The organism is Rhodanobacteraceae bacterium, assembly GCA_016713135.1.
In the GTDB taxonomy this organism is placed as follows: domain Bacteria; phylum Pseudomonadota; class Gammaproteobacteria; order Xanthomonadales; family SZUA-5; genus JADKFD01.
In genome coordinates, this window is sequence record JADJPR010000010.1 from 1 (window position 1) to 56,660 (window position 56,660).

51 protein-coding genes and 1 pseudogene (1 of these 52 running past the window's edge) are annotated in these 56,660 nt (G+C 69.1%); 24 read left to right on the top strand and 28 right to left on the bottom strand.

Features of this window, described 5'->3' with window-relative positions:
* The first annotated feature begins 285 nt into the window (after positions 1-285).
* Positions 286-669 (top strand): hypothetical protein, encoded by a 384-nt coding sequence (locus tag IPK27_10060; protein ID MBK8067946.1) that lies wholly within the window; start codon positions 286-288, stop codon positions 667-669.
* 41 nt (positions 670-710) lie between these two features.
* Here the strand turns inward: IPK27_10060 and IPK27_10065 are convergent, their stop codons facing one another.
* The 4 genes and pseudogenes from IPK27_10065 to IPK27_10080 form a co-directional block, all read right to left on the bottom strand.
* A complete protein-coding gene (locus IPK27_10065; GenBank protein ID MBK8067947.1) occupies positions 711-2,297 on the bottom strand; it encodes a wax ester/triacylglycerol synthase family O-acyltransferase in 1,587 nt (528 codons plus the stop codon).
* 59 nt (positions 2,298-2,356) lie between these two features.
* Positions 2,357-2,779 carry a hypothetical protein gene (locus IPK27_10070; protein MBK8067948.1) on the bottom strand — a complete coding sequence of 141 codons (423 nt, stop codon included), beginning with the start codon at positions 2,777-2,779 and terminating at the stop codon, positions 2,357-2,359.
* Positions 2,776-3,554: pseudogene (locus IPK27_10075) on the bottom strand (TatD family hydrolase). The gene IPK27_10070 and the pseudogene IPK27_10075 overlap by 4 nt, the downstream one beginning before the upstream one ends.
* Before the next feature lie 142 nt (positions 3,555-3,696).
* On the bottom strand, positions 3,697-4,881 hold the full coding sequence (locus IPK27_10080) for a magnesium transporter (GenBank protein ID MBK8067949.1): 1,185 nt from the start codon (positions 4,879-4,881) through the stop codon (positions 3,697-3,699).
* Between the two features lie 560 nt (positions 4,882-5,441).
* On the opposite strand from IPK27_10080, the gene IPK27_10085 reads away from it, so the two are divergent.
* Complete coding sequence (locus IPK27_10085; GenBank protein ID MBK8067950.1) at positions 5,442-6,755, top strand: ammonium transporter; 1,314 nt, start codon at positions 5,442-5,444, stop codon at positions 6,753-6,755.
* 24 nt (positions 6,756-6,779) lie between these two features.
* On the top strand, positions 6,780-7,118 hold the full coding sequence (locus tag IPK27_10090) for a P-II family nitrogen regulator (GenBank protein MBK8067951.1): 339 nt from the start codon (positions 6,780-6,782) through the stop codon (positions 7,116-7,118).
* Positions 7,119-7,225: 107 nt separating this feature from the next.
* Here IPK27_10090 and IPK27_10095 read toward each other — a convergent pair whose 3' ends face one another.
* From IPK27_10095 to IPK27_10125, 7 genes are all read right to left on the bottom strand, one after another.
* Positions 7,226-7,486 carry a hypothetical protein gene (locus IPK27_10095; GenBank protein MBK8067952.1) on the bottom strand — a complete coding sequence of 87 codons (261 nt, stop codon included), beginning with the start codon at positions 7,484-7,486 and terminating at the stop codon, positions 7,226-7,228.
* The gene (locus IPK27_10100; protein MBK8067953.1) at positions 7,483-7,746 is read right to left on the bottom strand and encodes a hypothetical protein; all 264 of its coding nucleotides are present in this window, start codon (positions 7,744-7,746) and stop codon (positions 7,483-7,485) included. The genes IPK27_10095 and IPK27_10100 overlap by 4 nt, the downstream gene beginning before the upstream one ends.
* Positions 7,739-8,560, bottom strand: coding sequence for a polysaccharide deacetylase family protein (locus IPK27_10105; GenBank protein ID MBK8067954.1), 822 nt, complete (start codon positions 8,558-8,560; stop codon positions 7,739-7,741). Before IPK27_10105 ends, IPK27_10100 begins: the two co-directional genes overlap by 8 nt.
* Positions 8,561-8,583: 23 nt before the next feature.
* Positions 8,584-9,282 carry a 2OG-Fe(II) oxygenase gene (locus IPK27_10110; GenBank protein MBK8067955.1) on the bottom strand — a complete coding sequence of 233 codons (699 nt, stop codon included), beginning with the start codon at positions 9,280-9,282 and terminating at the stop codon, positions 8,584-8,586.
* A 32-nt stretch (positions 9,283-9,314) separates the two neighbouring features.
* Positions 9,315-9,890: an HNH endonuclease gene (locus IPK27_10115; protein MBK8067956.1), complete on the bottom strand. Its 576-nt coding sequence runs from the start codon at positions 9,888-9,890 to the stop codon at positions 9,315-9,317.
* A 526-nt stretch (positions 9,891-10,416) separates the two neighbouring features.
* Positions 10,417-11,421 (bottom strand): TIGR00266 family protein, encoded by a 1,005-nt coding sequence (locus IPK27_10120; protein MBK8067957.1) that lies wholly within the window; start codon positions 11,419-11,421, stop codon positions 10,417-10,419.
* 92 nt (positions 11,422-11,513) lie between these two features.
* Positions 11,514-12,191, bottom strand: a complete 678-nt coding sequence (locus IPK27_10125) for a tellurite resistance TerB family protein (GenBank protein ID MBK8067958.1) — start codon at positions 12,189-12,191, stop codon at positions 11,514-11,516.
* Positions 12,192-12,457: 266 nt separating this feature from the next.
* Here IPK27_10125 and IPK27_10130 point away from each other — a divergent pair, with 266 nt between their 5' ends.
* Together IPK27_10130 and IPK27_10135 are read left to right on the top strand one after the other, a co-directional pair.
* Positions 12,458-12,835 (top strand): diacylglycerol kinase, encoded by a 378-nt coding sequence (locus IPK27_10130; protein MBK8067959.1) that lies wholly within the window; start codon positions 12,458-12,460, stop codon positions 12,833-12,835.
* A gap of 8 nt (positions 12,836-12,843) precedes the next feature.
* A complete protein-coding gene (locus IPK27_10135; protein MBK8067960.1) occupies positions 12,844-13,575 on the top strand; it encodes a TerC family protein in 732 nt (243 codons plus the stop codon).
* 101 nt (positions 13,576-13,676) lie between these two features.
* On the opposite strand, the gene IPK27_10140 is transcribed toward IPK27_10135, so the two are convergent.
* The 3 genes from IPK27_10140 to IPK27_10150 all read right to left on the bottom strand — a co-directional run bounded on the left by IPK27_10140 (position 13,677) and on the right by IPK27_10150 (position 17,959).
* The gene (locus IPK27_10140) at positions 13,677-14,030 is read right to left on the bottom strand and encodes a hypothetical protein (protein ID MBK8067961.1); all 354 of its coding nucleotides are present in this window, start codon (positions 14,028-14,030) and stop codon (positions 13,677-13,679) included.
* Positions 13,997-15,577: an MFS transporter gene (locus IPK27_10145; protein MBK8067962.1), complete on the bottom strand. Its 1,581-nt coding sequence runs from the start codon at positions 15,575-15,577 to the stop codon at positions 13,997-13,999. The genes IPK27_10140 and IPK27_10145 overlap by 34 nt, the downstream gene beginning before the upstream one ends.
* 411 nt (positions 15,578-15,988) lie before the next feature.
* Positions 15,989-17,959, bottom strand: a complete 1,971-nt coding sequence (locus IPK27_10150) for a hypothetical protein (GenBank protein ID MBK8067963.1) — start codon at positions 17,957-17,959, stop codon at positions 15,989-15,991.
* Between the two features lie 222 nt (positions 17,960-18,181).
* Here IPK27_10150 and IPK27_10155 point away from each other — a divergent pair, with 222 nt between their 5' ends.
* The gene (locus IPK27_10155; protein MBK8067964.1) at positions 18,182-19,126 is read left to right on the top strand and encodes an SDR family NAD(P)-dependent oxidoreductase; all 945 of its coding nucleotides are present in this window, start codon (positions 18,182-18,184) and stop codon (positions 19,124-19,126) included.
* Positions 19,127-19,137: 11 nt separating this feature from the next.
* Complete coding sequence (locus IPK27_10160; protein ID MBK8067965.1) at positions 19,138-19,674, top strand: lipocalin family protein; 537 nt, start codon at positions 19,138-19,140, stop codon at positions 19,672-19,674.
* Positions 19,675-19,810: 136 nt separating this feature from the next.
* Here IPK27_10160 and IPK27_10165 read toward each other — a convergent pair whose 3' ends face one another.
* Both IPK27_10165 and IPK27_10170 read right to left on the bottom strand, forming a co-directional pair.
* Positions 19,811-21,292 (bottom strand): saccharopine dehydrogenase NADP-binding domain-containing protein, encoded by a 1,482-nt coding sequence (locus IPK27_10165; protein ID MBK8067966.1) that lies wholly within the window; start codon positions 21,290-21,292, stop codon positions 19,811-19,813.
* 44 nt (positions 21,293-21,336) lie between these two features.
* A complete protein-coding gene (locus IPK27_10170) occupies positions 21,337-23,004 on the bottom strand; it encodes a hypothetical protein (protein ID MBK8067967.1) in 1,668 nt (555 codons plus the stop codon).
* 265 nt (positions 23,005-23,269) lie between these two features.
* Between IPK27_10170 and IPK27_10175 the strand changes: the two genes are divergently transcribed.
* From IPK27_10175 to IPK27_10190, 4 genes are read left to right on the top strand one after another with little or no spacing between them, the layout of a single operon-like run.
* Positions 23,270-24,337, top strand: a complete 1,068-nt coding sequence (locus IPK27_10175; GenBank protein ID MBK8067968.1) for a bis-aminopropyl spermidine synthase family protein — start codon at positions 23,270-23,272, stop codon at positions 24,335-24,337.
* On the top strand, positions 24,334-25,605 hold the full coding sequence (locus IPK27_10180) for a hypothetical protein (GenBank protein ID MBK8067969.1): 1,272 nt from the start codon (positions 24,334-24,336) through the stop codon (positions 25,603-25,605). Before IPK27_10175 ends, IPK27_10180 begins: the two co-directional genes overlap by 4 nt.
* Positions 25,606-25,612: 7 nt before the next feature.
* Positions 25,613-26,239 carry a hypothetical protein gene (locus tag IPK27_10185; GenBank protein MBK8067970.1) on the top strand — a complete coding sequence of 209 codons (627 nt, stop codon included), beginning with the start codon at positions 25,613-25,615 and terminating at the stop codon, positions 26,237-26,239.
* A 17-nt stretch (positions 26,240-26,256) separates the two neighbouring features.
* On the top strand, positions 26,257-27,201 hold the full coding sequence (locus IPK27_10190; protein ID MBK8067971.1) for a phosphotransferase: 945 nt from the start codon (positions 26,257-26,259) through the stop codon (positions 27,199-27,201).
* A 90-nt stretch (positions 27,202-27,291) separates the two neighbouring features.
* On the opposite strand, the gene IPK27_10195 is transcribed toward IPK27_10190, so the two are convergent.
* Positions 27,292-28,401, bottom strand: a complete 1,110-nt coding sequence (locus IPK27_10195) for a hypothetical protein (protein MBK8067972.1) — start codon at positions 28,399-28,401, stop codon at positions 27,292-27,294.
* Between the two features lie 233 nt (positions 28,402-28,634).
* On the opposite strand from IPK27_10195, the gene IPK27_10200 reads away from it, so the two are divergent.
* Entirely contained in the window at positions 28,635-30,206 is a 1,572-nt protein-coding gene (locus IPK27_10200; protein MBK8067973.1) for a serine/threonine protein kinase, read from the top strand.
* A gap of 544 nt (positions 30,207-30,750) precedes the next feature.
* On the opposite strand, the gene IPK27_10205 is transcribed toward IPK27_10200, so the two are convergent.
* Both IPK27_10205 and IPK27_10210 read right to left on the bottom strand, forming a co-directional pair.
* A complete protein-coding gene (locus IPK27_10205; GenBank protein ID MBK8067974.1) occupies positions 30,751-33,360 on the bottom strand; it encodes a serine/threonine protein kinase in 2,610 nt (869 codons plus the stop codon).
* A 338-nt stretch (positions 33,361-33,698) separates the two neighbouring features.
* A complete protein-coding gene (locus tag IPK27_10210; protein MBK8067975.1) occupies positions 33,699-35,642 on the bottom strand; it encodes a sensor domain-containing phosphodiesterase in 1,944 nt (647 codons plus the stop codon).
* A 183-nt stretch (positions 35,643-35,825) separates the two neighbouring features.
* Here IPK27_10210 and IPK27_10215 point away from each other — a divergent pair, with 183 nt between their 5' ends.
* Entirely contained in the window at positions 35,826-37,181 is a 1,356-nt protein-coding gene (locus tag IPK27_10215; GenBank protein ID MBK8067976.1) for a hypothetical protein, read from the top strand.
* Between the two features lie 135 nt (positions 37,182-37,316).
* Here IPK27_10215 and IPK27_10220 read toward each other — a convergent pair whose 3' ends face one another.
* The 4 genes from IPK27_10220 to IPK27_10235 form a co-directional block, all read right to left on the bottom strand.
* Entirely contained in the window at positions 37,317-39,317 is a 2,001-nt protein-coding gene (locus IPK27_10220) for an FAD-dependent oxidoreductase (protein ID MBK8067977.1), read from the bottom strand.
* Positions 39,314-39,754, bottom strand: a complete 441-nt coding sequence (locus IPK27_10225) for a hypothetical protein (protein MBK8067978.1) — start codon at positions 39,752-39,754, stop codon at positions 39,314-39,316. Before IPK27_10225 ends, IPK27_10220 begins: the two co-directional genes overlap by 4 nt.
* A 95-nt stretch (positions 39,755-39,849) precedes the next feature.
* Positions 39,850-41,946, bottom strand: coding sequence for a beta-lactamase family protein (locus tag IPK27_10230; protein ID MBK8067979.1), 2,097 nt, complete (start codon positions 41,944-41,946; stop codon positions 39,850-39,852).
* A gap of 260 nt (positions 41,947-42,206) precedes the next feature.
* The gene (locus IPK27_10235) at positions 42,207-42,488 is read right to left on the bottom strand and encodes a hypothetical protein (protein MBK8067980.1); all 282 of its coding nucleotides are present in this window, start codon (positions 42,486-42,488) and stop codon (positions 42,207-42,209) included.
* 367 nt (positions 42,489-42,855) lie between these two features.
* Between IPK27_10235 and IPK27_10240 the strand changes: the two genes are divergently transcribed.
* The 5 genes from IPK27_10240 to IPK27_10260 all read left to right on the top strand — a co-directional run bounded on the left by IPK27_10240 (position 42,856) and on the right by IPK27_10260 (position 46,345).
* Entirely contained in the window at positions 42,856-43,041 is a 186-nt protein-coding gene (locus IPK27_10240; GenBank protein MBK8067981.1) for a hypothetical protein, read from the top strand.
* A gap of 133 nt (positions 43,042-43,174) precedes the next feature.
* On the top strand, positions 43,175-43,645 hold the full coding sequence (locus IPK27_10245) for a hypothetical protein (protein MBK8067982.1): 471 nt from the start codon (positions 43,175-43,177) through the stop codon (positions 43,643-43,645).
* Positions 43,646-43,664: 19 nt separating this feature from the next.
* On the top strand, positions 43,665-44,720 hold the full coding sequence (locus IPK27_10250; protein MBK8067983.1) for an alpha/beta hydrolase: 1,056 nt from the start codon (positions 43,665-43,667) through the stop codon (positions 44,718-44,720).
* 567 nt (positions 44,721-45,287) lie between these two features.
* A complete protein-coding gene (locus IPK27_10255) occupies positions 45,288-45,794 on the top strand; it encodes a DUF4240 domain-containing protein (protein ID MBK8067984.1) in 507 nt (168 codons plus the stop codon).
* Positions 45,795-45,988: 194 nt separating this feature from the next.
* Entirely contained in the window at positions 45,989-46,345 is a 357-nt protein-coding gene (locus IPK27_10260) for a hypothetical protein (GenBank protein ID MBK8067985.1), read from the top strand.
* A gap of 95 nt (positions 46,346-46,440) precedes the next feature.
* Here IPK27_10260 and IPK27_10265 read toward each other — a convergent pair whose 3' ends face one another.
* Positions 46,441-48,201 carry a thioredoxin domain-containing protein gene (locus IPK27_10265; protein ID MBK8067986.1) on the bottom strand — a complete coding sequence of 587 codons (1,761 nt, stop codon included), beginning with the start codon at positions 48,199-48,201 and terminating at the stop codon, positions 46,441-46,443.
* 202 nt (positions 48,202-48,403) lie between these two features.
* Between IPK27_10265 and IPK27_10270 the strand changes: the two genes are divergently transcribed.
* Positions 48,404-48,856: a hypothetical protein gene (locus IPK27_10270; GenBank protein MBK8067987.1), complete on the top strand. Its 453-nt coding sequence runs from the start codon at positions 48,404-48,406 to the stop codon at positions 48,854-48,856.
* A 47-nt stretch (positions 48,857-48,903) separates the two neighbouring features.
* On the opposite strand, the gene IPK27_10275 is transcribed toward IPK27_10270, so the two are convergent.
* Both IPK27_10275 and IPK27_10280 read right to left on the bottom strand, forming a co-directional pair.
* The gene (locus IPK27_10275; GenBank protein ID MBK8067988.1) at positions 48,904-49,788 is read right to left on the bottom strand and encodes a hypothetical protein; all 885 of its coding nucleotides are present in this window, start codon (positions 49,786-49,788) and stop codon (positions 48,904-48,906) included.
* Complete coding sequence (locus IPK27_10280; GenBank protein MBK8067989.1) at positions 49,785-51,077, bottom strand: hypothetical protein; 1,293 nt, start codon at positions 51,075-51,077, stop codon at positions 49,785-49,787. Before IPK27_10280 ends, IPK27_10275 begins: the two co-directional genes overlap by 4 nt.
* A gap of 314 nt (positions 51,078-51,391) precedes the next feature.
* On the opposite strand from IPK27_10280, the gene IPK27_10285 reads away from it, so the two are divergent.
* The 5 genes from IPK27_10285 (at position 51,392) to IPK27_10305 (ending at position 54,056) form a co-directional block, all read left to right on the top strand.
* Entirely contained in the window at positions 51,392-51,814 is a 423-nt protein-coding gene (locus tag IPK27_10285) for a DoxX family protein (protein ID MBK8067990.1), read from the top strand.
* A 17-nt stretch (positions 51,815-51,831) separates the two neighbouring features.
* Complete coding sequence (locus IPK27_10290) at positions 51,832-52,395, top strand: GNAT family N-acetyltransferase (GenBank protein ID MBK8067991.1); 564 nt, start codon at positions 51,832-51,834, stop codon at positions 52,393-52,395.
* A gap of 101 nt (positions 52,396-52,496) precedes the next feature.
* On the top strand, positions 52,497-52,940 hold the full coding sequence (locus IPK27_10295; protein MBK8067992.1) for a LuxR family transcriptional regulator: 444 nt from the start codon (positions 52,497-52,499) through the stop codon (positions 52,938-52,940).
* A 294-nt stretch (positions 52,941-53,234) separates the two neighbouring features.
* Positions 53,235-53,564: a hypothetical protein gene (locus IPK27_10300; protein ID MBK8067993.1), complete on the top strand. Its 330-nt coding sequence runs from the start codon at positions 53,235-53,237 to the stop codon at positions 53,562-53,564.
* Positions 53,565-53,591: 27 nt separating this feature from the next.
* Positions 53,592-54,056, top strand: coding sequence for a GNAT family N-acetyltransferase (locus IPK27_10305; GenBank protein MBK8067994.1), 465 nt, complete (start codon positions 53,592-53,594; stop codon positions 54,054-54,056).
* A 12-nt stretch (positions 54,057-54,068) separates the two neighbouring features.
* On the opposite strand, the gene IPK27_10310 is transcribed toward IPK27_10305, so the two are convergent.
* Together IPK27_10310 and IPK27_10315 are read right to left on the bottom strand one after the other, a co-directional pair.
* Positions 54,069-54,962 carry a hypothetical protein gene (locus tag IPK27_10310; protein MBK8067995.1) on the bottom strand — a complete coding sequence of 298 codons (894 nt, stop codon included), beginning with the start codon at positions 54,960-54,962 and terminating at the stop codon, positions 54,069-54,071.
* A gap of 71 nt (positions 54,963-55,033) precedes the next feature.
* On the bottom strand, positions 55,034-56,660 hold the 3' portion of the coding sequence (locus IPK27_10315; protein MBK8067996.1) for an RTX toxin. It continues 668 nt past the right edge of the window; 1,627 of the gene's 2,295 nt are visible here — the last part of the coding sequence; its start codon lies off the right edge, out of view — the gene reads right to left on this strand; its stop codon occupies positions 55,034-55,036.

The window sequence follows — 56,660 nt, forward strand, 5'->3', positions numbered from 1 at the left end:
TGGAGCCGCCGCAATGAAGCTCTCGCGCCGGGAATGTCTGCGGGCCGGGCTGGTCGCCGGCGCTGCCATGGTGGCTCCGCTGCCCTTGGTCGCAGGTCAGGCGAACACAACCATCCGACTGGGACTCTGGGGCTGCAATCCGCGCGGGCTGGCGCTGGCGGTGTCGGCGCTGCGCAGCACGCGCGAGGTCGAACTCTTGGCCATTGCCGATCCCGATCCTGTGCGCGCCGCGCGCCGGCGACTTGGTGGCGCCATCCGGCGCACCGCGCAGAGCTGCGCGCGCGCGTGCGCATCGACGACGCGGCGGTGCTGGCGGGGCCTGCGGCGGCCGAGTCGCTCGCGGCGCTACCGATGGACGCTCTGATTCTGGCGGATCCGGGTGAAGCGCCGCCGGACGTGCTGCTGCAGCGGCACGCATGCGTGCTGCCGGGTGCGGTCGGCCCTGCGCTGGTTGCCTGCCTGCATCAGGCCCGGGCGCGGGCAGAGGCCAGCGGCCATGTGCTCGGCGTATGCGCCCCTGCGTCGCCCGGAGCACTTGCGTGCTCTGGCGCCGACCTGCGCGCGCAGTCGCTGGCGGCATTCTTCGGCGCGATCCGCCAGGGGCGTCGTGGCGATGCGGATGGGCGCGTCGCGGCACTGCTGGCGGCTGGATCCGTGCACCCGGCCTGACCGGCGGCGCGGCACCGCCGACGAACAGGATCGCAGCCGGTTCAGCCGGCCTTGCGACGCCGCTTCGGAGTGGCGGCCGCCGTGATTTCCGGCGCGGGCGTCGCTTCTGCGGCTGGCGCCGGGCGCGGACGCCGGGCGGGTTTCACCGGAGCCTTCTCGATCGCCGCTTCCGTTGGAGCCGCTTTGCGCACGCGCGGCTTGCGCACCGGCTTGGGTGCCTGCGAGGCGCCCAGCAGGGTTTCCTCCAGCTCTTCCAGCGCCTTGCCGGTGTAGGTCGCCAGGCGCTGCATGTGCGGCAGGGTGTCGCGGCAGCCGGTGAAGCCGAAGGCGAGGAAACCGGCGTAGCTCTGGCAGGTGATGTTCAGGGCCTGGCCGTGGGTCACCAGTGATACCGGATAGGCCGCTTCGAGGCGCGCGCCGCGGTAGTACAGCGGCTTGTCGGGGCCCGGCACGTTGGAGATCGTGATGTTGAACATCGGCCGCGTGCGCCCGCCCACACCGCTCAGCAGCGACAGCATGTAGGGCGCCATCAACAGCATGGTGTACTGCGTCATCGCCCGCTTCGGCAGGCTCTGCACGTGCGACTTGGCGCGTCGCGTGGATGCGGTGATCGCCTCCAGGCGCTCGCGCGGATCGTCGATGTCGGTGCCCAGCGTCGAGATGATGAAGGTGATCGCGTTGCCGTGGCCTTCATCGTCCTTCGGCCGCACCGAAACCGGTATGCCCGCGGTCAGCGGCTTGTCCGGCAACTCGCCGAGTTCCACCAGGAAGCGCCGCAGCGCGCCACCGCACAACGCGAGGACCACGTCATTGAGCGTGGCGCCGGCAGCCTCGGCGACGTTCTTCAGGCGCAGCAGTTCGAAGCGCTGGGTGGCGAATCGGCGCTGTCCGTGGATGCGCCCGTTGATGATCGAGATCGGCGCGTCGAAGGGAATCTGCAGCGTCTCTTCCTTGTTGCGCAGGGCGCCGACCATCGAGCCGAAAGCGCGCGCGATGTCCGGCAGCGACCCGACCTGGCTCTTGACCATCTCGACCACGCTGCCGATGACCTCGGCGGGAGTCGGCGCGGGTGCGCGCGGGCGCTTGCCCGCGGACTTGCGCGCCACCGCACCGGCGGCCCAGAAGGGCGGCAGCTTGCGGCTGGCCTTCTCGTCCGGGCTCATCGCTTTCTCCAGCAGCTTGATGCCGCCGATGCCGTCGATCAGCGAGTGATGCATCTTGACGTAGAGCGCAAACTGATTGTCCGCCAGTCCCTCGATCAGCACGCACTCCCAGGGCGGCCGCGCCAGGTCCAGTGGCTGGCTGTGCAGGCGCGCGATCAGCTGCCCGAGTTCGCGCTCGCCGCCGGGGCGCGGCAGGGCGGAGTGGCGCACATGGTGTTCCAGATCGATGTCGTCCTCGGTCTCCCAGGCAGGCATCAGCCCCTTCAGGCCTGGCGTGCGCAAACGCTGGTTCCAGGGGGGCGAGAACTTCTGGGTGTGACGGAACTCGTTCATCAGCTTGAGCAGGAAGTCCGCCGAGGCGTCGGGCGGCAGCGAAAAGCGCAACAGGCCACCGACATGCATCGGGGTGTCGCGCGACTCCACCATCAGCCAAGAAGCATCCAGCGGGTTCAGGTTCTTGCTCATAGCGCGCTCCCCGGGCAGTCGCATCTAGCATCGGTCAGCGCAGGAAGCGAAGTCCAGCGCTATCCGGGCAAAGCTACCTTTCCGGCGCGCAGCTTGAGCGTCGCTGCTGGCGGCTGGCCGATCTCGAACACATCCAGATCCCAGCCGTACCAGGTCCGCTCGCGACGGCGGCGCACATCGCGCCAGGGGATGCGCAGCGCCGCATGCGCGGTCCGGAAGGGCAGGGCCACGTCCAGGAACAGGTATTGCGCGTTGGCGCCCACGTGCAGCACGTACTTGTAGCGCACCGCACCCATGAATCCGAACTGGCCCGTGCGCATCGCCACCGGCAAGGGGCGCGGGTGGGCGTAGAGCCGGGCGAGGCGTCCCCAGCCGCCGAGCCTTGCCAGCCGCCAGTTGACGAACATCCAGATCGACGGAAACACCACCAGGAACAGTCCCACCGGCAGGAGCCACATCCACCACGGCTGCGTTTCGTTCATGTCTGGCCTCCGGGTCGCAGCGAAGCGCCGAACAGTCGCACGGCATTGTCACCCGTCTGCCGGGCGACGTGCTCCGGCGAAACCCCGCGCAGTTCTGCAACCGTGTGCAGCACCACCGGCAGCAGCGCCGGCTCGTTGCGCGCGCCGCGATGGAAAGCGTCGGGCTGGTCCGGTGCATCGGTCTCCAGCAGCAGGTGCTCGATGGGCATTTCCGCAACGATCCGGCGCAATCGGTTTGCGCGCTCGTAGGTGACCGGGCCGCCGATCCCAGGCTGAATCCCAGTTTCCACAACTGGCGCGCCTGCTCATCGCTGCCCGAAAAGCTGTGGACCACGCCGCGCGTTCCGCCGATCCGCCGCAGCGTCGCAATCACCTCGTCAACCGCGCGCCGCGCGTGCAGCACCAGCGGCAAGTCGAACTCGCGCGCCAGCCGTACCTGGGCGACGAAGTACTCGCGCTGCCGTGCCGGATCCAACCCCGGGACGAAGAAGTCCAGCCCGCATTCGCCTACCGCCACGGCACGACCGTCGCGCAGGTACCCGCGCACCTCATCAAGATTCTCGGGGCGATGCTCGGCCAGGTACATGGGGTGCAGGCCGTAGCCGGGGAAAACATCAGGCTCATCCCGAGCCAACTGCGCCAGTGCAGCAAACCCACTCGCAGCCACCGCCGGCACGATCTGCGCGACCACGCCCGCCGCTCGCGCCCGTGCCAGCACCGCGCCGCGGTCCGCGTCGAACTCGGGGGCGTCGAGGTGGCAGTGGGAGTCGATCAGCACGAGGGCATGAAGCGGGGCAGGGGGAAGGGGGCAAGGGGCCGGCCACTGGCTCTGGGAAGGCTCTCCCGCGACGACAGGTTGCCGGCACGAAGCAAAGGGCCGTTCCCCTGCCCCCTGACCCTTGCCCCGCTGTTCGGCCTCAAATCACCAGCCACGCTGCCAACCCCAGGAAGGCGCCCATGCTGACCACGTCGGTGGCGGTGGTCAGGAAGATGCTCGATGCGGTGGCGGGATCCGCGCCGAGGCGTTTCAGGAACAAGGGTACGCCGGCGCCGGCCATGCCGCTGATCATGCAACTGACGGTCATGGCGGCGAAGGTGATCAGGCTCAGCGTCAGCGGGGCATCGGACTTCTGCATCATTGCGAGCACGTACATCACGATGGCAGCCACCACGCCGGTCAGCGCGCCGTTGAGGAAGCCGAGCCAGGCTTCCTTGCCCATCAGACGCAACGCGCTGCCGGGCTTGACCTCGTTCAGCGTCATTCCGCGCAGGGTCACTGCCAGCGCCTGGCAGCCGGTGTTGCTGCACTGCCCGGACAGTACCGGGATGAACACCGCCAGCAGCACGATGCGGTCCACCGTGTCCTGGAACAGGCCGACCACGGCACCGGCGACGAAGGCGGTCAGCAGGTTCCGCTGCAGCCAGGGGTGGCGGAAACGCAGCGAGCGCGGCCAGGGCGTGCCCAGGCGTTCTTCCTTTTCGACGCCGACCATCGCACCGGCCTGCGCCGAGATCTCGAAGGCCTGCTGCTCGAACAGGACCGAGCCCTTGACCTGCCCGAGCAGCTGCCCGGACTCGCTGCACACTGGATAGACCGGGTAGTGCCGCGTGACCACCTCGCGCATCGCATCGGGCAGCGGCGTGCCCGGTTGCAGCGCGAATGGCGAGCGGACCATCACCGATTCCAGGGTGTCTTCGCGCGCCGAATACAACAGTTCGCGGAAGGCGACCACGCCGGTGAGGAAGCGCTGCTGGTTGATGCAGAAGACATAGACGATCTGCTTGGTGCGGATCACGTTGCGCAGGGTGTCGATCACCTCGCCGACCAGCGCGGTCTGCGGGAAGACCGCGGGCGCGCGCTCCATCAGGCGTCCGACGCTGCCTTCGGGATAGCGGTGTCCTTCCAGCCAGTCCGGGCCCGCCGCGGTCTCCGCGGCGATCGTCGCGCGGCGCTCGCGCGGAAACTCCTCCAGCACCTCGACCGCCTGTCCGGTACTCAGGGCGGCGAGTACCTGAGCAATTTCCGCATCGCTGTGCGGTGACAGCAGGTGCGCCGCGCTTTTCAGATCGGTCGCGCGCACCCGCTCGATCAGCGTGGGCATGAAATCGATCTGGACCGTGGGATCGGACATGAGCGCTCGTCGCAATGGTGCCGGGCAAGACTAGCAGCACGCAAGGAGCGGCAGCGCGGGATGGGACTGGTTGAACGCGGAGACGCGGAGGACGCAGAGAAAAGCAGAAGGAAACGGAGAGAAGCGAAGAGCGGAGGGAAGCGCGGAAGGTTCTCGGGTGTGGCCGTCGTTCGCCACGTGCGGCCGTCCATGACGATTCAACCTCTTTCGCTCTTCTCTGCGTACTCTGCGTCTCCGCGTTTGACCGGCCCGGGCCGGGCCGGGGGCGTGCACCAGAACGGGGAATGGCGTCGTTCAACCACTGTTCATGGTGCACCGCAACCGCGCAGACCTTGCGTGGGCACGCTGGGTGGAAACGCCGCGACGGGAAGCTTGTCAGGTGCAAGCAATTGATCTGTAGATGAATTTTCGTCGGGTTGGAGACCGAAAGGGCCCGCTGGAGTCATCGCTCCAGTCGCTGGCACCGCTCTTGCCACAGATCCATTGCTGCATTGCACCCAATCCCGTCCATACCAAGCAGGAGATTCGCAATGAAACGATGGCTAACCGGACTACCGCTAATGCTCGCTGCGGGTGCGGCCTGCGCCCAGGACGCGCCTACCTTGAGCGCGGGCGACACCGCGTGGATGCTGACTGCCACGGCGCTGGTGCTGTTCATGACCATTCCCGGGCTTGCGCTGTTCTACGGCGGCCTGGTGCGCGCCAAGAACGTGCTCTCGGTCCTGATGCAGTGTTTTGCGATCACTGCGCTCGTCACCGTGATCTGGGTGGTCTACGGCTACTCGATGACTTTCAGCACGACCGGCATGGAACAGGGCGTGGTCAACCTGAACTCGATCGTCGGTGCCTTCGACAAGGCCTTCTTCGCCGGCGTCGCCCGCGATGGACTCATCGTGGCCATCCCGGAGAGCGTGTTCGCCACTTTCCAGTTGACCTTCGCGATCATCACGGTCGCGCTGATCGTGGGTGCGATCGCCGAACGCATGCGCTTCTCGGCGCTGCTGATCTTCTCGGTGCTGTGGGTCACGCTGGTCTATTTCCCGATGGCGCACATGGTGTGGTCCGGCAACGGCGGCCTGCTGTGGGACTGGGGCGTGCTCGACTTCGCCGGTGGCACCGTGGTGCACATCAATGCCGGTATCGCAGCGCTGGTCGGCTGCCTCGTGCTCGGCAAGCGCAAGGGCTTCCCGAACACCGCGATGCCGCCGCACAACCTCACCTACACTGTGATCGGCGCTTCGATGCTGTGGGTCGGCTGGTTCGGCTTCAATGCCGGCTCGGCAGTCGCCGCCAATGCCAGCGCCGGCATGGCGATGCTGGTCACCCAGGTGGCCACGGCGGCCGGCGTGATCGGCTGGATGGCGGTCGAGTGGGCGGTGCACAAGAAGCCCTCGGTGCTGGGTGCGGCCTCGGGCGCAGTTGCGGGTCTGGTCGCGATCACCCCGGCCTCGGGCACCTGCGGCCCCGGCGGTGCGCTGGTGATCGGCCTGGCCGCCGGCGTGATCTGCTATTTCGCTGCCACCCGCCTGAAGCGCGCGCTCGGCTACGATGACTCGCTGGATGTGTTCGGGGTGCACGCGGTCGGCGGCATCATCGGTGCGGTGCTGACGGGCGTCTTTGCCGATGCCAGCCTGGGTGGCGCGGGCCTGGCCGAGGGTCAGACCATCGCCGGGCAGGTCTGGGTGCAGGTCAAGAGCGTGCTGTTCACGGTGCTCTACAGTGGCGTCCTGACCTTCATCATCCTCAAGCTGGTTGGACTTGTCGTGCCGCTGCGTGTCACGCTCGACGAGGAAACCGAAGGCCTCGACCTCGTGCTGCACGACGAGCGCGGCTACAACCTCTGATCGCCTGACACGGGAGTCCCAGCAATGAAAATGGTCGTAGCCATCATCAAGCCGTTCAAGCTCGACGACGTGCGCGAGGCGCTCACCGAGGTCGGCATGACCGGCATCACGGTCACCGAGGTCAAGGGTTTCGGGCGCCAGAAGGGCCACACGGAGCTGTACCGCGGCGCCGAGTACGTGGTCGATTTCCTGCCCAAGGTGAAGATCGAGATCGCGGTCACCGACGAGCGCGTCGACGCCGTGGTCGATGCGGTGCGCAAGGCGGCCAACACCGGCCGCATCGGCGACGGCAAGATCTTCGTCTACAACCTCGACCAGGTCGTGCGAATCCGTACCGGCGAACTGGACGGGGACGCGCTGTAGCGGCGAGTGATAGCGGGAGCGGCGCGCGTCCGCACGTTCCCGGGACTTGCCTGTGGGGAGTCCCGGGGAACGCCTGGCGGTGCGTCGGCACCCGGGGCTACACTGCCTCAGAACAACCCGATCCCGATCACCGCGTCGATCAGTTCCGCCTTGACCTCCGGCGCCAGCGGCTTGTGCCAGCGGGCGATGTGAACCGGGGTGTGCAGCGGCTCGAAGCCGCTGGCCATCGCCACCTCGCGCGCGCGGCGGTCGCCGCAGTGGCCGAAATAGGCATCGCACTCGCCGTCGAGACGCCTGAAGGCGTGCTTGAGCACCAGCGCCCATACGCCGCCAGCCTGCTGGACGAGGCCGCGTTCCTCCTCGCTCATGCGGCGCAGGGTGTTGCCGTCGCTGCAGAGGAGCCGCCGGAGAGGTAGCAGTTGCGCCAGCGCAGCATGTGCGAGAAGCCGGCCACGTGCAGCGCGCCACCGGTGTCCTTGTAGAAGGCGACGAAGTTGCGCGGGATCTCGGGTGCGTCGCCGGCGAACTTGCGCTTGAACAGATCGTTGACGAAGAAGCGCGCTTCGCCGAGTTCGGTGACGGTGAAGAAGGCGCGGCCGTCGGCGGTTTGCAGGGTCGAATCAGACATGCGGGGCCTCGCGGCTGAAATGGTGGTGGAGCAGGGCGGATAACTCGACCGGCGAGCGCCAGTCGGTGCCGCAGACTGGCCTCGGAATGCGCCAGCGGCTGCACGGCGCGCGGGTGTCGCCGGAAGTGATGAACGCGCCGCGCAGCCCGAGTTCCGCGGCATGCATGGGGAAGAAATCTTCGACCAGGTAGGCGTTGTCCTCGCCCCAGGGATAGGCGAACAACTGCGGCCGGCGCCCGCAGCGGCGCTCGATGTAGTCGCTCGCCTGGGCGATCTCGGCCATCGCGTCGGCCTGCGTGTCGATCACGCGGAAGCTGCCGCGCTGGTTGTCGCGCTGCACGCTGCGCTCGAGCGAAGGGTGGTTGTGGTCCCAGCTATGGTTCTCGATGGTCAGGTAGCCGCTGGCAATGGCTGCGGGCCACCAGTCGTCGTGCCAGACATCCAGCGACAGGAAGTCCTTGCGGTCGAGCTCCGCGCGCGCGGACGGGCTGGCGATGACGAAGCTCGCCGCCACACAGTGCTGGCCGCCGGCGGCATGGTGTTCGCGCAGGATGCGCAGGAAGGAATCCTGGTGGCCCCAGGCGGGGTGCTCGAAGTCGAGCGCGTCCAGTACCATGCCGTCGTCGAAGGTGATGGCGACGCGCGGCTCATCCGCCAGCGGCCGCGTGACCGCGTCCAGCGCGTGCACCAACCGCGCGCCGAAGGCCTCGACGGTGCGCAGATCCTCGCGCAGCGCGACATGATCGTTGGCCGCGTAGTCGTGGCCATTGACGTTGGTCGAGTGGTAGCAGAGGACGAGCGCGCGGTGTTGCATGGCGCCGACTATAGCGGCGTGCCTCAGCGCTGCACGAACAACTGCTCGGCGCGCCGGAACAGCACCCAGGAGGTGGCGATGTACTTGTCGCCGCCGCGCGGACGGTTGCCGCGGTGGGTATGGGTGAACGCTGCCGGGGCGATCACCATCGCGCCGGTCTTCGGTGCCACCTTGCGCTGCTGGAACAGGAACTCGGTCTCGCCTTCCTCGAATCCGTCGTTGAGGTAGGCGGTCCACAGCAGGACCCGGTGCAGCGCCTCGCACTGGGTGTCGCGCGGGTACTGCTCGCAGTGCCAATAGGGATAGCCGCCCTGGTCGGCGGTGTAGCCCTGCACGTTGATCGCCCCCGGACGGAAGGCGTAGCGCGCGATGTCGGACAGTTGCTGCTCGGGGATGCGCGGAAAGTCATCGGCGCGCAGCAGCCGTTCCTGGCCGTTGTCGGGATCGCGCCAGCCGAGCGCCAGCGGCGCGATCAGCACCTGCGGGTACTTGCGCAGGTAGGCGCACAGCGAGCGCATCATCGCGGTGTTCAGCATCTGCTCCACATCGCGCCAGTCGGCGTGCTGGCTGATGGTCAAATCGCGGCTGTCCTTGAGCGTGCGATCCACGCCGGAGCCCACCTGGCCGGGCTGGCGATGCGGACTGGCTTCGAAGCGCTGGATGATCGCTGCGCACGCATCGGGCGTCAGCGCATCGGGGTAGAACTCGATGAGGTCGTGCATATCCTGCCGCAGCCGTCTGCCAGGGGCCGAATCTACCCGCCCCGCTGCTTGCGCGGGAGGTGACTGACCAGGAAATCCATCTGGTCCGCCAGGATGTGGCGGTTGGACAGGATCAGATGCTCCACCCAACTCGGCCGGAAGGGCACCGCGAGCAGGGGCATGCCGGCCTGCTGCGGGGTGCGGCTGCCTTTGCGCACATTGCACGCGAGACAGGCCGACACCACGTTCTCCCACACATCGCGACCGCCGCGCGAGAGCGGCAGGACGTGATCGCGAGTGAGTTCGGCGCGCATGAACTGCTGGCCGCAGTACAGGCACAGATGGCGGTCGCGCGCGAACAGCGCCTGGTTGGTCAGCCCCGGGGCCGGATCGCAGCCCTGCGCCTTGGCGCGTGAGCGGCTGGCGACGATCGGATGCAGATGGATGACGCTCTGCTCGCCGCTGTCGCGATTCAGCCCGCCATGGACGGTCAGGCAGGGCTGGCCAAGGGTCCAGGACACCGCATCGCGTACATACAGACACACCGCGGACTGCCAACTGATCCAGTCGAGAATGCGACCGGAACTGTCCAGCGACAACACACGCGTAGTGTGGAGATCAGCGACCATGGATCCGCAGTGTAGCGGAATCGCGGCGCCACTGGCGCGGCAGCCGCGTGACGCTGCTGCGTCAAACGTGAAACGTGAAACGTGAAACGTGAAACGTGACGCTTCGCCAAGCCCGGGGACTCGTGCGATAGGTCAAACGTGAAACGTGAAACGTCAATCGAAGCGCGGGCAAATTGACGTCTTGCGTTTGACGTTTCACCCAGGCGCGAGGCCTGGGGCAAAGGCGTAAGAGTTAAACGTGACCTGATTCGTACCAATCCTCATCGCGGGAGCGCCCCAAGAGCAACAGCGTTTGGACAAGGTCCAAACCCACGCACAGCAAGCTCGCGGCATCTGTGGGTTCGGACCTTGTCCGAACGCCGCATCGCCGGTCCATCGGCGATGAGGATTGGTACGAATCAGGAAACGTGAAACGTGAAACGTCAATCGAAGCGCGGGCCCATTGACGTTTTACGTTTTACGTTTGACGTTTGACTGCGGCAACGCACCTGCTGGCCGCTGTGCGGCCAGCAGGTGGCGGGGCCGCTCAGAATCCGCGGTCGCCGCTGATGATGCCGCCGAGGCCGCCGAGGATCGATCCTTCGTCCTTGCTGCCGCCCTTCTGGTAGGCGGCGGCGTACATGCGCCCGGCGAGGCGCGAGAACGGCAGGCTCTGCAGCCAGACATGGCCGGGGCCGGTCAGGCGCGCGAAGAACAGGCCTTCGCCGCCGAACAGGATGCTCTTGACGCCGCCGACCTGCTCGACGTCGAAGTGCACGCTGCTGGTCAGCGCAACAACGCAGCCGGTGTCGACGTGGATGGTCTCGCCCGCCTTGAGCTCACGTTCGACAACGGTACCACCGGCGTGCACGAACACCAGGCCGTCGCCTTCCAGCTTCTGCATGATGAGTCCCTCGCCGCCGAACAGGCCGGTGAGGATCTTCTTCTGGAAGAAAATGCCGATCTGCACGCCCTTCGCCGCGGCGAGGAAGCTGTCCTTCTGGCACACGATCATTCCGCCGAAGTTGGACAGCGTCATCGGGATGATGGTGCCGGGGTAGGGCGCTGCGAAGGCCGCGCGGCCCTTGCCGCTGCCACCGTGGGTGAACACCGTGGTGAACAGGCTCTCGCCGGTGATCAAACGCTTGCCGGCGCCGACCAGCTTGTCGAAGAAGCCGCCGCCCGAGGACTGCTGACTGCCGTCGCCGAACACGGTCTCCATCTTGATCGCGACATCCTTGTACATCAGGGTGCCGGCCTCGGCCACGCAGCTTTCGCCCGGGTCGAGTTCGATTTCCACGAACTGCATGTCTTCGCCGTAGATCGTGTAGTCGATCTCATCGGCACGCATCGCGCCGCGCGGCGGCGGCGGCGCCGCCATCGCCGTGCCTTCGCTCTGGCGCAACTCGGCAACGTGGGCGATCGGCACCCATTCGGCGAAGCCGGCGCGCCAGCAATAGCCATTGGAATCCCGCTGCGCCTGGGCCACGGCGGCGGCATGCTCGAGCGGCCCGGACTGGGCGCCGTTGTAGCTGAAGTACCATTGGTGCATGGGAGGTCCTGGTGTTGGTTGCTGGTGTTGGTGTTGGACGAGGCGTCGGCGCGCGCTGGTTCCCTTGCCAGCAACCAGCACCGACAGCCGTTTCAGGCGCCGATCTGCTCGGCCACGCGCGCTCGGTCGTCCGGCGACAGTCCGAGCGCGGCGGCGAGTCGGTCGAGGTAGGCGCGTTCGGCATCGCTGTCGATGCTGATGGCGATCAGCGAGGCGGCGTAGGTTTCCAGGCGCAGCTCCGGACGGGTCGCGGCGACGATTTCATCCATGCTCGCGGGTGCGCGCAACTCGCCCATCAGGAACTGCTGCGTGGCGGCATCCAGGCCCGCTTCCATCGCGCGCTCGAGAATTCCGGCGCGTTCCTCGGCGTCGATCAGGCCGTCGGCATTGGCCGCCGCGATCATCGCGCGGATCAGGTGGGTGGCGTCGGCCTGCTGCGCCTGGGGCGCCGGATCAGGCGTCGACGCGACGGGCGTCGGCGCCACCGGCACGACAGCAGGCGTGGCCTGCGGCGGCCTCATCGGTGGGGGCGGCGGCGGAGGCGGCATCGTTGCCATCGGCTGCGGTGCGCCGGCCGGCGCCTGTGCCGGGGCGCCGGACTTGGACTTGTAGTGCTCCCAGGCGGCGATCGCGATGCCGATCGCGCCCACGCCCAGTTGGGCCTTGCTCACACCAGGGATGCCGAAGCTGGAAGAGCGGCGTCGCTCGCGCTTGCCGCCTCCGATGCCGCCCGACAGCATCTGGCCGAGCAGTTTCTCCACGTCGAACATTGCCAGTCTCCACGTTAGCTGATGGCTTGCGTCAGTTGCGGCCGGAAACTACTGCATCCGGCTGGCGCTGCAACAGTGCGCATCGCAAGGGGCTGCATGGCCTGCTCACGTCTTGTTGACGCGCCGACCCGATGCGATCATACGGGGCTGCCCCGGCGCCGGTACGGTTTGCGCAATGCTGACTGCTTCATCTTCGCGTGCTTGCCGTCTACACCAGATGCACGCGACGGTTCCGCCGGCGCCCGTGGGCCGCTGAGGAGCGCTGGATGGCGAGCATCGAATCGCGCGGTCCGCGGCAGATGCTGCAGGCTTTCCGCTACTCCATGCAGGGGCTGCAAGCTGCCTGGCGTTTCGAAAGCTCGTTCCGGCTTGAGTCGTACCTGTTCATGCTGCTCGCACCGTTGGGCCTGTGGCTGGGTGCGGACGCGATCGAAAAGGCGCTGATGCTGGGCGTGCTGGTGCTGGTCCTGGTGGTGGAACTGCTGAACGGCGCGATCGAAGCGATCGTCGACAAGACCACGCCGGAATTCAATGAACTCGCTGGCCGCTCCAAGGACATGGGATCGGCGGCGGTGTTTCTGTGCATGGTGAACGTGGTGGCGGTCTGGGGACTGATCCTGGTGCCGCGCTACGTGGGGAACTGAACCGAACAATGGAACACCTGCTGACCACGGAAGGCCTGATTGCACTGCTGACGCTGTCGACGCTGGAGATCGTGCTCGGCATCGACAATCTGGTGTTTCTGTCGATCGTCACCGCGCGCCTGCCGCCGGAGCAACGTCCCAGCGCCCGACGCTTCGGTATCGCGCTGGCCTGCGTCACCCGGATCATGCTGCTGCTGAGCCTGTCCTGGCTGGCCGGGATGACGCATTCGTTGTTCAGCGTCGGGGGCATGGGCTTCTCCGTGCGCGACCTGGTGCTGATCGTCGGTGGCCTGTTCCTGCTGGTCAAGGCGACCATGGAGATCCACGCGGAGGTCGAGGGCGACGGCGATGGTGACAGCAGCGCGCGCCCGGCCTCCAGTTACTGGGGCGCGATCGCCATGATCGCGGTGATCGACATCGTGTTCTCGCTCGATTCGGTGATCACCGCGGTTGGTATGGTCAACAACATCCCGATCATGGTCGCCGCGATCCTGGTGTCGGTCGCGATCATGCTGCTCGCCAGCAACCCGGTGGCCAACTTCATCGAGCGTCGCCCGACCCTGAAGATGCTCGCGCTGTCCTTCCTGATCCTGGTCGGCGTGGCCCTCATCGCCGACGGCTTCGAGTTCCACATCCCGCGCGCCTACCTGTACTTCGCGATGGCCTTCTCGGCTGGCGTCGAGGCGCTGAACATCCTGGTGCGCCGGCGCCAGGAGCGTGTGCCGGTGGACGGGGAGTAGTTGTTGAATCGGGTTGTGGGTTGTGAGTTCTGGGTTGTTGGCAGCGAAGCCTCGCCCGCCGTTGCTGCCCACAACTCACAACCCGGAACCCACAACCCGCCTCACCGGTTCAACGTCACCAGCGACACAAAGCCCGCCACCGCCAGGATGGCGAGCTGCCACAGGCCGAAGGCAATCACCCAGCCGTAGCGCGGATGGCCGCCCACGGCCGCGGTGCGTGAGGCGAACCACACGATCGAAGCGATGAAGATCGCCACGTCCACGGCGAGCAGCGCCATCGCCGCGCGTTCGGCGGTGGTGCCGCCGGTCTTGCCGAGCATCGCGGCGGTTGCGAACAGCGCCAGCAAGTAGCCGGCGGAGCTGACCAGCCAGATCATCCATGCGGCGCCGAGCAGCTTCATCGATCGCCGCCCGGTCGGAATCAGCGCGCGCCGCCGCTGGCGCGCTTCATCCACGGGGTCAGCACCAGCATGACCACGCCCGCGGCCACGCCGATCCACATCAGGCGGAAGAACACATCGGCGTAGACCACCAGCGCAGCAGCGGTGTCGAAACTGCCGTCCGGGCGCGGGTCAATCGAGGCCCAGGTGCCGAAGCGGCCCGCGACCATCTCGCCGAAGGCCGAGGCCAGGAACCACGCGCCCATCATCATGCCGACCACGCGCGGCACCGAGAGCGTGGTCACTGCCGAGAGGCCGATCGGCGACAGCACCATTTCGCCGAGGACCAGGATCGCGTAGGCCGCGATCATCCACCACAAGCTGACCAAGCCGTCGCTGCCCGGATTCTGCGCCGCGATGCCGAGCAGGCCGGTGCCCAGGCCGCAGAAGATCAGGCCCCAGCCGAACTTCGCCGACAGGCTGGGATTCAAGCCCAGCTTGTCCAGTCGCGGCCATAGCCAGGCAAAGATCGGGCTGAACAGGATCACGAAAATGGCACCGAAGGAGGTGGTCTGCCCGGCGGTCCATTCGACGCCAAAGGTGGTGCGGTCCATGCCGCGCTCGGCGAAGGCCACCCAGGTGCCGTAGCTCTGCTCGTAGATGCCCCAGAACAGCGCGCTGATCGAAATCAGCACCATCAGCACGATCATCTTGCCGCGCTCGATGCTGGTCAGGCCACTGAACAGGAAGCGCACGAACCAGATGGCCAGGCCGAGGCCCATGACCACTGCGACGACCTCGGTCAGGGTGACCTCGTGGCCGCCCGCCAGCGCGGTCAGCGGGCCGAAATCGATCTTGGTCTGCAGGATCTGCCAGACCACCACCACCGTGACCAGGCCCGAGAGGTAGATCACCCACTCGCGCGGCAGGCCGAAGACGATCTCCTTCAGGTTGGCCGGATGCGGCGGTTCGGCCTGACCCATCAGGTGCTTCTGGCCCCAGACGAACTGCACCAGGCCCGCCGCCATCATCACGCCCGCCAGTGCGAAGCCGTAGCCCCAGCCGTAGTTTTCGCCGATGTAGGCCACGATCAGCGAGGACAGCGCGGCGCCGACGTTGATGCCCATGTAGAAGATGGTGAAGCCCGAGTCGCGGCGCGGATCATTGTCGGCGTACAGGCGGCCGACGATGGTCGAGATGTTCGGCTTGAGGAAGCCCACGCCCACCGCGATCAGCGCCAGCGACAGGTACATCACCTGGATCGCCAGGCCATCGCGGACCGCGGCGCCGACGCTGCCGGTGGCCGGATCGCCGGTCCAGGCCATGCCGAGTTGGCCGAGCACCAGCAGCGCCCCACCGAACAGCACCGCCTTGCGCATGCCCAGCCAGCGGTCCGCGATCATCCCGCCGAGCAGCGGCAACGCGTAGGCCAGGCCCGCGTAGGTGCCGAGCAGCACATAGCCGTCGCTGTCGTTGAACAGGTGGTACTTCGTCAGGTAGAGGAACAGCAGCGCCTTCATGCCGTAGAAGGAAAAGCGCTCCCACATCTCGGTCATGAAGCAGACGTACAAGCCGACCGGATGGCCGAGGAATTCGCGATGGGCGACGGTGGCATTCGACACGGGCTCGGTACCTGGGCAGCGTGGAAGCGGCGAAGTATGCACCGCTCGCAGCGCCGGCGAGCGTTGGGCGCCAGGCGTTTGCTGGTCGTTTGTCGTTTGTCGCCGTTGGCTCGCGGCCTTTTGCTTCTTGCTGCGCGCTGGTCGCCGTTGTGGGAGCGGGCTCCGCCCGCGATCTTTGCTGGGGTGTAGACATCTGTAGAAGCAATCAGCGTCTCGGCCTGACGGCCGTGGGTCTCTTTCTGCTTGCCCGGAATGGAGTCACCAGGAATGAGGACTCCCAGCGACCGCGTCGGCCGCGCATCCCGCGCCCGGTGCCCTGCGGTGGCGTTGCGAAGCACGCTGTCCGGTCGGCTCTCGCTTGCGGACTGCATTCGATGGCGTCCAGCGCATCGGTTCAACCCGCGCAGACGCTCAATCGAAACCGTCGCCGAATAGCGGCGACTGTTCCCAGCGCGATTGGATCTCGCCGATCGGGCGCCCGGCCAAATGGTCCAGGCCGAGCGCGCGGCGCTCGCGCGCCAGCGCTTCGTGCAGGTCGCCACTGGCGTGCGCCTGCAAGCGTCCGAGTGCCTCGCTGAGCGACTCCTGCATCGCCTCGCTGACGAGCGCCTGGCCATCGCCGTCCAGCCAGTTGTCGATGGCCGGCATCCACGCGTCCTTGAGCGCCCAGAGCTGCGGCACGAACTGCGGATCGGCAATGCTGGCGGCGTACAGATCGGGCCCGAGTCGGGTGTACAGGCTGGCGTAGTACTGACCTGCGGCCGAGCCTGCCAGGCGCTCGTCGCGTACGCGGCGCAAGCGGTCCAGTTCCGTGCTGCCCTCCGGGCTGGCGCTTTCATTCGCTTCCCCCAACAAGATGGCCATCATCTGGAACAGTCTTTCGAGGAAGCAGAACTCCGGCGGCGGCTTGATGCCGACGACCGTCACCGTCATCCTGCTGTTGGACCCGATCATGCCGGCGCCCGCCGGCGCGACCTCAGTCAGGTCCAGGGTCCAGCGTGTGCCGGGCGCCGCATTGACGGGCGCGTCCGCCGCCAGCGTGCGCAGCCCGGCGCCCAGATCCTCGGACCAGGCGACCGGTGGGCCGGAAATGGTGCTCGCGACCAGATGGACGCTGGTCTGGACCGTGCTGAAGGGCTGGAACACGAGGTGGCCCGCCACGTTCGGCGCCGGGTACAGGCCGTAGGGAGACACGAACTCGACCACCGGAACCACGCTGCCGGCTGGCTGCGCCTGCCACAGGGTCGTCGTTTGCAGCGGATGTGCCAGGGCCAGCGTGGGGGTCGCTCCGAGCGACAGGCGGTCGGCCGACCAGGCGCTTTCGAGCGTCTGCAGCGCGCCTTCAAAGCCATCGCCGATGCGGCGGTACACCGGCGAGCCGCGCTGCGCGGGCGTCGGGGCGTTCTCGTTGGGGCGCGCAGCGACCAGGTCCTGGTCGCCGTCGCCGTCGGCGTCGATCAGGGCGAAGTCGCGGGTGATGCCGATGGTGCTGCTCGCCAGCGGCAGCCCGAAGAAGCCGCTGGGAGTCGCGCTGACCCAGGTGTCGCCGCTGGCGGTGGCGAGTGCCACCCGATAGGAGGCGCTCCCCGATCCGGGCTGCAGCAGGGCGGCATGCACCAGGCCGCTACCGCAGGGCTCGGTCGGGGCGAGCACATAGGGCGCGCCCGGGATCGCACCCAGATGGCGCCACAGACGGCAGCCCTCGCCATAGACCAGCAGGTCCGGATAGCCGTTGGCATCGACGTCCGCCACGCTCGCCCCCACCGCGCCGGGGTGCGCCAGCGTCTGCTGCAGCGCCAGCACAGGCGGCGTCTGGTGCAGACGATTGTCGAACAGCAGCGGGTCGCGGCCGGTCCCGCGCACCAGCAGCAGGGCCGGCGGTGTCGCAGGGTTTGCGTCGGTATCCACCGCGACCACGCGCATCGCCAGATCGTAGGCCAGCGTCAGCGGGAGTCGATTCAGCTGGCCGCGCGGACCACCCTGCGCGCCACCCTGGTTGATCCAGATGGCCAGCGCGTCGTCGCCCGAGTCCTGCACCACCGCGAGGTCCGGGTCCCCATCGCCATCCAGGTCCTGCACCAGCAGGTCCTGCGGCGCGACCACCGGGTACGCGCCGGCATCGCGAAAGCGCAATGGGCTGCCGGCCACCTGATGCTGGACCAGCAACTTTTCCTGGGTGTGCGTGTCGGGAAAGGCCACGAAGCTGATCCCGGCCAGGTCGACCAGGCCGTCGCCGTCGAAGTCCGCCGTCCCCACCCGCGCCACCGGGTATCCGCGCATCGCATCGACCGCGACCGGGCGCAGCAACTGGGTTTGCGCCCTGACCGGATTCGACGCCAGCGACGTACACGCCAGCACCAGCAAGACTGCCCCTGCTCGCATGGACCAGTTCCCTCATTCGACCCGGATCGGGCCAGGTTCAGGGTGCACCTCCGTGGTAACCGGCCGAGAGGGCAGGACGTGGGCTTGACAGACGAGTTCGGAGGTGTCTTTGCTGCCGACACGCTCAGGCCGGTTTTCAGCCGCCTCGATCGCCCCGGGCCGTTGCGCTGCGCACACATGCAGCTGGCTAATCTGGCCGGACCTTCCGCAACACACCGCCCGATGCTGCGAGCACTCGCCAGCCTGTTCGTCTACACGCGCTTCTACACGCGTTTCAGTCGCGTCGGTTTGCGCCAGCGCCAGCGGGCCTGGCCAGCGTACCCCGAGCAGCTGGACGGCCAGACCTGGCTGGTGACCGGCGCCAGCGGTGGCATCGGCGCGGCGATTGCGCGCCTCGCGCATGCACGCGGTGCGCGCGTGCTGGCGGCGGCGCGCAGCCGCGAGAAGCTGATGCAACTGCAGGGTGCGGGCGACACCGGGCGACTGCAACTGCTGCCGGCGGACTTCGCGAGCATCGGCGACACCCGTCGCCTGGTCCAGGAACTGCGTGCGCGCGGCGAGCGCATCGATGTGCTGGTCAACAACGTGGGTGTGCTGCAGGACCGCTTCGAGCGCACGCCCGAAGGCCTGGAAAGCTCATTCGCGACCAATCTGCTCAGCCACTTCGTCCTCACCGAGGGCCTGCGCGCGGCCGGGTTGTTTGCCCGGGATGCTGCGGTCATCAACATGAGTTCGGGCGGCATGTACGGTGCGCCGCTGCGGCTGTCCGAGATGAATGCGCCGAGCGCCGCCGAACACGACGGCATGGCCGCCTACGCGATGCACAAGCGCGCCCAGGTGGAGCTGACGCGTGCGTGGAACCAGCGCTGGGAGGGCCAGCCGCGGGTCTATGTCATGCACCCCGGCTGGGTCGACACCGCGGGCGTGCAGACCGCGCTGCCCTGGTTTCGCGCCACCCTGAAGCGCTCGCTGCGCAATGCGGAGGAGGGCGCCGACACCGCGCTCTGGCTGGGCAGCAGGCGGCCGCCGCTGGCGGAAGACGGTGGCATCTGGCTGGACCGCGTGCGCGATCCGGAGCATGCCTTCGCACTGACCCGCAAGACGGCGGCGACGGCCGCCCAGCTGCACGAATTCCTCGCGGCACAGGCCGCCTCGATCACCCGCTGAAGGACACCCCGATGACTTCCCGCCTGCTCGCCCTGGCCGTGTTGCTCGCACTCGCCGCCTGCGCCGGCCCCGCTGCGCGCCAGCGCGCCCCGCTGGAAGCTGCGCCATCGGTGGATTTGCCGCGCTTCATGGGCACCTGGCATGTGATCGCGCACGTGCCCTACTTCTTCGAGAAGGGCAAGGTCGCCACCCGCGACGAATACCGCCTGCGCCCGGATGGCCGGATCGACAACGACTTCGTCTTCAAGCAGCGCTTCGGCGAGGAAGACCGGCGCTGGCGCGGCATCTCCACCGTGGTGCCGGGCAGCGGCGGCGCGCGCTGGAAGGTCCAGTTCGTGTGGCCCTTCTCGACCGAACTCGTAGTGCTGCACGTCGATGCCGACTACCAGGGCGCCGCGCTCGCCACGCCGGACCGCAAACTCGCGTGGGTGTTCGGCCGCGAGCCGACGATGGACCCGGCGCGCTACGATGCGCTGGTCGCCAGGCTGGCGCAGCAGGGCGTCGACAGCACGCAGCTGCGGCTGGTGCCGCAGCTGCCGCCGCCCTGAGTGAGCCGGTTCAACGCGGAGACGCAGAGGACGCGGAGAGCAGCGAACAGGCGCATCGGCTTCCGGGGCATTGGCGCAGGCGCCGCGCCGGCCTATCGCAGCTGCCAGCAAGGCAGTCGGCGCCGATTGAACCGCTTCAGCCCTCGACACCCGCCAGCTCCGCGCTGCCGGCAAGCAGGCGGTCGCTGAGCCTGCGCGCGGGGATTCCGGCGCCCGCTGCCGTCAGGTAGCGGTTCTCGCACTCGTAGGTGGGGTAGGGTGGGGTCAGGCTGGCGCTGGCGCTTTCGTCGCGCGACACCACCCGGCGGACGCCGCCGGGCGTGGCGAAGGCCTCGAAGTTGCGGATGACCACCTCGTTGCAGGCGGTGTCGAAATCCTCCGGGAAGCCGGCGCCCTGGTCGGGGAATTCGCGGATGAACAGGATCGCCGACAGGATTCCGCAGGACACGTACCAGGCGGTCGCGTTGGTGAAGGCGAGCAGCGCGGGGTCGAGTTCCGCCTGGGTGCAGTCGAAGCCGGTCGACCAGGCGCGGCCATCGCGGCGGACGATCAGGGTGCCGACCAGATCGCTGCCGTGGCCGGGATCGGCCTCCTGCGAGACGCAGGTCGACACATAGGGCACGCCGAGCGGGATGCGGATGCGGCTGACCTCGCCGATCGGGCTGCACTCGTAGATGAACTGGACTTCCGGATGGCGCCCGTGGCGGCGCACCAGGTAATCGGCGATGGTGTAGGTCTCCTCGTGCGCGACCACCCGGCCGTGCACGATGTGATCGGCCAGGCGCAGGTCGCGAGCCATCGCCCGCGGGTAGCACTCGTTGCGCACCGCGGTCATGCCGGCGGTGGCGCTGCGGCCCTCGGCCTGCGGCGGATAATCCACGTGGGCCACCGATTCCAGGTGGAACTCGAGCACGTTCCAGGTGTTGTAGAACACCTCCGGCGCGGGCACGAAGCCAGGCCGGAACACCAGGGTGTCCTTCTCGTAGACGTAGACGCCGGCGAGGTCGGCGGCCAGCGCCGCCTCGCTGCAGCCCCAGGCGCGCGCCGCGTCGGCGAGCGCCTTCTTGAAGTAGTGGTTGACCATGCCGATGTTCGCGCCATTGCCGACCAGGCAGGTCGGCTGGCCGGGCAGCACCGGCTGGTCGCGGACCACCTCGACCACCGGCTCGACGAACTGGCGCAGGATCCCGTGCAGCCGGCGGTAGTGATCGGTCTTCTGCTGCGTCTGTTCCTTCCACAGATCGCAGACGGTGTTGCTGAAGTGCCGTCCATGCGCCAGGCACCAGCGCAGCAGCTCGGCGGTGTTCACCTCCACGCAGGTCTCGACCACGATGCTGCCCGGCGCCGTGAGGCGCTGCAGCACCTGCGTGTAGTTGTCGGCGTGCACCCGCAGCTGCTCGAAACGCCACTGGTTGGCGGCATTCGGGAAGTCCCGCGCGAGCCGCTGGCGGCCATCGGCGATCACCGCCTCGCTGAGGTCGACGATGGTGCCGCGCACGCCGCGGAAATGGCGCTGCAGGCCGGCGAGCACGCCCTTGCCGACGACCCCGAAGCCGATGATCAGGATCGAGAGCGGGCGCGCGTTGGACTGTTCCAGGGCGGTCTCGAAGGGATTCATGCCGGGTGTCCTGTCGGGAGTGGATGGGCCAGCGGCGCCGGCACTCACAGCTGCGCCAGGGTCTGCGCCCACCAGGGTGGCAGGGCGAAGGCCGCGCGGTGGACCTCGGGGTTGTAGAAGCGCGCCTCCAGCTCGCGCCGCGGCTCGCGCACGGAGGCGCCGTGGCGGGAGTAGACGAAGAAGGTGAACAGGCCGCCGGGATAGGTCGGCACGCGCGAGATGTAGGCCTCGATGGCGCCGAAGGTGGCGCGCACGCGGCGCAGATCGGTCAGCGCCGCGCAGTTCACGTCGCGCGACATGCTCGCGCCGTGCGCGCCATTGGCCACGATGTCGGAGTCCACACAGACGCCGTGCTCGCCGAGGCAGGCCTTCAGGTGAGCGTAGAAGGTGTCGGTGAACAGGCTCTGCGAGGGCTCGGTGGAATCGGTCGCGTCGATGATGACCACGTCGAACTGCTCGCCGCGCGCGGCGGCCTGCGCGATGTAGTCGGCGGCGTCCATCACCTTGAGGTCCAGGCGCGGATCGTCCGGCCGGCCGAGCGCGAACAGGTCCTCGCAGATCGCCAGCACGCGCGCATCGATCTCGACCATCACCAGCTGCTCGATGCCCGGGTGGCGCAGCACCTCGCGCGCCGCGCCCCAGTCGCCGCCGCCGATGATCAGCACCCGCCGCGGGGGCCTGGCCACGCCGGCCAGCGCCACGTGCACCACCATCTCGTGGTAGATCGCCTCGTCGGCGTCGGTGCCCTGCACGGTGCCGTCGAGCGAGAACACCCGGCCGAGTTGCGGATGGTCGTGGATCTCGATCAGCTGGAACGGGCTGCGTTCCTCGTGCACCGGATGCAGCGCCAGCGCCTGGGTGGTGCCGAGTTCCACCGTGGCCTCGTGCCACCAGTGGCGCGGATCGCCCTCGGGTGCGGTTTCCTCGACCAGGTCCAGCGGCCCGCGCCACCAGGTGGGCAGGGCGAAGGCCGCGCGATGCACCGCCGGGTCGTAGTGGCGCCCGTGGCAGGCTGCATGCGGCGCGCTGCAGGAGCCGCCATCGGCGCGGTGCAGGTGCAGGATCACGAAGCAGCCGGGCGACAGCGCAGTCGGCACCACCGCGCGCTCGGCGGGCCCGAGAGCCTGCGCCGCGGCGAACTTCGGCCCGGGGTACAGCCCCGAGCGCTCGCGTCCGAGCGCGGTGCGCGCCGCGACGCAGCACACGCCGTCGGCTGCCAGCAGGCCCGCCAGGTCCGCGTCGGGCGCCGGATCGTCGGCGAGCAGATCGGCCACGATCACCTGGAAGCGTCCTTCCGGCGCCGCGGTGACCACCCGCACGCGCGGATCGGCGAACACCGTGCCGCCCGGCAGGTGGCGCTGCGCCAGCGTCACCGCCTCCGGGTGCGCCACCCACACCACCACCTCGCGGACGAAGGCGTGGCGCAGGGCCTCGACCGCCAGCCCGCCGTCCTCGCCGCCGAGCACCAGCACGCGCGCGCCGGCCGGCCACGGGCCACCGCCGCACAGCGGCAGGTGCGCCGCGAGTTCCGCGTAGGCGCGGTCGCTCTCGACGCTGCGCAGCGCCCCGGCGACCGCGAGCATGCGCCCGTGGTGATCGTGGTCGAAGGCCTGCGCCGTGCCCAGCGACTCGCGCGGGCGGACCTCGAAAGCATTGCGGTGGCTGGGGCCGGGCCAGCGGTCGTGCCACCAGCCATTGAGTTCGGTGTGCATGCAATGCCTCCGTCTGCGCCGCGTGGGGTCGTCGGCAACGCTAGGGGGCGCTTCGTCCGGGCGGTATCGTCCAGGTTGCGTACAACTGTAATGGAGGTTGTATCTGGCGGATTTGCAAAGACTATTCCGCTGCTTGGCAACCACCGTGATAGCGCCGGGCAACCTCCGTGATACTGCCCACAAGCCGTTTGGCGCTCTGATGCCGGGGCCGTGGACAGCGCCTTCCGGTCGCGTCCGCCCACGCCTTCCATCCCAGGAGCACGCCATGCCGATTCCGCCCAGCATCCCCATCGATCCGCGCCGCCTCGGCCGCAGCGAGCGCCAGATGGTGTTCGCGCTGGCCAGCCGCGGGCCGCTCGGCTGGGGTGCGCTGCTGGATGCACAGGACGCCTGCATCCCCGAGTTCGTCGCCGCGCTGGAGCGCTTGCGCGCCTGCGGTCTGGTGAGCGTGGCCGGCGGCGAAGTGCGCCTGGTGCAGCCGGTCGCCGCGCCGGCGCCGGTGGCATGCGCCTGCCGCGCCTGCGACAGCCGCGGCTATGTGGCTGCTTCGGACCTGCCGGCGCTGGGCGAGCTGCAGGCGGCGCTCGAAGGTCGCCCCGAACCCAATTTCGCCTTCGACCAGGGCGCGATCCCGGCCGAGGAATCGCTGCTGCGGGTCGCGGCGATGCAGGACCGCGGCGACCTCTGGGGCCAGTCGGTGCTGTTCGTCGGCGACTTCGACCTGACCAGCGTGGCGCTGGCGCTGTCCCGCCAGGCGGCGCGCATCGTGGTGCTCGACATCGACCCGCGGGTGGTCGACTTCGTCAACCAGGTCGGCCAGCGCTACGGCCTGCCGCTGTCCGGGCGCGGCTTCGACGTGCGCCAGGCGCTGCCGGATGACCTGCGCCGCAGCTTCGATGTGTTCGTCTGCGATCCGGTCGAGACCCTGCCGGGGATCCGGCTGTACCTGTCGCGCGGGGCGGCCGCGCTGCGCGGCGAGGCCGCTGCGGTGTGGCTGGGGCTGACCACGGTGGAGGCCTCGCGCCGCAAGTGGTTCGACATCCAGCAGGTGCTGGCGCAGATGGGCTTCGCCCTCACCGACATCCGCCGCCGCTTCAGCGGCTACCCGGACCACGACGCGCCGCTGGAAGTGGCTGGCCTGCAATGGCCGGTGTTGAGCGAACTGGGTGCCGGCGGGGCGCATCACCGCTGGTACACCGCGTCCTTCCTGCGCGCAGAAGCCATCCGGATGCCCGAGCCGGCGGTGGAGGGGAGCGTCGAGATGGGCGAGGAGCTGTACCTGGACGACGAGGCCTGGGCCACGCCGCGCGCCGTGGTGCCTGCGCTGCCGTGATCGCCCGCCTCGCCGTCCGCGCCGACCGGGTGTTCGATCTCCGCCCCGGGGAGCGCGCGCGCGTGGCCGGTTTGTTCGCGGTCTCGCTCGCCTTCGGCTTTGGCCTGAGTGCGATGGAGATCGCGGTGCTGACCAGCCTGCTGGCCTCCGGCGCGCCGGACGGGATTCCCTGGGCCCAGGTGGTGGTGGGCGCCACCGTGCTGGTCGCCGGTGGGCTGCTCACGCTGCTGCGCGCGCGGCTGTCGCCGGCGGCTTTCGTCGGTGCGCCGGTGGTGCTGCTGGGCGGCGCCGCGCTGCTGGTGCTGCCGCAGCAAGTCGCGGATGCCCCGGCGCTGCCCGGCCTGCTGCTGCTGATCGCCAGCCACGGGGTGCTCTCGGCCGTGGCGATGGTGGCCTTCTGGACGCTCGCCGGGCGCGCGCTGGACGTGGCCCAGAGCGCGCGCCTGTATGGCCTGGTCAGCGCCGGCGAGCTGGTCGGCATCGCGCTGGCGGGCCTGCTGGCGGCGCCGATGCGCGCCGCCTTCGACCTGCCCGTGCTGCTCGCCGGCTCGCTCGCGCTGCTCACCCTCACCGGGCTGGCGCTGCTGCCCTTCGCGCGCACGGTGCAGGCGGGAAGCGATTGCGAGGAGGCGCCGCCGGCCGCCGCCGCGGCGCCCCTGGAACGCGCCCACGTGGCGCGCTGCGTCGCCTACTACAGCGCCTACAACCTGACCTACTACCTGATCGAGTTCACCCTGTTCGTGGCCATCCAGCGCGCGTGGAGCGGCCAGCCGGAGGCGATCGCCGCTGCGCTCGGCGCGCTGACCGCGCTGCGGGTGGGCGTGGGGGTGGCGTTCCGGTTGTTCTTCACCGGCCGCATGCTGGCGCGCTTCGGCCTCGGCATGGGCCTGGCCAGCACCCCCGTCGCGGTGCTCGGATTGTGCGGCCTGGGGCTGCTGGCGCTTCCGCTCGCGGGCTCGGTGCTGGTCGCGGCCTTCGCGCTGTCGGTGGGCGAGTCCGCCGCGCGCAATGGCCTGGGCAAGCCGGCCTTCATGGCCGCGCAGCGCCCGCTCTCCAGCGCCCCGCGCGAGCGCACGGTGACCCTGATGGAAACCGTGGTCGAGCCGCTCACCACCGGGCTCGCCGGCGCCTCCATCCTGCTGCTGCCGGTGGCCTGGCTGTCCGGTCCGGCCCTGTTGCTGGTGCCGATTCCCACCGCTCTGGCCTGGCTCGCGGCCGCCGCCGCGCTCGGCCGTTCCTATCGCCGTCTTCCCGCTGCCCACGCCTGAGGCCTGCATGTCGCGTCCGCCCCTGCACCCCGAGATCCACCGCTACGACCCGCGCTTCATCGGCCCCGCCCTGCGCCAGGGCGTCGCTGGCGCCGCCACCGAGGACGCCGAGCAGATCTATCGCTTCAGCCTGTTCACCCCGGAGTTCTGCCGCCTGCTGGTGGAAGAGGCCGAGCACCACGGCGGCTGGAAGACCGGCCAGGACGTCAATGAGAACCCCTTTGCGCCGGACCTGGACGATGTCTGCGAGCCGGACACGGTGCTCTCGCTGCCGGCCATCGGCGGCCTCGGCGCGGTCTACGAGGAAGTGATCGAGCGCCACCTCAAGCCGCTGGCCGAGCACCTGTGGCCGGTGTTCAAGGTGCAGAAATGGGATGCGCCCTACCTGCTGCGCTACGAACCGGGCGTGGTCCAGGGCATGGCGGCGCACTACGACCTGGAGACCTGCTCGATCGTCTGCTACCTCAACGACGCCTTCGAGGGCGGCGGCACCTATTTCCCGCGCTGGGACTACACCCCGGGGCGGGTGACGCCGGGTACTGCCGTGATCTACCCGGGCGGCCTGTCGCATGTGCATGAGGGGCGGCCGATCACCGCCGGGCGTCGCTACGTGCTCTGCTCCTGCTTCTACTGATGGGCCTGCTCGACTAGTTGCTCGGCGACGACCTCGCGCATGCCGCCGCCTGCGCCGCGCAGGTGGCGCGCGCGGCGCTGGGAGCGGTGGCGCTGGAATACCTCGGCGAGGGCCAGGACTTCCGCGTGTTCGCCGCCGGCGAGCGCGTGCTGCGCTTCCCCAGGCATCCCCACGCCGCCGCCTGGCTGCTGCGCGAGCACGCGCTGCTGGCGCTGCTGGCGCAGCGGCTGGAACCGGCGGTGCCGCGGCACCTGGCGCTGTTCCCGCCGGATGTCCTGCCGGTGCCGTGGGCGCTCGCGCCGCGGATCGAGGGCACGCCGGGGCACCGGATCGAGCACCAGGGCGAGGTGCCCGGACTGGCCGCGATGCTCGGCCGCGCGCTGGCCGCGCTGCACGCCACACCGGCCGGCGCCGTGGCCGAGGTGGTGGCCGCGGCCGACGGCCACGACAGCTGGGATCCCGTCGCCTACCGCCAGACCGTGCGCGACGACCTCGCGGCGCTGGGCGGCCGCGGAGACTACGCGGCACAACTGGCGGCGCTCGGCCTCGGCCGCGAGCGCGCCGCGCTGGCTGGCGCCTTCCTCGAGGCCCACCCGGCGCCGTCGCCCGCACCCGCAGCCGCCCTGCGCCTGGTCCATGGCGATCTCGACCCCGAGCACTTCGTCGTCGGCCCGCCGCCGTCGCCGCTGGTCGGCATTCTCGACTGGTCCGACGCACGCTTCGCCGACCCGGCGCGCGACCTGGCCGCGGTGCTGTCCTGGGGCGGTCAGGCTTTTCTCGACGCCGCGCTGGCCGCCTACGACTTGCCGCTCGACGCCGGCGCGCTGGAACGCGTGCCTTACCTGGCGCGCTGCTGCGCCATCGACGCCTGGTTCTCCACCCTGGATGATGATTCTGCGCTGCACCGCTGCGCGCTGCGCATGCTCGACCACGCCTTCGGGGTGGACACGGGCGCGCGCTGATCTGCGATCCGCGCCGGCCGGCGCAGTTCCGCTGGGCGCCAACGCGCAGCCGAGGACAGCGTCCGCGTGTACGATGCACCGGCGGCCGGGCTATTCGAATCCGTTCGCGAACACCCGCGGAAAGAAATGCTCGAGTACCCATTGCCGTCGGCGCTCCGCCAGCGCCGGGCCGATGTCAGCGAGCAGATCGTGGCCCTCGCCGGGGTAGACCGCGGGCCGGTAGCGCGACGGCAGCACGCTGACCAGGGTCTCGAAGTCGTTGGCCTGGCCCTGGCGCAGCCCGTCTGCGTAACAGTCGTCGGGCACCGAGTCGGTGCTGCCGATCTCGAGGTTCAGCTCGGTCGGCGCAAGCGGGTAGTACAGGTCGCCGAGGTCGCGCAGGGGGTCGAAACTGGCTTGGCTGGCGCGCACCGCGGGTACCAGGTCGCGCAAGCGACAACCCGGTGAGACCGCCTGCACGAAGCGCGGCACCGCGCGCGCCAGCGCCTGGGTGGCCGGATCGCGCGTACGCGCCGGGAAGTGGGCAAAGGCAAGCTGTCGCTCGGCGTGGCCGCTGGCGGACTCGAAGCGGCGCCGCACGCCCGTGTCGAGGTATTCGGTCAGGTGACGCGGGAGCTCCTGTGCGGCATAGGCGAACACCGCGCTGCCGCCATTGGACGCGCCGACCAGGCAGGTGCGGGTGCAGTCGATCTCCGGCCGCGCGCACAGCCATTCCTGCGCCGCAAGCAGGTCGAGCACCCGGATCACGATGCGCCGACGGTCGTACAGCGCGTCGCGGATCGGCGGGCCGTCGCCTGGATTGAAAAAGGGCGCCGGCACGTACTGGAAATAGGCGTCCTCATTGTCCTCGCAGAAGCGCGGGTCGCGCGAGGAAAAGCTGTCCGGCATCAGCGCGGCCACGCCGAGGCTGGTCAGGTGGTCGGCAACGCCACTGAAGGTCGCTTCGACCTGCGGGCCGCAGGCCGCCCCTGGGGTGTTCTCGCGCAGCAGCCCGCCGGAGCCGTGCACCACCAGGCAGGCCGGCACCGGCTGCGCGGCGCTCGCCCCGGCGGGCAGGCGGTAGACCGCGCTGATCGGGTTGCCGAGCGCATGGTGCTGGGCATCGATCAGCACCGTCTGTGCCCGGCAGGCTGCGCCCAGCAACAGCCCCCACAACAGGAACATCGCGCGCATATGCCCTGGGCCCTCGGTGCGGTTCATACCCACGCCTACGCAATCCGGTGCCCGGGTCCATCATGCACGCGACGCGACTCTCGGAAACCGACCAGAGGATGGCCCTGGCCGGGGGCTCGGCGCTGATCGCATTCAGCAGGTCGTCGACGGTGCAGCAGTCGAAAGACCGGATGGCGTGTTCCGAACAGGCCGCTTTGCGTCAGGGCCGGCAGCCGGCATGCTCATCATCCCGATTCGATGATTGCGTGCCGCCCATGGCATTGGCCAGATTCCCCCGGCAGATCGGTGGCTTCGAGATCCTCGGCTCGCTCGGTCAGGGTGGCATGGGCATCGTCTACGGTGCGCGCGACCACACCCTGCAGCGGGACCTCGCGATCAAGCTGCAGGCGGGCGACTGGCACAGCAAGCCGGAGCACCTGGAGCGCTTCCTGCGCGAGGCGCGGATCCTGGCGCGGATCAACCACCCGAACGTGGTGCAGATCTACTCGGTGGGCGAGCACGAGGGCGCACCCTATTTCGTGATGGAACTGCTCGAAGGATCGGTCGCCGAATCGGCGCGGCTGCGCATGCCGGGGGTCGCGCAGGCGAAGCGCTGGATGCTGGAGGCGGCGCGCGGGCTCGCGGCGATCCACGAGATGGGCGTGGTCCATCGCGACATCAAGCCCGGCAACCTGCTGCTGACCCGCGCGACCAGCGTGGAGGAAGAGCATGTGAAAGTCGCGGACCTCGGGATCGCAAGCGCCGGCACCCAGTTCGGCGCCTCTTTGACCCGCGCTGGCGCCGTGCTCGGCACCCATGGCTACCTGGCGCCCGAATCGTTCCGAACCAAGCACACGCTGGATGGGCGTGCCGACCAGTATTCGCTGGGCGTGGTCTTCTACGAGTTGCTCGCGCGGCGCCCGCCGTACCCGGACATGGGCGATGCCGCGCTGCGCGCCGCCGCGCTGTCGCCGCGCGTTCCGCCGGATGTGCGCGAGTACCGGCCCGAGGTGGACGATGCGACCGCCGCGATCCTGAGGCGCATGCTGCACGACGATCCGGACCAGCGTTTCCCGGACACGCCCACGCTGGTGCAGGCGCTGCAGCAAGTCCAGGACTCGCCATCCGCGCAGCGGCCCGCGGCGGTCAGTGCGGAAGTGCCGGTCGCGGTGGCCCGCTCCAGCACCGCGCCGGTGCCGCCGCCCACGCCGCCGCCGATCGCGCGGCCGCTGCAGCCGGCGGCGCCACCACCGCCGCCGGTGCACCCGGCGACGCCCCGGGCGGATGCCCAGACCCGCCAGCGCGCCACGCCGCCGAGCGGCACCTGGCGCAAGCTCGGCATCCTGTTCGGACTCGCGCTGTTGGTCGGGTTCGGTGTCAGCTTGCTGTCAGACAGGCAGTCGGGTCCCAATGCGAGGCCGGACGCAACGCCACCCGCGGTGGCGCCCGACACCAGCCTGCCCGCCCTGGGATCCACAGCCGGGACGCAGATGCCAGATCCGCTGCAGCGCGAAGCCTGGGCCAAGTACCTGCTCGGGCGCTACCGGTTGCGCAGCGCGGATGGCGATGCGCTGGTGCTGGACCTGCTGGACCAGGACGATGGCGTGATCTCGGCGGAGCTTGCCGGATGGGAAGACGCACCTGTCGAGCTCTCGGGCCAGGTTGAGAGCAACGCCAGCGAGACCGCCGACGGCGAGGATTGGGACGCCTACCACCTCAGGCTGGCCGGCCCGGCGGACCTGGCCATCCGCCTGCGCGTCGCCTTCTCGGACACTGCGACTGCCGGCGAGGGCACCCTGACGGAGAGCGGTGAGGATACCCGGCTGAGCGTCGAGGGCAGCGAGGAACTGTAGGGTGCGCCGGCTTTGGGGGAGCGGGCTCTGCCCGCGATCACTTGCTGAAAAATGCAGCTGAAGCTGCTCTCACCGAACATGCGCCAAGTTGTTGAATTGCATACATTTCCGGCCCGTGCGAAACGACGACCCTGTGATTGAGTACGCAAAGGACGCAAAGGGACGCAAAGGACGCAAAGACAGCAAGTGCCGGGGATACCCCAGCGCTGTATCGCGTTTGATTTCCTTTGCGTCCTTTGCGTCCTTTGCGTCCAAAAACACAGTCCGCGATCTTGCGAGAGTCACGGTTCGATGCGCGAACAAGCGCACCGCCAGGGGCGACCGGAACTCTCACCGAACATGTCGCAAGGCATTGACTTAGCGATGATGAAATCGGAGGGCGAGGGCACGAGGGCACGAGGGCACGCAAAGGCGCTCCTTCGCACCGACAACCGAATGCTCTGTGCGTGCCCTCGTGCCCTCGTGGCCTCGTGCCCTCCAGTTCGATGCGCGAACAAGCGCACCGGCGGGGGCAGTCGGAGCGCCCACAAGGGAAAGACCCGGGTCAGCGCCCCAGAGCCCGCGTTCCCGCCCGCGACCGCGCCCAGGGGTGATCCCTGCCGTGTACGGCGGCGATTGCCGCGTCGGCCTCGGCGCCCCATTTCGCAGCGGCGGCCGGATCCCGCGATGCCAGGTCCTGCGCCAGCCACGCCGCGACCTGGCCAAAGGGGCGGCGCGGTCCGCTACGCATGGTGTCGGCGAGTGCCACGAGCTCTTCGAGGTCCTGTGCCTGCCGGCGCTGGCGGTGGCTGGCGACTAGAGCCGCGGCCTTGAGCTGGCGCACGATCGGGTCCTCGTCGCCGCGGTTCTTCCGGGCCTGGTCCAAGGTGCGGCGGGCGACCTCCTCGGCGTCGGCGACTCGATCGCCGGCGAGCAGGATGGCGCTCCAGTGCACCCCGAAGGTGGTGATGTCGGCGCGCGGATCGCTGACGAGCCGTGGCCAGACCTGGGCGGCGAGTTCACTCGCTTCCTCGCGCCGCGCCGCGATCCACGCCACGTTCGTGCGCGCGGACAGCATCCAGTTTTCGAGGTCGGGCCGCTCCCTGGTGAGGTCGCTGCCGAGCATCTCGCCGCCGCGCTGCAGCCAGGCCGCGGCTTCGTCGAACTGGCCCTGCATCGCCTGGGTCTGCGCCAGCATCAGCCACACGTACAGCCGCCGCGGAGACGCGGCCTGGTCGCTTTCCGCCGCGGCCATGATGGCGTCCGCCTGGCGGAAGGCCGAGAGCGCCTCGTCGAAGCGTTCGGCGCGGAAGTTCGACACCCCCAGGTTGTACCAGGCCGGGGCGAGTTCCGGATGCTGCGCGCCGAGCGACTGGCTGCGTTCGACCAGATCCTCGCGCCGCAAATCGAGCGCCTGGGGCTCGCGTCCGGTGGCGGAATAGATGATTCCCAAGGTCGACAGCGCCGCGCGCCGGGTATCTCCGGCATCCGCGTGGTCGGCTTCCTGCCCGATCAGGTCGAGCGTACGCATCACATCGGCCTCGGCCCCGGTGTGGTCGCCGGCTTCCGCCCGCAGCGAGGCGCGTATCTGCAGGCCAGCGCCAAGCAGCACCGGATGCGCCCCGCCGTTGTCTTCCAGTTGGGCCAAGGTGGCATCAACCATGGCGCGTGCCGGTCCCGGCTCGCCATGCGCGCGCAGCGCGCGCGCCACCGCCAGCCGGAGTTCGGCTTGCACCAGCGGTTCGTCGGCCAGGCGCTGCTCCAGTTTTTCGCTGGCGGACAGCAGCATCTCGCGCACGGTGCGCCGCACATCGCCACCGACCTGGTTGGGATTGCCGGCCTCGACGAGTTCCAGCAGGAAGTCGCGCGCCACCTCGGCGCGGCGCGACTCGGCCGCCGCGCGCACCACTTCCGCCTGCAGGCGCGCAGCCAGTTGCTGCGCCACCTGTGCCTGCCACAACGCGACGCCCAGGCCGGTCAGCAGCGCGACCACCGCCAGCGCCGCGGCGGCCACGGCGGCGCGGTGGCGCCCCACGAAGCGGCGCATGCGATAGCCCAGGCTGTCGGGGCGGGCCGAGACGGGCAGCCCGTCCTGCAGCCGGCGCAGATCGTCCGCCAAGGCGGCGGCACTCGGATAGCGCCGCGCCGGGTCGCGGCGCAGGGCGGTCAGCACGATCGCGTCGAGGTCGCGCCCGAGGGTGCGCAACTGCGCTGCCAGCGCGTCGCTGCGCTGGGCGCAACGCCGCACCGGTCCGGTGTTGACCTCCACCGTGGCCAGCGCGGCCATGCCCGGGCCGGTCTTGCGCTCGGCCGGCAACTCCCCGGCAATGATCTCGTACAGGATCAGGCCGAGTGCGTAGACATCGGTGGCGGTGGTGATCGGCGAACCGTCGAACTGCTCGGGTGCGGCATAGGCGGGCGTCAGCGCGCGCAATTGCGTGGCCGAGCCCTCGGCTTCCTCGTCGAGCAGCTTGGCGATGCCGAAATCCAGCAGTTTCGCGCGCCCGGCCTGGTCGATCAGGATGTTCGAAGGTTTCAGGTCGCGGTGCACCACCAGGTTGCGGTTGGCGAATTCCACCGCGCCGCAGATCTCGACGAACAGCCGCAGGATGGCGTCGATGCCCGGCCGGGCGCGCTCGGCCCAGCGGTTGATCGGTTCGCCGTCAATGAACTCCATCGCGAAATACGGCCGGCCGTCATCGGTCACGCCGCCGTCCAGCAGGCGCGCGATCGACGGGTGCTCCAGCCGCGCCACGATGCGTCGCTCCTGCTCGAAGCGGGCGCGCAGTTGATCGGAGTCCACGCCGGCGCGGATGACCTTCAGCGCAGCCACCTGCTCGAAGCCACCCTCGACCCGATGGGCGCGCCAGACCTCGCCCATGCCGCCTTCGCCGACGCGCTCTTCCAGGCGCCAGGGCCCGGCGCGCTTCGGCGCCGCGGCTGAGGCAACGAAGCTGGAGCGCATGGCGCCGACGGCCTGGTTCAGGTGCGTGGCGTCGATGCCGGTGGTGCGCTCGTGGTGCGCGAGCATGCGCTTGAGATCCGGCAACAGCTCGGGTTCGCGCTGCGCCAGTTCGTCGAGGAAGGCATCGCGCGCGGCGCCGTCCAGGTCCAGCGCCTGGTCCAGCAGCGGCCGCAGGCGCTTCCAGCGTTCCGGGGCCAGCGGCGTGCTCATCGGCCCAACTGCACTGCGCGCCGTCCGCCAACCGGCAGGACTGCCTGCGCTCGATCCACCACTACCAGGTCTGCGGGCGTGCGCGAGTATCGGCTGGACGTGGCTGACTGCATTGGATGTGCTGAGCTTGCGGTGGAGGTCGATCCGGTGGGTACGCCTGGCCTGGCAACGGCGTCATTCCCCGATGTCGGGGCGGGCCAGACTCTCAGCCGCGGCAACTGGCTGCCGGGAATGCAGTGGCTTCAATACTCGCGGTGGCCGCAGGATACCAGCCGATGCAGGCTTCCAGCCCGCTATACCGTTCCCGGGGCGATTCCCGTTGATGCGCAAGGACGCGCTCAGCCTTGCGCCGGAATGGCGGCGACGGCGGGATCGAGCGGGCCCAGGCACTCGCGCAGGCGTGCGGCGCTCAGTTCCCGGGCGGGGAAGGGCTCCGAGAACAGATAGCCCTGGATCTTGCGCACGCCCAGCGCGCGCAGGATCTGCAACTGCCCAGGGTGCTCCACGCCCTCGGCAACGATCTCCTGGCCGAGCCGGTCGCCTAGGCTCACCACCGACTGCACGATCGCCTCGTCGCGAGCGTCATGGCCGATCCCGCGGACGAAGGAACTCTCGATCTTGATCTGCGTGATCGGAAAACGCTTCAGCCACATCAGCGACGAGAAGCCGGTGCCGAAATCGTCCAGGCAGATGCGGGCCCCGGCTGCGCGCCAGTGCTCCAGGGTGCGCTGGGCGCGGTCCAGGTCCTGTACCAGCGAGGTCTCGGTAACCTCGACGATGACCTGTTCCACCGGCACCCGGTGCCTTTCCAGGCATTCCAGCAGGAACGGGTCCAGGTCCTCCGCCAGCAGCTCCGGCGCCGCCAGGTTGAGCGCCAGCCGCACGTGCTCGCCCAGTTCGCCGCGCACCTGTGCGTACATGCCGATCGTGCTGGCCATCGCCTGGCGTCCGATCGGCACGATCAGGCCGCTGTCGATGGCCTCGTCGAGGAAGGCTGCCGGCGCCAGGACCCCAAGCACCGGGTCGCGCCAGCGCAGCAGCGCCTCCACCGCGACCACCCGGCGTTCGACCAGGTCGACCACCGGCTGCACCCAGGTCTCGAAGGCCCGTTGGTCGATCGCCTGGCGCAAGGCTTGTTCGATTTCCAGGCGCCGGTGCGCATGCTTGCGCATTTCCGGATCGAATACCGAGACCGCGCCCGCGCCCGCGGCGCGCATTGCCGAACTGGCTTCGGCGATCAGGTCGTCGGCATCGACGGTTTCGCCGGACTGGCAGCTCGCGATTCCGACCGTGACATCGACCCGGAACGGCTCATCGCCCAGCCGCAGCGGTTCGGCCAGTGCGGCGCAAAGCCGGGAAGCCCAGCCCTGCGCGGCCCGCATGTGCGCTTCGCCGGGCAGGAACAGGGCAAACTCGTCGCGGCTGGTTCGCGCCAGGACGCGCTCCTCGCTGGCCAGCACGGACCAGCGCTCGGCCACCGCGCGAACCACCGCATCGGCCAGGTCGCGGCCACGCGAGGCCAGCACCAATGGCATGCGCGGCAAGTGCGCGAGGATTAGCGCGCAGGCTTGGGTCGCGGCCAGCGTCGCCGCAATGCGGTCGCGCAGGAACACCGCGTTGGGCAGCCCGGTGTCCTGGTCGTAGAGCGTTCGCGCGAGCAGCGCCTCGCGCGCCTTGCGGTGTTCGTCGTGTTCGAACGCGAACGTGATCTGGGCGGCGATCGCGTTGGCAAACTCCTGGTCCTCGCGGGTCCAGGTGCGCGGGCCGCCCTGGTGCTCGATGCAGATCAGGCCGATGTGCTCGCCGAAACGTCGCAAGGGCACATCGAGCATGGCACCGATGCCCAGTGGACGCAGGTAGTCCGGGCCAAACTCCGAGGTGCGCGGGTCGTTGGCGGCTTCGTTCGCGGCGATCACGAACTCCTGCAGCACCGCCGCGAAGTACCGCGGGTGGCTGGCGCCATCGAGGCGCGCCGGTCCGGCCGCGCACTGCGGATCGCGCTGCAGCAGCGAACGGCGAACGATCGCGCTACGCGTTTCATCGAACAGCCAGAGGCTGACGCGCTCCACTCCGAGCATGTCGCGGACGCAGCACATCAGCCGGTCGAGCATCTCGTCGAGGCCAGCGAAATCGCCGCGCAACAGATCGACGAGCGCCGCATGGTAGCGGTCGGAGCGTTCGCTGGCTTCCCGTGCCTGACGCGCAGCGCGTCGACGCGCATGCATGGCCAGGACCAGTGCGAGCGCCAGCAACCCCGCCATTGCTTCGAGAAACGTGGTCATCCATGCCCCCGTGCGACCGCCGGCGGTGCCGGCCACAGCTGGAACTCCCCCGGTTACGAATGTTCCACGATTTCGGTCGGCCGCGCATCCGCAAGTCAGTGTCGCTGGCGCGGTTCTGCGACGGCCGCTTGTCCCTAGACTCGGTCACCACACTCTGGTTGATCTGCCGCGGGGACACCATCCATGTCCGCAGTCTTTCGTGCCTTGCTCGCCTGCACCCTGCTGTCGCTGGGCGCATGCGCCGGGCCGGCCGCGCGCCCGGATCTCAAGCGCCTGTACGCCGTATCCACGGCCACGCCGACGCAGCCGCCGGTGGTGCTGGTGCATGGCGTGCTCGGGGCGCGCCTGCGCGACCGCAGCAGCGGGCGCGAGGTGTGGCCCGGCTCGCTCGCGAAGCTCGCGTTCTCCGACTTTCGTGATCTGGCGTTGCCGCCAGACGGCCGCGCCGATACCCTCGAACCGTCCGGATTGTTCGACGCCGCCGCCGGGCGCGATTTCTACGGCGCGGTGGTGCGCACCCTGGTGGAAGCCGGCGGCTATGCGCCCGGGCGCATCGGCGAGGACCCCGGCGCGCAGCGCAAGCGCGTCTACGTGTTCCTGTACGACTGGCGGCAGGACAATGCCGCGAGCGCGGCCGCGCTGGACGCCTACATCGACACGATCCGCCGCGACCACCACGATCCTGCGCTCAAGGTCGATCTCGTCGCGCACAGCAACGGCGGGCTGGTGTCGCGCTATTTCCTGCGCTACGGCGCGCGCGACGTACTCGGTGGCAATGACTTCGTGGTCGACCACGCCGGCGCATCCAAGGTGCGCCGCCTGGTCCTGCTCGGTACGCCGAACTTCGGATCGGTGCGCGCGCTGATGGGATTGATCGACGGCGTACCGGTCGGCTTCGGACGGGTGCCGCCGGAGGTGCTTGCGAGCTTTCCCAGTTCCTACCAGTTGTTCCCGCACGCGTTGAACGACTGGCTGCTGTCGGCGCGCGGCGAGCCGATCGAGCGCGACCTGTACGACATCGGCCTGTGGCGGCGCTTCCAGTGGGGCATCTTCGATCCCGCGGTGCGCGCGCGCATCGCCCGCGAGCACGCCGACGCGCCGGCTTACCTCGCCGCGCTGGAGCAGCGCATGGCCGCTGCGCTCGAGCGCGCCCGGCGATTCACCTGGTCGCTGTCGGTAGACGAGGGCGATCCGCCGGTGAAACCGGTGCTGCTCGGCGGCGACTGCACGCTGACGCCGGCCAGGCTGGTGGTCGAGGAACACGCAGGCGATTCGGTGCTGCGGCTGATGCCCGGCGACATCCGCGCGCCGGTGCCCGGCATCGATTACGACCGCCTGATGCTGGAGCCCGGCGACGGCGCGGTCACCAAGGCCAGCCTGCTGGCGCGCGACAGCCTGGATCCCGCCAGGCCACGCCACCGCTGGAGCCACTTCGCGATCGACTACGCGATCTTCCTGTGCGAGGCGCACGACCGCCTGACCGGCAATCCATCCTTCCAGGACAACCTGTTGCAGGCGCTGCTCAGCGTGGACCGGTAGCGGGGAGCAGGGGCACGGGGCACGGGGCACGGGGAAAAGCTCGCACCCGACCATGCGGTGCAAGCAAGGGACCGGATCCGGGTCTGGAGCGTGGAATCGAACCTGGCCCGAGGTCTTCCCGCGCCCCGTGCCCCGTTACCGCGCTTGCATCAGTGCCCACTTGACGATGTCGTCGGCCAGGATCAGGCCGCAGGGTGCGCCGTCCGCATCGACCAGCGGCAGCGCCTTCAGGCCGTGCTCGGCCATCAACTCGGCGGCCTGGTCGGCAGGGCTGTCTGCCGCCAGGTGCAGGCAGCGCCGGTTGAGGGCCTCGCTGAGCGGGCTGTGGCGGTCGCAGCCGCGCGCGAGCGCGGCCAGCAGGTCCGAGCGCGAGGCCAGCCCGCTCAGTTTTCCGCCGGAGGTGCCGAGCACGCAGGGCTGGCGGCTGTCGATCAGCCGCAGGTAAGCCTCGCCGAGCGGGCTGGCCTCAGCCTGCACCACCATCTGCGTGCTCGCCAGTTGTCCGGCGCGGCGGCTCGCAAGCGCCGCCATCGCGGTGCCGTGGTGGCGCCAGATGCTGCGTCGCGGGCGGCTCACCGCGCGCTGGATCAGCGCCTGCAGTGGTTGCAGCACGCGCGACATCTGCGCCAGCGCGGCGTCGTCCACCGTCAGCACCTCGGCGGCCCCGCGCGCGCGCAGGACCGCCTCGTCGCCCTCGGTGTCCGCGAGCGTGCCCTCGCCCAGCAGGCTGCCGGGGCCGAATTCGGTCTCGATCATCCAGTCCGCGCCGCGCCGGGAGGCCAGTTCAACGCAGCCTTCCTCCACCGCAAAGCTGGCCTTCGGGCGCTGGCCGCGGCGCAGCAGCACCTCGCCGGGCGCGAGGTGGCGGCGGCTGACGCGATCGGACAGCGCCGGCTTGAAGTGGCTGATGTCGCGCGGTGCGAGGATCTCCCAGGCCCAGTCGAAGCCGACCTTCAGCTTCTGGAGCAGCGAGGGCAGGGCGACCAGGAAGCCACTGCGCCAGAGCCACCAGGCTGCGAATCCGGAGAAGCGCCAGCCGAAGAACTCGGCGACGCCGCTATGCCCGCCGATGCCGGCGGCATAGCCCACCGCCTTGAAATCGAAGGCTTGCGGCGGCGCGCCATCGAGCACCCGCAACAGGTTGCGCGCGAGCTGCGGACCCTGGCGCCAGGCGAACTGCGCGGTGCCGGGGCAGAGTTTCCCGTCGCGGGCATTGGGTACCGCCGCGCAGTCGCCGATCGCCCACAGGCGCGGGCTGGCCGGGAGCTGCATGCTCGCCAGGGTCTTCAATCGGCCGCGTTCCTTGTCCACCCCCAGCCGCTCCACCAGCGTCTGCGGCGCGGTGCCGACGGTGCACACCACCGTCGCCCCGTCGATGCATTCGCCGTCGGCCAGGCGCACACCGGCGGCGCTGACTTCCGCGACTGCCTTGCCCGTGCGCACCACCACGCCGGCGCGCTGCATGCGCTCGCGCGCGAAGGCCCGCAGCGGCGGCGAAACCTCGGGGAGGATCTCGTCGCGCCCGTGCACCAGGGTCACGCGCACATCCGCCAGCTTGAGCCGCGGGTAGTAGCGCAGTGTGCCGCGCAACAGGTCGTTGATCTCGCCGGCGACTTCCACCCCCGAGAATCCGCCGCCGACGACGATGTAGGTGAGGTAGCGCGCGCGCTGCGCCGGATCCTCCGCCGCGTCGGCCTTTTCCAGTTGCTGCATCACCTGCGCCCGCAGCGCGATCGCGTCGCCCACAGTCTTCAGCGGCAGCGCATGCGCGGCCATGCCGGGCAGCAGGTTGAGATTGACCTGGTTGCCGCAGGCGATTACCAGGTGGTCGAAGGCCATCCGCCGCGGCTGCCCGTCGTGGCCTTCATGGATCAGTTCGTGGGTGCCAAGGTCCACATCGAGCACTTCCTCGGTGCGCACCGATGCGCCGCGCAGCAGCAGGCGCAGGGGCGCCGCGACCGCGCGCGGGTTCAGCGAGGAACCGGCGACTTCGGCGAGCAGCGGCTGGAACACCATGTGGTTTTCGCGAGCGAACACCGTGAGGTCTATCCCGCGACGCGACTTGAGCAAAGTGCGTGCCGCGGACACTCCGGCGAATCCGCCGCCGACGATGACGATCCGCGGGCTCGCGCTCATTGCAGTGCCACCAGGTCGGCAATCAGTTGCGTGCGCAGCTCGGCAGTGGCTTGCGCGATGCGTTCCTCCGCCGGGCGCTCGCCGGCGTCCAGGGCGTCCAGGTCAGCGCTCCAGCGCGCGTGCAACGCGTCAGCGCGTGCGCGGGTGTCGCCCGAAACCAGCGGGCCGAGATCCCGCAGCAGGCTGACTGCGCCCCAGGCGCGGATGCGATTGGCGTCGCTGCGGTCGCCACCCCAGTAGCGCCGGTCGACCGTCTGCTGGAACTCGCCGACGGTCGACAACATCGAGAACGCCGCCTGCCGCACATTGCGGTGCGCCTCGGTGGTTTCGTTGCGCCAGGTGTTGTAGCTCGTCGAGAACAGCGCGACGCACAGCGAAATCAGCGCCACCGCATGCTTCTGCAGCACGCCGCGCAGGCCGCGTTCCTCGTCCGCCATCGTCCTTCCCCCGCAGGCACCCAGCGACTAGACCGCGCGGCGTTCGCATGGCTTTCACGCTTGCCGGGCAGGAGGCGGCGCAGGTGCAGCTGGCCTCAGTAGACCGGCGCGCCGTAGAGTCGCCATTGCCAAAGCAGAAAGGCCGCCAGTCCCAGGGTCAGGGCGTAGGCGCTGTAGTGCAGCCTGCGCCACAAGCCCCAGCCGTCCGCTTTCCAGGCGGGTATCCATGCCAGCCACAGGAGCGCGGCGGCGCCCGCCACTGCCCAACCGGCATAGTGCGTGTGCAGCATGGATGGCAGCGGGTAGCCGCTGGTGAGCACCGCGGAATCCAGGACGGACAAGTCCGACAGCATCCTGATGACGACGGCGACAAAACCCACAACCGTGAGCGATGCCAGCAGGCTGGCGCTGGCGGCGAAGCCGGCGGCGGGCCCCTGGCCGTAGCCCGGACCGCGACCCAGGCGCCACCAGAACCCGAGGAGGGTGGTGAGCGACAGGAACACGGCCGCGCCGAGCGCGCCCAGCGCGGTCTGCGGGTTGCCCAGCAGTCCGACCTTCTCCAGCGTGTGCACGCCGGAACTGTCGGCCAGCGCGACCACCGCGTTGCCCTCGCGGACGAAGGCAATGCGCGCTCCCGCGGCGGACTCGAACACATCGCGCTCCTTGCCGACCCGGCGGTACTGGGTGGCCTGGTCGTCCTGCGTCAGCACCAGCGCGTCGGCGCTGACCGGCGCCACCGTGGCCGTCGCATCCAGCCCGAACAGGGTGGCAAAGCTGCTGAACACGCGGCGGTTCTGCAGGTAGGTGCCGGCAAGGTCGGACAGCGCCCCCGGCTCGGCCGAGCCCGCCGCCAGCGCCGGCTGGAAGCCGGTGCCGCGGATTTCATCGACGATCATCTCCGGCAACTGATTCATCAGCAGCCGTGACTGGCGGCTGCTCTGCGACACGAAGATGCCGAGCTTGAGCTCCGGCACCAGCACCAGGTTGCTGTAGAAGGCGCTGGTGGCGCCGCCGTGGCCGAGCAGGCGCAGACCCTGGTACCGGCGATCCTGGAAGCCATGCGCCAGGTCCGGCGCCTCGGGGCGGTCGTCGTAGGCGCGCGTCCACATCCGCGCGTGCGTGTCCGCCGTCATCAGGCGCACGCCGTCGAGTTCGCCGCCGTTGAGGTGGAAGCGCATCCAGCGCGCCATGTCGGTGGCGGTGGACGCGATGCCGCCGGCCGGCCAGTAGGCGCCGATCTGCATGAAATCCTGCAGGCCCAGCGCGCCCTGGTCCTCCTTGTATCCGGTGGCCAGCAGCGCGCGCGTGGCTTCGTCCAGCCTGGACGGCGCCACGAAGGTGGTGGCGCGCATGCCCAGCGGATCCAGGATCTCGCCCTGCAGGAACTCGCCGTAAGGCTTGCCGCTGATGTCGGCAACGATCTGCGCCGCCAGCGCCGAGCCCCAGTTCGAATAGGAAGTGCGCAGCCCCGGCGCGTAGACCCGCGCCGGCTGCTGTTCGGCCAGCAGTTCGGCCAGCGTGCGCGGGTCGTCGTCGCGCACGGTGAACAGGCGCAGGCTGTCCTCGAATCCGGCTCGATGGTGCATCAGCTGGCGCATGGTCACCGGGACCCCGAAGGCATCGGCGATCCGCACCGTCTTGAGGTAGCGGTTGACGTCCGCGTCCAGATCGATCTGGCCGCGTTCGGCCAGCATCATCACCGCAGTCCAGATGAAGGTCTTGGACACCGAACCGATGCGGAACAGGGTGGTTTCGGCCACCACCGGCCGCGCGCTGGCTACATCCGCGAGGCCATAACCCTGCGCCAGCCAGAGGGTGTCGTCGCGCACCACCGACACCGTCAGCGCCGCCAGGTCGTGCTCGCGCTGCAGGCTGTGCACGATGGCATCGACCCGCGCCTGCAGCAGCGCGCGCTCGTCCGGTGGCATCACCGTGGCGGCCGGCGATGCAGGCTCGTCGATGGCTGCAATCCCGCCTGCCGACGGCGGCATGGTGGTCAACGGTGGCGGCGCGGCGTTCGCCGTGGCCGCAGGGCTGGCCGGCGCAACGGGCAGCGGCGCCTCCACCATCGGCGCTTCTGCAGGCGGCGCTTCCGCAGTCGGTGCTTCCGCGGGTGCCTCCTGCGCCGCGAGTGCCTGCGCGAGGGCCAGGCAGAGTGCAGGCAAAGTCATCAGGACACGCGCGCCAGGCATCAGGACCACTCCGTCACGGGACTTCGCGCGGACCTTACACCAGACCATGGAGCTGCGGCAGCGGACCGATGGCAGGGCAGGCAGCCCTGTGGGAGCCGACTCTGTCGGCGATCTTTCCCGGCGACTAGCCGCGGAGGATCGCCGCTGAAGCCGCTCCCACCCTGGCCCGGCGCACCGGATGCTGCCGCTAACCGATAGCCCGTGAATTCCGCTCGGCGCGCCCGGCGTCAAGCGGCCGACTGAGCACCTGTGGCGCCAGATCAGCGGGTTCGGCGCCACATCCACAGGAAGCCGCTCACCAGCGCGACCGCCAAACTGACCGCCGCGATCACCGGTCGGTCCTGCAGCAGCATCCAGCTCTGTTCCCCGTGGAAACCAAAGGACAGGGGCAGCAGTGCGCTGAAGATCGCCAGCGGCAGCAGTAGGTTGCCTCTGCGCGGCCGATCGGCGACGGCCGCATTGACTGATTGGTTCTGAGCATCGTTAGGCATTGGTGTAATCCTGTGTGTGGGGTCGTGCGGGAAACGTCGCAGAATGGACAAGCGCACGCACCCGACACGAAGCGGGGACGCGCGGCCACGAAGCGAGGACACGCGGAGCGACACGAAGCGAGGACACGCGCGAAGCGAGGACACGCGTGATTGGCAGCGAGACTGTGCTGCTCGACAAGGCTGCCGAGATTGGACAACGCTGGCTCCGCGGCGTAGGCGTGGCGCGCTTGCTCGCCCACTGAGCGACGACACGCCGCCCTTTCGGCGCCGCGGGCGCCTGGGTGCGTTGGTTCTGGCCCAGCGAAGTCGTCGAAGCCCCGAGAGAATCGATTGCGAAAGGTGCCTGCGGCAAGGTTCATGGGGCTCATGAATCTGCAGGTGGCCTCGCTTTTCCCTCGCTTTTCCGCTCGAATCGCCCATGCCCGCCCGCCGTCATCTGGCCGAGGCTGCTGTCGCCGCACTGCGGGGCGAGCACGTCAGCGCCCGCGGCAGCCTGGAGCGCGCCGAGCGCAACCTGGGCCGCAGCATGGACCCCGGCAGCGCGAAGGTCACCGTCGACCAGATCGCCGCGCTGCGCGGTGCGTTGGAACCGCAATGCGCCTGAACGGGAGCGTGCGGCCTGGCCTGGTTCACGCGCGGTCCACCTGGATCCACGCCGGGATGACGTGATCAGGCGCGAATGTTTGCGTCACGCCGGGCAGAATCGCCCCGACCCCATGCCTGATGAAGGAAGCCACATGAAAGTTCCGTTCGCGCTGCTGGGCATGCTGCTGGCCAGCCAGTCAATCGCGTGCACCTACGACCGCGCCGACCAGGATCTGAAGCTGCGCCAGTTGGCCGGGCGCGTGCACGGGGAACTGGACGCGGCGGCCCAGACGGTGCGCTGGCAGGCGGATGGCCGCAAGTACACCGTGGTCTATGGTGGCTGCGACCACTTGGGGCACCGCGTGGAGATGGTGTCCGCGGGCCAGGCGTTGTCCGACTCCCAAGTGCTGGATCAGGCTCGCGAATTGGCGCAGGCGTACTGGCCGCCGGGCGAAAGCGCGCTGTTGATGCGCGCCCTGGAAAGCGGCCAATGGACCCGAGAGAACACGGGCGCGGGCCTGCGGCTGGACATCACTGGAACCGACTACTCGGAGATGTACGTCCGGTCCGAGGCGGCCGAGGGATCGGTCACGGTGGAGATCGCTTGGGTGCGGGACTTCTAGCAGATCGGAGAACTTGCGCATGGGCTTGATTTCCAATGAAGAAGTTCGCATCGAGGTGGCGGGAGCGGTCCTGGCGGGCACGCTGCTCGTGCCCGCAGGCGCGGGGCCGCACCCGTGCTTGCTGCTGGTGACCGGCTCCGGAGCGAACGACCGGGATGAGACGGTTTGCGGTCACACGCCGTTCCGGACGATTGCCGAGTACTTCGCCACGCGCGGATACGCTGTGCTGCGGTGGGACGACCGGGGTGTCGCTGGGTCGACCGGGGATGCGCGGGCGCAGGACTTCGACGGGTACGTCGCGGACATCGTCGCGACTCACCGGTGGCTTGAGGGGCACCCTGCCGTCGATCCCCGCCGGATCATCCCGTTCGGGCACAGCGAGGGCGGCCTGACCGCCGCGGCGGCGGGTGCGCGCGTCGGGGCTTGGGCAGTCGTCATGCTGGCCGGACCGTCGGTGCCGATCGAGGGCATGTTGCACGGACAGGCGAGGGCGATCTCGGAGGCGAGCGGCGCAACCGCAGCGCAGATCGATCACGAGCACCGGATGAACGTCCAGGTGTTCGCCCTGGCCCAATCGGAACGCGCGCAGGAGGCGGTGCAGCCCGAGATCGAGGAGGTGATCCGGAGCCACTTGCGCACCTGGCCGGACTTGCCCGAGCCGGATCCGGGGGCGGTCGATGACAATGCGCGACTGATGGCGAGTGTGGTCGCGGCGCCTGCCTACCGATCGCTCCTGCGGAAGGATCCGGCCGCCATCATCGGCGCCTGTTCCGGGCCTTTGCTCGGTGTCTACGGTGGCAAGGACACCCAGGTCCTTGGGGCGGACAATGCCGACGCCTTTCGCGCGATCACCGCTGGCCACGGGTGCGCCACCGTGATGCTCTTCCCGGCGCACAACCACCTGTTCCAACTGGCCGGGACGGGGGCCATCTTCGAGTACGAGTCCTTGCCGCCAGGTCCGGACGCGGCTGTGCTGCGTGCGATCGCGGACTGGTTGGCAGGGGTGGAGTCGTCCGCAGACACGCCAGGCCAGGATTCACCGGGGGCGCCGGACGCTGATGCGCCGTGCCTGTGAGAGTCCCGGTCGCCCCTGCCGGTGCGCTTGTTCGCGCATCGAACTGTCGTGTATCGGTGCCTGCATTTTTGTCCGCAAAGGACGCAAAGGACGCTAAGAAGGCAAAAGCGTCCTAGGTTGCGCAGAGTCGCCATACGCCCGCATCCGCCTATGGATTTGGCTCTACTTTGCGTCCTTTGCGTCCTTTGCGTACTCAATCACAGGGTCGTCGTTTCGCACGGGCTGAAAATGTATGAAATTCAACACCTTGGCGCATTTTCGGTGAGAGTCCCCGTCGCCCCTGCCGGTGCGCTTATTCGCGCATCGAACTTCTTCGCGACCCGCGCCACTTTTCTCGTCCGCAAAGGACGCAAAGAACGCAAAGGAAGCGAAAGCGGTTTCCGCTCTTCTTTGCGTCCTTCGCGTCCTTTGCGGACAAAATGCTCTTCAGATCAATGAGTTATCGGATGTTCGGTGAGGGTCCCCGTCGCCCCTGCCGGTGCGCTTGGTCGGCGTTTACCTGGGTTCGCCGGGATGCCGTCGGAATTGGCGCTATCGTCGGCGGACGCGAATCCAGAGGAGTAGGCCTTGAATCGAGCGCAATTCTGGTCCCTGATCGACCGCACGCGGGACGAAGCCGGCGGTGACCCGGAAGCCCATATCGAAGTGCTCACCGCCGAGTTGTCGCGCTTGACGGATGAGGACGCCATCGAGTTCGACTTCATCTTCTCCGAGTATCACGCCCGCGCCTACGATTGGAGGCTGTGGGCGGCCGCCTACATCATCGGCGGTGGCTGCTCGGATGACGGCTTCGCGGATTTCCGCGGGTGGCTGATCTCCAAGGGCGAACAGACCTTCGAGGCGGTGCTCGCCGACCCGGACACGCTGGCCGAGATCGTCAGCGAAGCCGATGGCGATTGTCAGGTGGAAGGCTTCCAGTACATCGGTTTCACCGCCTGGGAAGCCATCACCGGCGAGGATGCCGACGACTTTCCCGGACGCGCGGTCAGTCAGCCCAGGGAGCCCAGCGGCGAGCGCTGGGACGAGGACGATCTGGACCAGCTGCTGCCGCGGCTCGCGGCCCGGTTCTCCTGACCGCCATGGAATGCGACGACTCTCGATGGGCGAGGGCACCCGGCGATTCGCCGCAAGGAAGGCCGGCGCAGGCTCACCCGTCGGCATGAATGCGTACTTGCCGGACGTGGCAGCGATCGTCGCAGCCTACGACCAGAAGACCTGGGGCGAGGGTCGACCGCGCCCACGGCGAGCTGACGCAGCACCATGGCCTGGTGCCGCTGCTGCCGCTGCTGATCGTGGCCTGCCGTTCGCTCCGCTCATGGAAGGCGCGCAAGACCCTGCTGTTCTACCTGCTGCCGCATGCGCGGGGGTACCCGGCCATGGTCGATCTGGCCCTGGACCTGATCCACGACCGCGCCCGGATGGTGCGCGAGGAAGCCCTCGGCATCCTCGCGTACTCCCTCGAGCGGCGCGCGCTGGATGCGCTGAAGCAGAATCTGGCCCATCCCGATCCGGATACGCGCGCATCGGTGGTGGCGGCCATCGATGCCATCGAGCATCAGGACCACCATCGATTCCTGGACCGCGACCACCAGGGCAACACCCGGTGGATCGTGCGCCCGCGCTGATCGCTGAGACCGGGTGCAATCCATCGCTCGCCTGGAACGCAGGAACTGCGTTTGCGGAAGCGACGCGGGGTATCCGGGCCAGTGGATCCGGCTCCCTATTCCGCCTTCAGATACTCCGCCACCCCCGCCGGCGTGTGGATCGGCACCGAGCACTGCCGCTCGTTGCACACAAAGGCCGCGGCGCGCTTCAGGGTGGGGTAGCTGACGTCCGGGTTGGAGAGCGGGCCTTCGCGCTTATCCCACCAGTCGACGCGCTTGTAGGCGCCGGCTTGGGCGAGGACGGCGCGGTACAAGGCCTGGGCGAGGGGATCGTCCTTGGGACCGACCACGGTGAGGTGCAGCGGGGCGCGGGCCAGTTCGTGCTCGGCTTGCAGGATGCCGGCTTCGGTGAAAGCGGACAACGCGACGTCTTCCTGCGCGAGCCAGGCGAGGGCGTGTTCGGCGATGCCGCGCAGGGATGCATCGCCGGTGTAGTGGGCCAGCAGGTTGGCGTGGCGGGCCAGCGAGATCTGTTCCTCGATGGTGGGCAGCGGGGCGATCGGCGCGTCGCCCTGCACGGCGCTGGCAAAGCCGGCAGGGGTGCGGAACAGGGCGTCGATGCGCCGGGTGGTCGCCAGCGATTCGACCAGCCAGCGGCGCTCGCCGTCGGCGCGGTACAGCGCGAGCAGGGCGCGCGCCATGCGCAGGCTGTCGCCGAGGTAGGGGCCGCCGGGGTCGCGCGCATCGTGGCGGTAGCTGGCATCGGGGTTGCAGCGCTCGCGCAGCGCCCAGTCGGCGGCGGCTTTCGCGTCGGCGAGGGCGCCGCGGTCGCCGGTGACTTCGGACAGCGTGGCCAGCGCCTCGATCATCGCGCCGGTCTCGCGGGCATAGACTTGTGGCGCGACCCGCGGCACGCCGATCGCGCGGCGGCCGGCGTCATCCAGGGCAAAGTATTCGGCGCTGTGCTCGCCGGGGCGCACATCGGCGTCCTGGCTGGCGCGGTAGCCGCCCTCTGGCGCACGCAGGAAGGCGTTGGCATAGGCGCGCACCTGCTGCGCGGCGGCGCAGAAGCGCGGCCGGCCCAGCGCCGCGCAGCCGAGCGCGTAGAGCCGCAGGTACTCGCCCTGCAGCGTGGTCAGCTTCTCGTAATGCGGGTGGCGCCAGTCGCCCTGGGTGGAGTACTGGTAGAAGCCGCCCCAGACTGGATCGAGCAGGGCCAGTGCGGCGTCCAGCGTCTGCTCGGCGCGGGCGCGTTCGCGCGTATCGCCCTGCTGCGCCAGCGTCAGCGCCCACTCGACGCTGTCGCGCTCGACGAATTTGAGCCGGTGGTCGAGGCCGCCGAGGCGCTCGTCGTAGCTGCTGGCGTGGCGGCGCTGCAACTCGGCGCGCAGCGATTCGGGCAGCGCGCCGGTGGGGGGCGGCGGGGCGTCCTCGTCGCGGTGGTCGCCGCGCTCGGGCGTGGGGTCGTCCACGATGGCCTGCAGCAGCCGCGCAAAGTTCTCGGGCGCGATGTAGCCGCGGCGCTTGACGATCTCGCTGCCGTCCGCGGCGAACACGATGGTCGCCGGCCAGCCGTAATCGCGGTAGCGGTTGGCCAGGTCCGGGCGACTGTCCTGGTCGATCCGCAGGGTCACGTAGTGCGCGTCCAGCAGCGCGCGCACCGCCGGGTTCGCGTAGCTCTGCTGGTCCATCACATGGCACCAGTGGCACCACACCGCCTCCAGGTACAGCAGCACGAAGCGCTGCTGCGCGCGGGCCTGGGCGAAGGCGGCGCGGTCGTCGTGCAACCAGGGGATGCCGGCGCTGTCCGCGGCGGGCGCGCGCAGCGGTGCAAGGATCAGGAGCAGCAGGAGCAGCAAGAGCAGGAGGGAGCGCATGCGGATGGGAACGGTCGGGCGCGGGCGGCGGTGCCAGACTGAATACGTCTCGGGCGACGCATTGGATGCAGTTCACAGGCGGCGCGTAGTGCCCGGGAACGGCCCGGGTCCTGCAATTGACGCAGGGTCATGCCGCGGGAGAAAGTGGCAGCAGAGGGACTGATCCCTGTGCGTCAGCCGCATGCTCGGCAAGGACATGGTCATGAAGATCTGCTTGTGGGCTGCCTGCGGGCTCGCTGCCCTGACCCTGGGAGGCTGTGCCACCACCAGCAGCATCCGCATGCGCGATGTCGTGGGGATCTGGTACGGCAGCGGCATCCAACCGCAGAACGGTCCGGATCCAATCCACTGGGTGGTCGAGCGGCGGGCGGATGGCAGCTTCCTGTTCAAGAGCTTCTATGAACGCGAATGCCAGATCGTCCCCGCAACCATCGAGACCGGGCGCTGGTCGATGAGCAACGGGATCTACACGATGATCACGGAGACCGTCGACGGCCGCGCCGTGGACACCGCCGACGGCTACTTCCAGGATGTTTACCTGATCGAAGCCGTCAGCCACGAGGTGGTCACGGTGAAATCGCTGACCCACGGCACGCGGTTCGTCGCCACCCGTGTGGGCCCGGATCATCTGCCGGTGCCAGGCTGCGGGGCCTGATCCAGCCCGGCTGGGGGGTGTTCGCGACGGACCGAGTTGCCGACCGCCTAGTCCGCTGCGGCAGCGTCCGCCAACTTCGGCAGTACCCGCAGCGCCGGAACTACCAGCAGATCGCCTCCTTGCCGCGCGATGAGCAACTCGTCGCCGTGGCGATCGACCACGCGGCCTCGATAGCGCTCGCCGCCCAGCGCCGTGATCACGTCGACGTACTCATCGGCGGCGATTTCTGACTCGGTGACTGGCGGCGGCGCCAGGGCGAGCGCGCAGGCGCGGCGCACGGCGGCTTCGATCGTCTGCGCCATCAGCGCGCCGTCGTTGGCGGCCCAGGCGTCCTGCGCATGCGCGCCGAGGTGCACGCTGGCGGGGGCGCTGAGCACGCTGACGGTCTGCTTGGAGATCCGCCGGAAGGCACGGTTGCGGCGCTCCAGAAGTTCCACGTTGAGGCTGATCCGGAGTTGCCTGAAGTCCGGCGTGATCGCAATCGGGTAGCTGTTGCCGGACTGGACGTTGGTGCCGAAGCGCAGCAGCAGTGCGCGATCGATTTCCGCGCTGTTCTTGACCTTCGCCAGCAGCTCGGCGCGCGGTTCCGGCACCAGCAGGGCATGGCGCAGGTCGAGGCCGTGTTCCTGCACGGCTGCCGCCAGACCCTTGCGCACGGCCCGGATCAGCAGTCCCTCTGGCAGCCGCGCATTGAGCGCGTCGATGGTGGTGTCGACCCGCGCCTGTTCGTCGTTGGCGATGATCAGGTTCACCACCAGGCCGTTGCCCACGCCGAGCATTCCGGTCAGGTCCAGGGCGACATGCAGGCGCGTGGCCGAATTGTCGATCAGGGCCATCGCCGGCTGCGCGGTGTCCGGCGTCTCCTGGGTGGTTTCGGCGGCATGCGCCGGGGCGAGTGCCAGCCACATCAGCGCGATCTTCAATGCATTCATGGGTGGCTCCGGTGTGCGGTCAATGCCTCGATCAGTGGGCTGTCGGCGCGCCAGTTCTGGCCGCCGTCGACGGATAGCCACAGGTTGTCGGCGGTGACCAGGTACTGGCGCGGCGAGTGCCGCCCGACCACGTACTGGCCGAAGGCCGGTGCTGGTGCATGCTCCTGCCAGCGCGCGTCGGCCGTGTCCTGGCGCCGCAGGACCGGCAGCGCAAACCGGATCCCGGCGTCCACTTCGAACAGATAGCGCTTGCCGTCGGCGCCCATCTGCGCGCGGTCGTCCTCTTTCGCGCGGCGCGACCAGGTCTTGCCGCCATCGCGGCTGATGCGCTTGCCGACGATCAGGTTGCCGTCCAGATACACCGAACCGCGGCCGTGCTCGTCCAGCGTCTGCTCGGTCAGCGTGCCGTTGGCCAGGTCGAGACTGACCATCCGCGTGCCATCGCTGATGCCGACCACGCGCTCGTCCATGCGATGAAACTGCGCGGGCATCGAGCAGTCCGCGCTGACGGCCCAGCCGCAACTCTCGCCGGGGAGTTCGGCGGCCACGGTCCAGGGCTGCGTCCGGGCGTCCGCCGTCCAGGCCAGCGTGCTGCGGTTGTCGAGGGCGCGGATGGCGATGGCACAGCGCGCCTGCGCATCGCAGGCCAGCAGCGCCACCGCGCCTGCCGGCAGTCCCTGGGTGGACAGCCGGGTCGCCGCGCCGTCCAGCGCTTGCCATTCCAGCTGCGGGCCGTAGCCGCCGACGGCGATCGCGTCGCTGCCGGCCATGCTGGCCACTTGGGGATGGCCTCCCGCGAGCACATCGAACACCCGCCAGCGCTGATCCGTGCCCGCATAAGCCAGCCGATTGCCCGAGGCGATCGCGATCCAGCCGCCATCTTGCGTCTCGCTCACGCTCGCCGTCCGGACGCGCGCGCGCAATGCGGCCACCACCGGATCATTCCGGGCGTCGCTGGACGCGAGCTTCCAGGCCGGGTTGTCCGGGCCCTCGCGGAGCATCAACCCGAGCGATCCATCGGCGTAGACCTCCAGCTCGCCAAGGTCAGTGTTGCCCTCTGGCGACACCGTGAAGTGTTCGCCCTGGGCGCGGGCGGCGCGCAGCGGCAGTGGAATGTCGCGCGTGCCGGGCAGCACGAAGCCGGCCTTGGAATAGCCCGCAAGCGCGTAGTCCCCGGGCGGCAGGTCGCCGGTGTACTCGTCCACCGGCGGCGGGATCATCGGCCGCGCGCCCTGATGCGCACGACCTTCGAGCGGTCGCCACTGCGATACGTCGTCGAGATTGGCCAAGGGTGCCACCCAGAGCCGCGCCGGGGCAGCGACCAGGCCGTGGGCACGGACCCTGACCTCCGCCGCGCCTGCCGAACTGCACGCCAATATCAGGAACGCGCCGCCTATCCATCGTCTGGTCATCGAATGCTCGAAAGTTGAGGTCTCCCATCCACGCGGATTGTGGCGGAAGATTCGATCATGGCGTGCGCGGATTTGCGGGTGACGCAGGTTCGCCTGGCGCGCGAGGCGAGGCGGGAGCATGGCGCCGGCCAGGATTGACGAAGCGGCAGCCGGCGGCGAGAGTTGCTGCCCGATCATTGCCGACCCGTCCCATGAGCTACTCGATCCTGGGTCCGCTCGCGCGGCTGGACCAGCGTAGTGCGCGGAGCTGGCTGTTGCTGCGTTGCCTGTTGGCCTGCTTCATCGCCGCTCACGGCTGGGCGCGTCTGGTGGTGGGTGGCGTGGTGCCCTTTGGCGATTGGCTGAGCGGGCAGGGCATTCCCGGTGGCTTCTACATTGCGGCCGGGATCACTGCCGTCGAGATCATCGGCACGCCATTGTTTGCCCTCGGGATCCGCGTGTTCCCCCTGTCCGTGTTGTATTCGGCCATCTACCTGGTGGGCATCATCATGGTGCACCTGCCTGCCGGCTGGTTCGTCGTCGGGCTGGGCCGTAACGGCGCGGAGTACAGCGTATTGCTGATCGCCTGCCTGTTGCTGGTGGGGATGCAGCATCGTGGCGGCCGGCAAGACTGACGCGCCGGAGGCCGCCGATGCGACTGGTCATCCCTGCGGACGCACACTTGCCCAGCCACATCCGGGCGCTGGAGCAGGGCTGGACCATGGACTTGCGCGGTGCTGCGGCGGCGGCGGAGCAACTGCAGAGCCTGCGGGCCGATCCTTCCGCGTACCTGGCCGGGCTGGATGACCGCTCCGTGGCCGGGCGGTTCATCCAGTTGCCGGATGGCTCGCAAGTGCCACGGCTGCCCGGCTTCCAGCGCTGGCTCTGGGATGGCGAGTTCTGCGGCACCATCGGGCTGCGCTGGCAGCCGGGGACCGCGGAGTTGCCTGCGCATTGCCTGGGTCATGTCGGCTATGGCGTGGTGCCATGGAAGCGCCGCCGCGGGTACGCCACGCTGGCGCTGCAGCAGTTGCTCCCAGAGGCGCGGGCGGTAGGCTTGCCCCACATCGACCTGACCACCGACCCGGACAACCTGGCCTCGCAGAAAGTGATCATCGCGAGTGGCGGATTCCTGGTGCGCGAATTCATCAAGCCCGCGCAGTTCGGGAGCAAGCCCGGCCTGCTGTTCCGGATCCAGTTGGCGTGCCTGGCTTGATGCGGTCGGCAATACTTTCGGGCAGCAGGCACTCCTGTTTTCCCCTGGACAAGGATCGCAGCATGAAACGACTCATCGGCAGCCTTCTGGTCATCGCGTGCATGGTCGTTCCGCCGGCATGGGGTGCCTCCCTGGCGGACTCGCCGCTGCTGGGCACCTGGCAGGTGGATGTCACCCAGTTGCCGATGCCGCCGGAGGCGCGGCCGCGCCAGGTCAGCGCCCGATTTGCGCTGGGCGACGATGGCCGGCTGGTTACCCGGGTCGAAGTGATCGATGCCGCCGGTGCGGTGCTGTTTGCGCAGAGCGAACTGACACTCGATGGCGTGCCGGGTCCGGTGGCGGGCAACCTGGAAGCGGACACCGCCGCCGCCTCGATGCCGGCACCCAACGTCCTGGTCATGCCGCTGGCGCGTGGGAATGTGCCCGGTTCAACGCGAATCTACACGGTGGCGCCGGACGGCAAATCGATGATCGAAACGGCGTCCAATTTCGGCGACGACGGCCGGCCGATGATGCGGATCAATCATTTCACGCGGGTCGACTGATGGTTGTCCCGGGGCTGCGCCGTGTGGCAGGCACGCCCGTCCTGATGACCCTGGCGCCGGGCATTGAGGCCGGAGCGACGCGCGATTCGGCCGATCAGGAGCATGGGCAAAAAGGGTGGTCAGGGCCGACGGTGCGCAGCTTGCGGCCTGCCCTTGGCGCAAGGTCAAGCGCTTTCGCGAGGCGCAGGTCGCTGCCAAATCGTGGGGCAGCTGATGCTGCGCATATCATCTGCGTTGCATCCGGCGATCAGCCCATCGCCGCAACACCGAACCTGTCCAACCTGGAGGTGCGCAATGCCGTCTTTCGTCGGTCAATGGCAGACCACGCGTTACTCGGGCAACGATCCCGCCAACCCTGAGCCGATCGTCCTGACGATCACCGAAGATGCCAGCCCCGACAACCTCGATGGTGCCTATGCCCGGCCTGGACAGGATGCGCGCATGTTCGGCGCGCTGGAGGGTGGCGGAGCCATGTGGCGGGCAACCATCGACGAACGGAACAGCTCGGGCGACGAGGGCTCGGCACTGTTCTTCATTTCCGCCGATGGCCAGACACTCTTCGGCGCCTGGTCCAGCCAGCAGCACAACAACGGGCCGCAGCCCTGGTTCGGCACGCGGATCTGAACTTGCGGGCACAGAGGTCTGACTGATATGGCCATCCTGATCCGGGTGGATGACCTGAGTTCGCCGGAAGTCCAGGCATTGGTGTCCGAGCACCTGGCGGGCATGCAGGGGAGCACGCCCGCCGGGCATGTGCACGCACTGGCGCTGGCAGGCCTGCGCAGTCCGGACATCAGCTTCTGGACCGCTTGGCTGGAGGGCCAGTTGTGCGGTTGTGGCGCCTTGCGTGCATTGGACGCGCACAGCGGCGAGATCAAGTCGATGCGCACCCGCGCCGCTTTCGCGCGGCGCGGTGTGGGTCAGGCCATCCTGGACGAAATCACCCGCACGGCGATCGCGCGCGGCTATCGCGATCTGTACCTGGAAACCGGCACTGGCGCCGCCTTTGCCGCCGCGCACGCGCTGTACCTGCGCAACGGATTCGCCTGGTGTGGCGCTTTCGGCGCCTTCACCGCCAGCGCGTTCAACGTGTTCATGTGCCGGTCCCTGGCATAGCGGCGTGCGCGATCATGGCGGCATCGGGCCGCGAAACACCATCGGATGGACCGCCAGCGACCACAGCGGGCGGCCGGTGCGCAGGTCATGGCCCACCACACGTGTTTCCAGGTTGATCCAACTGCCGTCCGCCTGGAGCCGCCCTTCGGCCTCGGCGCGATAGACCAGTCGCTCGCCGTTGACCACGAAGGGCGCCAGCGCGTAGCTGGACTCGAGCGCGCCGAGCGCGCGGCCGCTGCGGCGGTCGTGGATGGTCCAGCGATACCCTGCAGTGGGGCCTTCCAGGGCCACCGATGCCAGGATGGCTCCACGGTCGGCTGCGGCGAACTGTTCACCGCTGACGCCCGGCAGGCGCTCCTGCGCGCTCGCGGCTGGGCTGGCGATCGCAGGCGCTGGAACGGCCTCGCGCAGCGGTGTGGCATAGGCGCGGTCGCCGCCGAAGCTGATGTCGATGGCGCCGGATTCCACCTGGCGCGGATCGGTCCCGCCATCCTCGTTCAGCACGACGGCGCCTCGCAGCGGCCAGGACTCGTGGCGCCAGTGCAGGCGCACGCCGTCTCCGGCGTCGGCGACCTGAGCGGTGAAACTGCGATTCGGGCCGGGGATGAACTCGGCGCTGACCGTTTCCGGCAGGTCGAAGGCCACGCGGTCCAGCGCATTGCCGCTCGCCGGATCCACGATGAGCAGTATCCCCAGGCCAGGTTGTCGCGTGGAGGACAGCGCCAGCAGGCGGCCATCGACGATGGCCAGCGGGAGCATCTGCTCGCTGCTGGACCAGAGGGTGCGGCCATCGGCCAGTACCACCGCCTGCGCATGACCCGCAGGCGCGACGGCGAAGGCGAGTTCGCGGTTGCTGTCGACCACGATGCCGGGTGCCAGGCTGAGCGTGCCGGCGTCCTGGGTCATGGCTGGTTCAGCCAATGACACTCCACACGCAAGGACCGCCATCAGGCCGCGACGAGCTGCAATGGATTCCATCATGGCGAGCTCCCGGGGTTCAGTTGAGTTTCGAAGCCGTCGCGGAAAATGTTGATGACCGGAATCACGGGCGACAGCAGCCAAGCGCCGCGGCCGTGGGTGCCGGCGACCAGGACATCGTCGGTGCGGTCGTACTCCAGCTCGAACACCACTGCGTTGGGCAAGCCGGTGCCCAGCCGCTGCCAGTTGCTGTGCCCGCTGCTGGCGAAGGCGACGTACACGCCGCGGTCGCCAGCCACGACCAGGGCGTCGTCGCCACCGGGCACGAAGGCCATGGTCCGCAGAGTCCCGGGGTTGAATCCCGAGATCAGGTTGCCGGTAACGTTGCCAAAGGTGGTGCCGCTGTTGTTCGAGAAGTGCACGCTAGTGGGCGTGAGGCCGAACAGGTTGGCGGCATTGTCCGGGTCGACTTCGACATCGGCGACCGTGGCTGCGAGGCTGGCGACGGTGGTGACGGCGCCACCCGAGGTGGTGCGCCTGATCACGTTGGAGCCGCTGCCCGCGAGGATGAAGTCAGGATTGCCGGCGATGCCGTAGACCACCGGATCGCGTGTGGGATTGATGACGGAGGTCGAGATCTGCACTACGGTATCGCCGCGGTTGGCGGATTCGTAAATGCCATTGGCGGCGCCGATCAGCAGACGCGTGGCGTCCGCGTTGTTGGTGGCAATGGGTGTGTAGAACTGGGCACTCAGTGCAGGACCCGATGTCACCGTCAGCGCCGGGAACTGGGTGGCGGTCACCACGTTGGAGGCGTTGACCGTCCGTCGCCGCAGGACCTGCAGACCCTGGAAACTGGTGTATCGGGTGGACGTGGTGGCCGAAGAGCGGTCCTCTACCGCCGCGTGGCCGCCGTCGCCGGTGGACACGCTGTCGAAGATTCGCGTCGCCGTGTTGCGCTGCTCCGTGGTTCCGGTGTCCTGCGCGCCGCCGAGCGTGCGGTTGGATACCGCGTCGTAAGCGATGGAGTGGTACTCCGAGGTGGTCAGGTCGCCATTGAGCGAGACCCACGAGCCGCTAGCCAGGCGCGGATTGATGCGCTTGTAGACCCCGCCGTCATCCGTCTCCAGCAGATTGCCAGCCGCGTCGAAGGCCATGTCGCGGGAGTCGGCATGCGGCGCCGAGTTGTTCGCGGTGCCGTTGTGCGTCAGCGGCGTCCAGCGGCTGCCTGCGGGCTGGGACGCATCGCCACGGAACAATCGCCCCGAATAGTCGTTCGCGCCAATCGAGTTGGGGAAGAAGTTGCTGGAGCCGATGCCTTCGCCGAAATACGGTTGGCGATCGCCGCCGACATAGACGATGTTGCTGTTGGTTGGGTCTGCGGCGGCTGACAGGTGGGTCGCGCCCTGGGCGCCCGGGTGCGCGCCGAACACACTGCCGCCTTCCTCGGTGGTGGTCGGCACGCCGAGCGCGGTCCAGCCAGTGGCGCCGTCGGGCGAGCGGAAGACCTCCGCAAGACGTCCGTTGGACCCCACGATCACGACGAAGACTTGCGTGCTGGCACCCACCACGATCTCGGTGCGGCGCGTGCCGGTGCCGCTGTTCAGCACGGCGTCGATCGCCGTGTCCGAAACCTTGGTCCAGGTCGCGCCGGTGTCCGTGCTGCGGTAGATGCCGCGGTTGGTC

Excerpts from the sequence above, each read along its gene's own strand:
- IPK27_10065 (MBK8067947.1), bottom strand. The coding sequence starts at position 2,297 with ATGAGCAAGAACCTGAACCCGCTGGATGCTTCTTGGCTGATGGTGGAG.
- IPK27_10070 (MBK8067948.1), bottom strand. The coding sequence starts at position 2,779 with ATGAACGAAACGCAGCCGTGGTGGATGTGGCTCCTGCCGGTGGGACTG.
- IPK27_10080 (MBK8067949.1), bottom strand. The coding sequence starts at position 4,881 with ATGCCCACGCTGATCGAGCGGGTGCGCGCGACCGATCTGAAAAGCGCG.
- IPK27_10085 (MBK8067950.1), top strand. The coding sequence starts at position 5,442 with ATGAAACGATGGCTAACCGGACTACCGCTAATGCTCGCTGCGGGTGCG.
- IPK27_10090 (MBK8067951.1), top strand. The coding sequence starts at position 6,780 with ATGAAAATGGTCGTAGCCATCATCAAGCCGTTCAAGCTCGACGACGTG.
- IPK27_10095 (MBK8067952.1), bottom strand. The coding sequence starts at position 7,486 with ATGAGCGAGGAGGAACGCGGCCTCGTCCAGCAGGCTGGCGGCGTATGG.
- IPK27_10100 (MBK8067953.1), bottom strand. The coding sequence starts at position 7,746 with ATGTCTGATTCGACCCTGCAAACCGCCGACGGCCGCGCCTTCTTCACC.
- IPK27_10105 (MBK8067954.1), bottom strand. The coding sequence starts at position 8,560 with ATGCAACACCGCGCGCTCGTCCTCTGCTACCACTCGACCAACGTCAAT.
- IPK27_10110 (MBK8067955.1), bottom strand. The coding sequence starts at position 9,282 with ATGCACGACCTCATCGAGTTCTACCCCGATGCGCTGACGCCCGATGCG.
- IPK27_10115 (MBK8067956.1), bottom strand. The coding sequence starts at position 9,890 with ATGGTCGCTGATCTCCACACTACGCGTGTGTTGTCGCTGGACAGTTCC.
- IPK27_10120 (MBK8067957.1), bottom strand. The coding sequence starts at position 11,421 with ATGCACCAATGGTACTTCAGCTACAACGGCGCCCAGTCCGGGCCGCTC.
- IPK27_10125 (MBK8067958.1), bottom strand. The coding sequence starts at position 12,191 with ATGTTCGACGTGGAGAAACTGCTCGGCCAGATGCTGTCGGGCGGCATC.
- IPK27_10130 (MBK8067959.1), top strand. The coding sequence starts at position 12,458 with ATGGCGAGCATCGAATCGCGCGGTCCGCGGCAGATGCTGCAGGCTTTC.
- IPK27_10135 (MBK8067960.1), top strand. The coding sequence starts at position 12,844 with ATGGAACACCTGCTGACCACGGAAGGCCTGATTGCACTGCTGACGCTG.
- IPK27_10150 (MBK8067963.1), bottom strand. The coding sequence starts at position 17,959 with ATGCGAGCAGGGGCAGTCTTGCTGGTGCTGGCGTGTACGTCGCTGGCG.
- IPK27_10155 (MBK8067964.1), top strand. The coding sequence starts at position 18,182 with ATGCTGCGAGCACTCGCCAGCCTGTTCGTCTACACGCGCTTCTACACG.
- IPK27_10160 (MBK8067965.1), top strand. The coding sequence starts at position 19,138 with ATGACTTCCCGCCTGCTCGCCCTGGCCGTGTTGCTCGCACTCGCCGCC.
- IPK27_10165 (MBK8067966.1), bottom strand. The coding sequence starts at position 21,292 with ATGAATCCCTTCGAGACCGCCCTGGAACAGTCCAACGCGCGCCCGCTC.
- IPK27_10170 (MBK8067967.1), bottom strand. The coding sequence starts at position 23,004 with ATGCACACCGAACTCAATGGCTGGTGGCACGACCGCTGGCCCGGCCCC.
- IPK27_10175 (MBK8067968.1), top strand. The coding sequence starts at position 23,270 with ATGCCGATTCCGCCCAGCATCCCCATCGATCCGCGCCGCCTCGGCCGC.
- IPK27_10185 (MBK8067970.1), top strand. The coding sequence starts at position 25,613 with ATGTCGCGTCCGCCCCTGCACCCCGAGATCCACCGCTACGACCCGCGC.
- IPK27_10195 (MBK8067972.1), bottom strand. The coding sequence starts at position 28,401 with ATGAACCGCACCGAGGGCCCAGGGCATATGCGCGCGATGTTCCTGTTG.
- IPK27_10205 (MBK8067974.1), bottom strand. The coding sequence starts at position 33,360 with ATGAGCACGCCGCTGGCCCCGGAACGCTGGAAGCGCCTGCGGCCGCTG.
- IPK27_10210 (MBK8067975.1), bottom strand. The coding sequence starts at position 35,642 with ATGACCACGTTTCTCGAAGCAATGGCGGGGTTGCTGGCGCTCGCACTG.
- IPK27_10215 (MBK8067976.1), top strand. The coding sequence starts at position 35,826 with ATGTCCGCAGTCTTTCGTGCCTTGCTCGCCTGCACCCTGCTGTCGCTG.
- IPK27_10220 (MBK8067977.1), bottom strand. The coding sequence starts at position 39,317 with ATGAGCGCGAGCCCGCGGATCGTCATCGTCGGCGGCGGATTCGCCGGA.
- IPK27_10225 (MBK8067978.1), bottom strand. The coding sequence starts at position 39,754 with ATGGCGGACGAGGAACGCGGCCTGCGCGGCGTGCTGCAGAAGCATGCG.
- IPK27_10230 (MBK8067979.1), bottom strand. The coding sequence starts at position 41,946 with ATGCCTGGCGCGCGTGTCCTGATGACTTTGCCTGCACTCTGCCTGGCC.
- IPK27_10240 (MBK8067981.1), top strand. The coding sequence starts at position 42,856 with ATGCCCGCCCGCCGTCATCTGGCCGAGGCTGCTGTCGCCGCACTGCGG.
- IPK27_10245 (MBK8067982.1), top strand. The coding sequence starts at position 43,175 with ATGAAAGTTCCGTTCGCGCTGCTGGGCATGCTGCTGGCCAGCCAGTCA.
- IPK27_10250 (MBK8067983.1), top strand. The coding sequence starts at position 43,665 with ATGGGCTTGATTTCCAATGAAGAAGTTCGCATCGAGGTGGCGGGAGCG.
- IPK27_10265 (MBK8067986.1), bottom strand. The coding sequence starts at position 48,201 with ATGCGCTCCCTCCTGCTCTTGCTGCTCCTGCTGCTCCTGATCCTTGCA.
- IPK27_10270 (MBK8067987.1), top strand. The coding sequence starts at position 48,404 with ATGAAGATCTGCTTGTGGGCTGCCTGCGGGCTCGCTGCCCTGACCCTG.
- IPK27_10275 (MBK8067988.1), bottom strand. The coding sequence starts at position 49,788 with ATGAATGCATTGAAGATCGCGCTGATGTGGCTGGCACTCGCCCCGGCG.
- IPK27_10285 (MBK8067990.1), top strand. The coding sequence starts at position 51,392 with ATGAGCTACTCGATCCTGGGTCCGCTCGCGCGGCTGGACCAGCGTAGT.
- IPK27_10290 (MBK8067991.1), top strand. The coding sequence starts at position 51,832 with ATGCGACTGGTCATCCCTGCGGACGCACACTTGCCCAGCCACATCCGG.
- IPK27_10295 (MBK8067992.1), top strand. The coding sequence starts at position 52,497 with ATGGTCGTTCCGCCGGCATGGGGTGCCTCCCTGGCGGACTCGCCGCTG.
- IPK27_10300 (MBK8067993.1), top strand. The coding sequence starts at position 53,235 with ATGCCGTCTTTCGTCGGTCAATGGCAGACCACGCGTTACTCGGGCAAC.
- IPK27_10305 (MBK8067994.1), top strand. The coding sequence starts at position 53,592 with ATGGCCATCCTGATCCGGGTGGATGACCTGAGTTCGCCGGAAGTCCAG.
- IPK27_10310 (MBK8067995.1), bottom strand. The coding sequence starts at position 54,962 with ATGACCCAGGACGCCGGCACGCTCAGCCTGGCACCCGGCATCGTGGTC.